We start from the raw sequence: 57,671 nt of genomic DNA, 5'->3' as shown, positions 1-57,671 counted from the left end.
AAGTGATTCCGCACATCACCAACGAGATCAAAGACCGCATATTCCGTTCGGGCAAAGAAACCGGAGCGGATGTGGTGATTACGGAGATCGGCGGTACCGTCGGCGACATCGAGAGCCTGCCTTTCCTCGAAGCGATCCGTCAGATCAAGAGCGATATTGGCCGTGAAAACGTCATGTATATTCACGTAACCCTGGTTCCGTTTATCAAGGCAGCAGGAGAAATGAAAACAAAGCCGACCCAGCACAGTGTAAAAGAACTGCGCAGTCTGGGGATTCAGCCGAATGTCATCGTCACGCGCACGGAGCAGCCGCTTTCCCAAGACATGAAGGATAAACTGGCACTGTTCTGTGATATCGACAAAAAAGCCGTGATTGAGTGCGTAGATGCAGAAACACTGTATGATATTCCGTTGCAGCTGCAAGAGCAGGGGCTGGATGACTACGTATGCCGCCACCTCGGCCTCACTTGCGGGGAAGCAGATATGACCGAATGGAAATCGCTGGTCAGCAAAATCAAAAACCTCGCGAAAAACACCCGCATTGCCATCGTCGGCAAATACGTGGAATTGCCGGATGCTTACCTGTCTGTGGCAGAAGCGCTGTACCACGCGGGATACGCAAATGACTCGGCGATTAAGATCAAATGGGTAAGTGCGGAAGAGGTCACTCCCGAAAACGTAGGAGAGCTGCTGGCCGATGTCGACGGCATCCTGGTACCGGGCGGTTTCGGCGACCGCGGGATCGAAGGAAAGATCACCGCTACCCGTTATGCCCGCGAAAACAAGATTCCGTTCCTGGGCATCTGCCTGGGCATGCAGATCTCTGTCATTGAATTTGCCCGTCACGTAGCAGGCATGGAGGGCGCCAACAGCTCCGAGATTAACCCGGATACGAAATACCCGGTCATCGACCTGTTGCCGGAGCAAAAAGAAGTGGAAGACAAAGGCGGCACGATGCGTCTGGGTCTCGGTCCGACGAAGGTGATCGAAGGCAGCTTGGCCGCAAAAGCGTACAACAGCACGCTGGTGTACGAGCGCCATCGCCATCGCTACGAGGTAAACAACGAATACCGCGATCAACTGGCGGAGCTGGGCATGCGCTTCTCCGGTACGACACCGGACGGCCGCCTGGTGGAAATCGTCGAAGTCGTCGATCACCCGTGGTTCCTGGCTACGCAGTTCCATCCGGAGTTCACCTCCCGTCCGAACCGGCCGCAGCCGTTGTTCCGGGACTTTGTACACGCAGCGCTGACCAACAAACGATAGAGCACGACCTGCAGCCATGCAGCCCAAATAGAAACGCACTGGCCGGAGCTTCTCCGGCCAGTGCGTTTTTTGTTTGTTCTTGCACGTTTTTATCCTGCCTGGAAAAGGGGGGCGATCCACGCTGCCCAGTGAGCCGCCGGGACGAGCAGGAGCTGCGCCAGCAGGGTTCCGAAGAAGCGGGAAATCATCAGGCCGATGTAGATGTCGCGCACCTGTCCCATTTCACTTTGGCCGTTCATGGCCCTGTCCGTAAGCAGGCCCACTTGCGGATCGATGAAAATGGTCAGAATGATCGTTGCGATCCCGTTGATCATCCCGGAAGCCGACATCACGGTGGCTTTGAACTCCGGCACCAAGAGTGAGGCGAACTGCGTAGCCAGCACGCCGATGGTATAGATGCCGGTGACGATACAGTTCAGCAGCAGGAGCCGGTAGGGAATGCCTTTGATCCGAAAGCGGGCCAGGCTGGGCAGCCGCGGCAAGCGGATATGATGCTTGACCTGGCGGATGCGATGGATGGAGACGGTCGTCCGGAGCAGCTGCGGGAGGGAGCCCGTGATCTCCAGGTGAGCGATCAGCCGTTTGGACAGCTGGACGAGTGTGGGAAACAGCAGGATGGCGGCGAGGGTGCCCAGCGATGCGGCACCGATAATCAGGTGCAGGGCAGGGAGCACCTCCGTATTTTTAGCCGAGGCATGGTCGATCAGCGCTCCGGTAAAAGGAGCTTGAATCATATTGGAAGTCCGCGAGACGAGGACGATCACGCCAGTCAGGGAAAGGGCCACAGCCAGTCTCCCGGTCTGCACGCCGGCGTAGCGGAGGGCGTAGGAGAGCGTCTCAGCCGTGTGGATCACGATGGTAAACAAACAGATCATCCAGAGCGTATTCATGATGAGCAAGTCTCCTCACACAAAGGCATAATTGAGGTCTATTATACGCGAATGCCGCCGAGCAGGAAAATTTCGATAATAAGAAGCAGGATTTTCCTGAAATTAGGCGAATCTCTAAGGTTAGTAAATGTGACGGTTGTAAAAAATCAGGGGGACTGAATAAGTATGCAGGATAAACGAGATAAAAAAGTGTTGGTTGTCGATGATCAGTACGGCATTCGCATCCTGCTGTACGAGGTGCTGGGCAAAGAAGGCTATAAGACTTTCCAAGCCGCAAACGGCAAGATGGCCTTAGAGATCGTCGAAAAAGAATCGCCCGACCTGGTGATTCTCGATATGAAAATTCCTGGCATGGATGGCATCGAAATCCTCAAGCATATTAAAAAGATCAATCAGGAGATTAAAGTGATCATGATGACGGCCTACGGGGAACTGGACATGATTAAAGAAGCGACACAGCTTGGAGCGTTGACCCACTTCACCAAGCCGTTCGATATCGATGAGCTGCGCCTGGCGGTCCACAAGCAATTGGCCTGCTGAGTTTTCCATCTGGATATTTGTCCTGAGACAAGCGCACCTGTTAACAAGCAGAGGTCTGTGGTATAATAAGCCACGTTACAGAGTCTGCTAAGGAGGATTTTCATATGCCACTTGTACCGATGACAGCTTTTACTGAAGATGTCAAAAAGCATAAATATGCAGTGGGACAGTTTAACCTCAACAACCTGGAGTTTACCCAAGCGATTACGGAAGCCGCGATGGAAGAGAAATCCCCGGTGATTTTTGGCGTGTCTGAAGGCGCCCTCAAATACATGGGGCTGGATTATACGGTCGCGATCGCCAAAGTCGCTGCTGAGCGCTCCGGTGTTCCTGTTGCGCTGCATCTGGATCACGGGAGCAACTTTGATATCGTCATGAAATGTATCCGTGCCGGCTTTTCTTCCGTGATGTTCGACGGATCTCACCATTCGTTCGAGGACAACATCCGCCTGACGAAACAGGTAGTGGAAGCTGCTCATGCAGTAGGCGTATCCGTCGAGGGCGAGCTGGGTACAATTGGCGGAGTAGAGGATGATTTGTCCGTAGACGAAGAAGACGCTACTCTTGCAAATCCGGACGAGGCGATTCGCTTCTGGGAAGAGACCAAGGTAGACTATGTAGCGATCGCTGTCGGTACTGCACACGGCATGTACAAAGGCGAGCCGAAAATTCGCTTTGACATCATCGAAAAAGTAGCCAGCAACATCGGCGCACCGATCGTACTGCACGGCGGTTCCGGCGTTCCTGATGAGGCCATTGTCAAATCGATTTCTCTCGGAGTAGGAAAAATCAACGTCAATACAGAAAGCCAAGTCGCATGCACGGAAACGGTTCGCAAGGTCCTGGCAGCGAAGCCAAACGAGATTGACCCGCGCAAATATCTCGGCCCGGCTCGCGATGCCATCAAGGAAGTTGTCAGAGGCAAAATGCGCCTGTTCGGCAGCAGCAATCGTGCGTAACCAAGGAGGTCCAACATGCGGTTTTTGATTGATACAGCAAACGTCGAGGAGATTCGCGAGATCCACGAGTGGGGCGTCGTCGCCGGCGTTACGACCAACCCGTCTCTGGTAGCCAAAGAAGGCCGCGACTTCATCGAAACCCTAAAGGAAATCATCGACATCGTCGATGGTCCGATCAGTGCCGAAGTGATCAGTACCGAAGCAAAGGGCATGATCGAAGAAGGAGAAAAGCTGGCGTCTCTGTCCAAAAATATCGTCATCAAGGTTCCGATGACGGCAGAGGGCCTCAAAGCCGTCAAGTATTTTGCGAAGCGAAAAATCCGCACCAACGTGACGCTTGTCTTTTCCGCCAATCAGGCACTGCTGGCTGCGCGCGCAGGAGCGACGTATGTGTCTCCGTTCCTGGGACGTCTGGATGACATCGGCCATGACGGCATGCAGTTGATCGAAGATATTTCGGAAATTTTCTCCGTACACGGGATCGAGACGGAAATTATCGCCGCCTCGGTTCGTCACCCTGTTCACGTGACGGAAGCAGCCCGTCGCGGCGCACATTTCTCGACGATTCCCTACAAAGTCTTTAAACAAATCATCGCTCACCCGCTTACAGACAGCGGGCTGGAGAAATTTTTGGCCGACTGGGCCAGCATGCAAAAGTAAGAAATTTCTAATGAATAGAGAGCACCTTTTCCGTTGGGGAAGGTGCTCATTTCCCGATTAAGCCTGAGGGGAGCAAAACATGGAAAAGCTGATCATCAACGGGGGAACCCCGCTTCAAGGCTCAGTGACCATCAGCGGGGCCAAAAACAGTGCTGTCGCCCTGATTCCTGCTGCGCTTCTGGCAGACGGGCCGGTTGTGATTGAGAATTTACCGCATATTCAGGATGTGGAGATCTATCACGAGCTTCTCCGGGAAATGGGAGCCGACGTATTGTTTGAGGAAGATTGGATGGAAGTGGACGGCCGTCCGATGAAACCGATGCTGATGCCCAATGGACGCGTCAAAAAATTGCGTGCTTCTTATTACCTGTGGGGAGCGCTGCTGGCCAGGTTCGGCGAGGCGCGCGTAGGACTTCCGGGCGGCTGCGATCTGGGGCCGCGGCCGGTTGATCTCCATATCAAGGGATTTGAGGCATTGGGCGCGGAGGTCACCAATAAAAATGGGGTAATGACGATTCGCGCCAAAGAAGGCCGGCTGAAGGGCGCGCGGATATACCTCGACCTGGTCAGTGTGGGAGCGACCATCAATATTATGCTGGCCGCCGCCAAGGCGGAAGGGCTGACCATTATTGAAAATGCCGCACGGGAGCCGGAGATCGTCGATGTCGCCACCCTGCTCAACAATATGGGCGCCAATATCAAAGGGGCAGGCACAGACATCATCCGGATCCAGGGGGTAGAGAGGCTGCACGGGTGCCGCCACACGATCATCCCGGACCGCATCGAGGCGGGTACCTATATGATCGCTGCGGCAGCGACCAGAGGCAGCGTCACAGTCGAGAATGTCATCCCCAAGCATCTGGAGTCCGTCACGGCCAAGCTGAGAGAAATTGGCGTAGACGTCAAAGTCATGGACGATGCGATTCAGGTAAACGGCAGGGATGAGTACCGGGCCATCGATGTTAAAACCAGTCCGTATCCCGGTTTTCCGACGGATCTCCAACAGCCGATTACGACGCTGCTTACGCTTGCGACCGGATCCAGCATCGTGACAGATAATATTTACAGTGCCCGTTTTCGCCATGTTGACGAGTTGCGGCGCATGGGGGCCAACCTCAAGATCGAAGGGCGCTCGGCCGTGATCGAAGGAGGCAACCGCCTGAACGGAGCCAAGGTCGTCGCTTCGGATCTGCGTGCGGGGGCTGCGCTGGTCATCGCTGGTCTGGCTACGCAAGGAACGACAGAGCTGGAGGGCTTGGAGCATATCGATCGCGGGTACGAAAATTTGGTCAACAAGCTGCTCAGCCTGGGAGCAAACGTGCAGCGGGTTGGCCGGGAGCAGAAGGAACGTCAACAGCAGTAGCTCATGACCAGGAAAGGAGTCTTCAAAGAATGGAACGAAGCTTAACGCTTGAACTGGTACGTGTTACGGAGGCGGCAGCTCTCGCCTCAGCGCGTTGGATGGGTCTCGGCAAAAAGGACGAGGCCGATGACGCGGCTACGACAGCCATGCGCAAAGAGTTTGAAAATGTGCCCATGGACGGTACCGTTGTGATCGGGGAGGGCGAAATGGACGAGGCCCCGATGCTTTTTATCGGAGAAAAGCTGGGCCAGGGTGTCGCGCCGGCAGTCGACGTTGCGGTGGACCCGTTGGAGGGCACCAATATTGTCGCCAAGGGAACATGGGGAGCGATCTCGGTCATCGCTGTCGCCGACCGGGGCAATCTGTTGCATGCGCCTGACATGTACATGGAGAAAATTGCTGTCGGTCCAAAGGCCGTCGGCAAAATCGACATCAACGCCCCGATCCGGGACAATTTGAAGGCAGTCGCCCAGGCCCAAGGAAAAGATATCAGCGATTTGGTAGCCATCGTGCTGGACCGCGACCGTCACCAGAAAATCATTCACGAAATCCGCGAGGCAGGCGCACGCATTCGCCTGATTTCCGACGGGGACGTGGCAGCGGCGATCAATACCGCTTTTGAGGATACAGGCGTCGATATTCTCTTCGGCTCCGGCGGAGCTCCGGAGGGCGTCCTCGCGGCTGTCGCGCTCAAGTGCATGGGCGGAGAGATTCAGGGCAAGCTGATGCCGCAGAGTGAAGAAGAGGTAGAACGCTGCAAACGCATGGGGTTGGTAGATCCCTATCAAGTATTGTATATGGATGATCTCGTAAAAGGGGACGATGCTATTTTCGCCGCCACAGGTGTGACGGACGGTGAATTGCTGCAAGGGGTTCGGTTCCGCGGTACTCGTGCGACGACGCATTCGGTCGTGATGCGTGCGAAGACAGGAACCATCCGCTTTATCGAAGGAACCCATCGCTTGGAGCGCAAACCGCGCTTGGTATTGTAAGGCGGCATTTGGACGAAAATAGATGAACAGAATACAAAGAGTGGTGTAATCATGTTACTTTCAGAACTGGAAGAAAAAAAGCTGACCGACCTGTACAAGCTGGCCAAGGAATATCAGATTCCGTATTACTCCCAGCTGAAGAAAAAAGAGTTGATCTTTGCGATTCTGCGGGCCAGAGCAGAGAGGGACGGTCTGATGTTTATGGAAGGAGTGCTGGAAATTCTCCCGGAGGGGTACGGCTTCCTGCGTCCGATCAACTATCTCCCCAGCTCGGAGGATATCTACATCTCCCAGTCGCAGATTCGCCGATTTGACTTGCGGATGGGAGACTTGGTATCTGGCAAGGTGAGACCGCCCAAGGAAAATGAGCGTTACTTTGGACTGCTGCAGGTAGAGGCTGTGAACGGGGAAGACCCCGAATCGGCAGCCGAACGGCTTCATTTCCCCGCCTTGACACCGTTATACCCTCAAAACAAACTCGTCCTGGAAACGACACCAGAGCGAGTTTCCGCACGCCTGATGGACCTGATTGCCCCTGTTGGTCTCGGCCAGCGCGGATTGATCGTAGCGCCGCCCAAGGCCGGAAAAACGATACTGCTCAAGGAAATTGCCAACAGCATTACGGCCAATCGACCGGATATTCACTTATTTGTTCTCTTGATTGATGAACGGCCGGAAGAAGTAACGGATATGCAGCGCTCCGTACAAGGGGAGGTCATCGCCTCCACCTTTGACGAGGTTCCGGAAAATCATATCAAGGTAGCCGAGCTGGTGCTGGAAAGAGCGAAACGGCTGGTTGAGCACAAAAAAGACGTCGTGATCCTGCTGGATTCGATTACGCGTCTCGCACGTGCGTACAATCTGGTGATCCCGCCGAGCGGACGGACACTTTCCGGAGGGATTGACCCGGCAGCGTTTCACAGACCCAAACGGTTCTTCGGGTCCGCACGCAACATCGAGGAAGGCGGCAGCCTGACGATTTTGGCGACCACACTGGTAGAGACGGGCTCTCGTATGGACGATGTCATTTACGAGGAGTTTAAAGGCACGGGCAACATGGAATTGCATCTGGACCGCAAGCTGTCCGAGCGCCGCATCTTTCCGGCGATCGATATTCGCCGTTCGGGTACGAGACGCGAGGAGCTGCTGCTTTCCAAAGAAGAGTTGGATAAGCTGTGGGCGATTCGCAAAAGTATGAATGAGAGCGCGGAGTTCGTCGAGTCCTTCCTGAAAAAGCTGGCGGACACGAAGACCAATGAAGAATTCTTGCAAAGCATCGATACAAGCAAGCAAACACGCGGGAAACAAAGCGGTGTGACGGCGGGGTCTTAGACTCGCCGTCATTTTTTTTGCGGTGGGCGAATATCGTATAAAAGATGGGATTGTGCAGATAAGGAAGGAATCTGCTGGAAATAACCTGTGGAGGAGGAATGTCCGTGGATTACGAGCAGATGCCGGCGGGGTGGGGAAGCCGCGAGGAAGTGAAGCAGGCAGTCGTCGAGCAGGTACTGTTTGAAGCCTTTAACCCTTTTTCCTCCCTGAACAAACCAACGGCGAGGGCGAAGGGCGAGGTGCTGACCTACACCGTGAAACAGGGCGATACGTTGTCTGAGATCGCGAGTCGCTACGGACTGTCGCTCAAGCAGCTGGTGGAGCTGAACAAGATGGTCAATCCCCATCTCTTGGGAATCGGCATGAAGCTGGTCTTGAATTCCGATGAGGTGACGCATACGGTGAGGCGCGGCGAGAATATGGACTACATCGCCAAACGATACAACGTAAGCAAAGAAATGATCCTGGAGAAAAATCCGTTGCTGCGGTTGATGTCGGACAACCTTTACATAGGGCAATCGATTCAGATCCCCGTCGCCGATACAGGAACGCTGACAGCCAAGGAATGGTCCCAAAAGCGGAATGTGGTGACTGCCGCCAGCCGCAAAGCCAATCGTTCCCGGATGATGGAATGGCCGGTCAAAGACGCGACCGTCACGAGTGGATTCGGTACGAGATGGGGGCGCATGCACAAAGGGCTGGACATGTGGAAGGAGAGCGAAGGGCAGACGCCCATCTACGCCGCCAAGGAAGGCGTGGTCGTCGAGGCGGGAGGAAATCGCGGCGGCTACGGCTATATCGTGATTCTCGATCACGGGGACGGATTGCAGACCTATTACGCCCATATGCGCAAAATCATCGTCTCGCCCGGCCAGCAGGTGGAGCAGGGGGAGATGCTCGGCTATATGGGACGGACCGGGGATTCCACGGGCTACCATCTCCATTTTGAAGTGCGAGAGGATAACGTCCCGATGAATCCACTCCGGTATTTGAGCAGGTAACGGTTCTCATTTTACATTGTCTGATCGTTGCGTTACAATGGGCTGAGCGAAAAAAGCGAGGCGATTGAACCATGCAATTGGTATACGCAGACGAGAAAGGCAATGTATTCGATCACCCCGAACTTTTGGCGGTGGCTCGAAATGGCGATATATTGACAGAGATTTTGGATGAGGAATTGATTCCGCTGCCGGAAGGGGCGACACTCGTCAGCCTGCCGGATACAGTTCCCATCGGAATGGACCCGGATACGGGCGAGATGGTGAAGCTGGATGGGTATACGGCAGTGGGGGCATTGATTCCTCAAGGCTTTACTCGATTGCTGCTGCCCGGTTACGTGAAGACGGATAAAACGAGCAAGTTCCCGTTGTTTGGCTATACGGCTGTGGTATGGAAAGATGAGCGTTTCTGGGTGGCAGGCCGTAAAAGTGACGATCCTCATCAGTGGAACCCGCTCAACTTCCCTATGGACGAGCTGCGCCAGCGGGTAGAGAAGACGCTGGAGCTGTTCCCGAACAACCGGATCTTGCAGCATCTCTCCCACTGTGCGCTGGAATACGAGTGCCTGACGGCTTCCAATAACTTTTTCCATCGCTGGGAAGGAAGTCTTCCCGTCTCATACACCTGCAATGCAGGCTGCTACGGCTGCATCTCCGAACAGCCGGAAGACAGCGGCTTTCCGTCACCGCAGACGCGGATGAATTTCAAACCGACAGAGGACGAGCTGGTCGAGGTGATGCTGCACCATTTGCAGACGCCCGAGAGCATTATCAGCTTCGGCCAGGGGTGCGAAGGAGAGCCGTCCACGATGGCGGGGATTATCGTGCCGGCTATGCGCCGCGTGCGAGAGCAGACGGATATGGGCTACATCAACATCAATACCAACGCCGGACTGACCGATCACATCAAGGGGATCGTCGATGCCGGATTGGATTTGATGCGGGTAAGTACCATCAGTGCGATCGATGAGCACTACAACGCCTACTACCGGCCACGAGGCTACACGCTGGAAAACGTCGCCCGCTCGGCGGAATACGCCGCTTCCAAAGGCGTCTACACGTCGATCAATTACCTCTGCTTCCCGGGCGTTTTCGACCGTGAAGAGGAGATGGAAGCGATGATTGCGTTTATCCGTCGGACAGGCATCAAGCTGATTCAGCTGCGCAACCTGAATATCGACCCGGAGAGCTATTTGGCAATGATTCCTCCTGCAAAAGGGGAGATCTTCGGGATGAAACAGGCGATCGAAATCTACCAGCAGGAGCTGCCGGACGTGGTGATCGGCTCCTTTACCCACGTGCCGCCAAAAGAGCTGCGCCGCCGGAAGAACCAGGCACAGCCTTGATTTGACAGTTGCATTTCGGATACGGCCGTGCTACTATTTTCTATGTGTATTTTCTATATAACTCTGTTTCGGCAAACGATTCAGGGCGGAAAAGAGGTGTACTGAGATGAAACAAGGCATTCATCCGAACTACAATGTAGTAAAAGTTACATGTGCATGCGGTAACGAATTCGAATCCGGTTCTGTGAAGCAAGCGTTGAAAGTGGAGATCTGCTCCAACTGCCACCCATTCTTCACAGGCAAACAAAAATTCGTTGATGCTGGCGGCCGTGTGGACCGTTTCAAACGCAAATACAATCTTTCTTAATCGGAGATTGGAGCGACCAGGTAGAGCGATCTGCCTGGTTTTGTTTTATCCTTTCAGAAAGATTGCAGAAGCCAACGCCAACGATGGCTTTCGCTATTGAACTTGGCGCCAAGCCAAGTTTTTCTGCTTATGGAATAGATGCGAGATATGAAGAGGCGCAGGAAGGTAAAAAAACCTTCCCGAGTGGAAGGATGTCCTCATACAATAGATACAGAAGCCGTGGAAAGGGCCGGCGTTTGCCGTGCGTTGCCAACGCGGCAATTTAGCATCGCTCAAGGAAGAGTAGAGGGAGACAGAAAACGTGGCGCAACTATATTTCCGTTATGGAGCAATGAACGCCTCCAAATCGATTCAGCTGCTGACGGTAGCCCATAATTACGAGCAGTCCGGCAAAAAAGTCATGGTCTTTGCCCCTGCCATCGACGATCGGTTTGGAGTGGGTAAGGTGGCTTCTCGCGTAGGGATCAGCCGTGAAGCGGTACCGATCGCAGAGCAGTCGGATCTGTACGAGGCAGTGGCGGCGGAGGCCTCTCTCCCCCACTGTGTGCTGGTGGATGAAGGACAATTTCTCAGCCCGCAGCACGTTCAGCAGCTCGTCCGCGTCGTTGACGAACTGGATATCCCGGTCATCGTCTACGGGCTGTTGAAGAATTTTAAAAACGAGCTGTTTGTCGGCAGTGCCCACCTGCTGTGCGAAGCGGACAAGATCGAGGAAATCAAAACGGTCTGCGTCTATTGCAACAAAAAGGCCACACACATTCTGAAATACAAAAACGGCAAGCCCGTCTACACCGGAGAGACCATCGAAATCGGCGGAAACGAGACATACAGCAGTGTATGCCGCCGTCACTATTACCATCCGCCCGCGGAGTAAAATTCTCATTTCCCTGAAAAACGCCGCCCCTGATGCCAGTGCATGGAGAGTCGCGCCGATGCGCACACTATGGCAAAACAGGAGGTGGCTTTTTTCATGCAACTCCCGCCTAATGGAAAGAGAGCAGCGGCCGCAGCAGGAGCGGTTGTATTGCTGCTGGCGATGGCGACTGGCTGCGGCCGTACGATGCCCCAGGAAAGCAGCTACGGCGCGAAGAGCTACGATCCGCAGCAGCACGCGACGATCAAGAGCGACCGCAGTGGAGATATTATCGATAGAGGGGCTCCCCCGATTGAGGATCGCGACAAGCTGATGGGCCGCAATCAAAATCCCAATCTGATCATCGGTCATCCCGAGGTCAGCAACTATCAGGTGGATATGGACAACATGGAGATGATGGCCCGTTCTGTGCAGGGGGTAGAGAATGCGAGGATTACCCTGAGCGGGGGCAATGCCTACGTGACCCTGGACCTGATTCCGAATGTGACGGCCAATGAAGCCCGGAACATTGAACAGCAAGTCATCGCCGCCCTGCGGCAAAAGGTGCCTCGCTACGATTTCCACGTCACTTCCAATGACGGGTACCATCGATAATCTCTCTGACGGCTCGGCTTTTCCCGGGCCGTTTTTGCGTGGCTGGAAAAGCCCGGCAGACGCGGGATTTCTTTGACTTTTTCAGGGTTTCCCCCTATAATTATTCTGTTGCTTTTTGTCTGTTTGACAACATATGTGCCCCTGTCTGATCAGCGGCAGGAGACTTCCATGATAGTTTTTTACAGATATTACTAGGGATTAATTTATTGTAATGGGGTGAATGACTGTGTTCGAACGCTTATCTGCTGTTGAAGAGCGTTATGAAGAAGTAACCAATCTACTATGCGACCCCGATGTCATCAGTGACACCAAGCGGCTGCGGGAGTTGTCCAAAGAGCAATCCTCCCTGGAAGAGACGGTCGCCGTTTATCGTGAATATAAATCGGTAGTGGCTCAGTACGAGGACGCGAAGGCGATGCAGGAGGAAAAGCTGGACGATGAAATGCGCGAAATGGTCAAGATGGAGATCGCCGACCTGTCCAAGCGCAAGGAACAGCTGGAAAATCGACTGAAAATCCTGCTCCTGCCCAAAGATCCCAATGACGAGAAAAACGTCATTATGGAAATTCGCGGAGCTGCCGGCGGGGATGAAGCTGCGCTGTTTGCATCGGATCTGTTCCGCATGTATACGCGCTATGCGGAACGGCATGGTTTTAAGGTAGAAGTGCTGGAAGCACATGCGACCGACATCGGCGGCTACAAGGAAATTATCTTTTCCGTCAGCGGCCGCGGCGCTTACAGCAAGCTGAAATACGAGAGCGGCGCCCACCGCGTGCAACGGATTCCGGCTACCGAATCCGGCGGGCGCATCCATACCTCCACTTCGACTGTACTGGTTCTGCCCGAGGCGGAGGATGTGGAAGTGGAAATCAATGAAAAAGACATTCGCATCGATACATTCTGTTCCAGCGGTGCGGGCGGACAGAGCGTGAATACGACCAAATCCGCCGTGCGGGTAACCCATATTCCGACGGGGATCGTCGTCTCCTGTCAGGATGAAAAATCGCAGCACTCCAACAAGGATAAAGCGCTGCGCGTACTGCGTGCCCGCCTGCTCGACTATCACATGCAACAGCAGATGGCCGAACAGGACGCGACGCGGAAGAGCCTCGTGGGTACTGGTGACCGGAGCGAGCGGATTCGCACCTATAATTTCCCGCAAAGCCGTGTGACCGATCACCGCATTGGCCTCACGCTGCATCGTCTGGAGTCGATCCTGGAAGGCGAAATCGACGAAGTGATCGAAAATCTGATGATGCATGAACAGACGGAGCTGCTAAACAGCCATGCGCACACAGCCTGATTGGTCCGATGTCGTGACGATACGGGAAGCCCTTTTGCGGGCTTCTTCCTTTTTGCGGGAGTGTGGAGCGGCAGACCCGGCTTTTGAGGCGGAGCTGATGCTGCGGCACTGCCTGGGATGGGACCGGACGAAGCTGCTCATCTCCATGAGCGAGACGATCCCGGCCGATGTGCGGGACGAGCTGGCGGAGCTGTGCGAGAGGCGCAGGGGGAGAGAACCCCTCCAGTATATGTTTGGAACGCAAGAGTTTTATGGCCGCCCCTTTCACGTGCGCCCCGGCGTGCTGATCCCGCGACCGGAGACGGAGATTCTCGTCGAGCAGGTGCTGATTCGGGCAGACGAGCTATGGCCGAGCGACGCGTCCCTGCAGGTGGCGGACATCGGCACGGGCAGCGGAGCGATCTGCATCACGCTTGCCTGCGAAAGGCCGCATTGGCAAATCAGCACCGTAGATCTGTCCCCCGATGCGACGGTGATTGCCCGAGAGAATGCAGAAAGGCTGAAGGCCGAGGTCCGTTTTTTGCAAGGCGATCTGGTGCAGCCTCTGCTGGATCGGGGAGAGAAGCTGGATATTCTCGTATCCAACCCTCCCTACATCCCCAGCCGGGATGTGGATGAGCTGGATGACGAGGTAAAGGCATACGAGCCCCGACTGGCTCTGGACGGCGGCGCGGACGGTCTGGATTGCTATCGCCGCCTCTGCCAGGCTTTGCCGCAGCTGTTGAAGGAGACGGCGCTGGTCGCCTTTGAGGTGGGGATCTATCAGGCCAAAGATGTCGCCGGGCTGCTGATGGCCAGCGGCGTCATCGACCGGACGGAAATCGTGCCGGATTTGGCCGGGATTGAGCGGGTCGTGATTGGCATCAAAAAAAGGTGATGATAGGCTTAATGGTTTCAAGGCAGCTCATTGGGGGCTGCTTTTTTTCTTTGATGCTGGGCTGTGGTGAGAAGATGCATGTTTCCCTGCTTCTTCTCCACCAAGGCCACTCACCTGGAATTTTGAAAACCACAGGTATATTCCGAATCTTCTCCGTCCATACTGATTTCTAAAGAGAGAGACTAGAAAACGAGAACGGCGATATCAGTTATGAGAGGGAGAAGGGTATCTATGAAACGATTCTTGTTGGTTGCGTTTAGCATGGCGACGTTGATGATGAGCTGGGAGGGACAGCTTACCTCGGCCAATGTGCTCGATAACGGGCCGATCCCTCAAGAATCCATTCGACTGCGTATTATCGCGAACAGCGATCGGGTGCAGGATCAATGGCTGAAGCGGGAAGTCCGCGATGCCATCGTCGATCAGATAAATGTGTGGGTAAAAGATATCGAATCCTATGAAGAAGCCAAAACGGTCGTGGCAGCGAAATTGCCGGAACTCCAGACGCTTGTGGACAACACGATCCGCGAGCGCGGCTTTTCCTATCAGGCTGAAGTGGATTTGGGCCGTGTGCCCTTTCCGACTAAGCTGTACGGTTCCTATGTGTACCCGGCTGGTGAATACGAGGCACTGCGTGTCCGGATCGGCGAGGCACAGGGACAAAACTGGTGGTGTGTGCTGTTTCCGCCGCTCTGTTTTATCGACATGTCCAACGGCGATGCCGTCGCCTCTGCTCAAGAAAAGCGCAGAGACGCGGGACCGGCTCGAAGTGAGCAAACGGTTTTTGCCGAGGATGCCGAGTATGCTGTGGACACCGAGAATGGTGACGATGCCGAGGATGCTAAAAATGATACAGACGTATCCGTGCACCGGCCTGCTTGGGATGAGCGTGCCGCCTACCAGGAGTGGCGTCTGTCCCGCTTGGACAGGAGTTGGAGCCGCGTGAGTGAACAGCAAGACGGCCATTCTGCCGGAGTGGAGACTGCGACGTCTACAACCGATGCCGTTGCCGTTACGGATGTGGATACAGCTCCGGAGCAGCCCCAAGTAGAGGTCCGTTTTTACCTCTGGGAGAAGCTCGCCGCCCTCTTTTAAAGATGCCCCCTCTCTAGCCTGTTCCTTTGGAACGGGCTTTTTTTACTGTAGCTTCCAGAGCTTCTTCCTGATACAGCAAGAATAACCAACCGCTAAATTGCGGTCCCCTTGAATCGACCTCGATAGAGGTTTTCTTACGGGGGGTGGGACAAGCGCCACGAGGCTTCGCCTGCGAGACAGAATGCAAAGTTATTCACAAGTTACCCACAGGCTGTTGAAAACTTTTCCCCGCGACACTATACTAAAGGCACAAAATGTTGCAAGATGCGCAGTAGAAAGGAATTTTGCAGATGGATTGGGAATGGGATACGAAGGAATGGATTGTGGATAAAAATGTGGAAAATCTGCAAAGCTGTACACAGATTGTGGATGCCGCCCGTTTTTTGCGTGACGGGGAAACGGTTGCCTTTCCCACGGAAACGGTCTACGGACTGGGCGCCAATGCATTGTCTGACGAGGCTGTGGGAAAAATATTCATTGCAAAAGGAAGGCCGAGTGATAATCCTCTTATTGTCCACATCGCGGAAAAAGAACAGTTGCGTGAGATCGTCGCCTCCCTGCCGGAAAAGGCAACCCCGTTGATAGAGGCCTTTTGGCCGGGACCGCTGACGCTCATTCTGCCCAAAACAGACAAGGTGGCATCGCTGGTTACGGCAGGCTTGGATACGGTCGGGGTGCGAATGCCGGATCACCCGATCGCACTGGCCCTGATCAAACAGGCGGGGGTGCCCGTGGCGGCCCCTAGTGCCAACCGTTCGGGCAGGCCGAGCCCGACTACGGCCCAGCACGTCCTGACCGATCTGTCCGGCAGGATCGCCGGTGTGATTGACGGCGGCGCTACCGGTGTCGGAGTGGAATCGACCGTGTTGGATGTGACCGTGGATCCTCCCTTGATTTGCAGGCCGGGCGGAATCACCCGGGAGCAGTTGGAAGCGGTGGTCGGAGAAGTGCGGCTGGACCCGGCTTTTCTGGTTGACGCTGCGGAAACGCCCCGCTCTCCTGGCATGAAGTACGCCCACTATGCGCCCGAAGGTGAAATGTGGCTGATCCAGGGGGAGGACTCCCAGGTGAAAGAACAGATGCGGATCATGCTCGCGGAAGCCAAGCGGCAAGGCCGCAAGACCGGCGTGATCGCTACCGAGGAATCGCTTTCCTACTGGGAGCGGCAGCCCGAGGCTGATGTCGTGTTGTCGGTCGGTTCGGGAGCGGAGCTCGGCCAGGTGGCCCAGCAATTGTACGGCGTCCTGCGCCAATTTGATGAAGACCATGTGCAATTTATCGTCGGCCCTACGTTTCCGCGCAGCGGGATTGGCATGGCCGTGATGAACCGCCTGGAAAAAGCGTCGGGCGGCCGAATTTTGTCTGTGTAGCATGTCTAATCGCCCTCTTGTCCGCATAAATGTGAAGACAGGAGGGGAGCGACGTGGACCTTGCCTTATTTCACTGGGGCCAATTTTTGACCCTGCTGATCATCGCTTTTGCACTTAGCATGGATGCCTTCTCTCTCGGAGTAGGGGTGGGAATGGTCGGCATCCGATTGAGGGAAATCGTAAAGGTGAGTGTGACCATCGGTCTGTTCCATATCGCGATGCCCTTGCTGGGAATCGCTGTCGGGGGTTACTTGTCCGACATGATAGGAGATATCGCCGTCTTTGTTGGCGGAACGGTGTTGATGGGAATTGGCATACATATGATCTGGAACGGGTTTGCCGGTGATGATGACAAAAGCGTGCTGCAGACAAAAGGCTTTGGCCTCTTGTTGTTTGCGTTCAGCGTCAGTCTGGACGCATTGACCGTCGGCTTCTCTTTTGGCCTGATGGAAATCAACCGCTATTTGGCCGTCTCCCTGTTTGGCCTCATCGGCGGCGTCATGTCCTATGTGGGCCTCATGATCGGCCGCAGCATGGGAGGATGGCTGGGGGATTACAGCGAAGTATTAGGTGGATTGATACTGCTTTGCTTTGGATTGAAATTTATCCTTTGAATGATGGAAGCCGCTGGTGAAAGAAGGATACCGAGCGGCTGCATCTTCAGGAGGGGGATCAGGAATGCGGATTTTATTTGTTTGCACGGGAAATACCTGCCGCAGTCCCATGGCGGAAGCGCTGCTGCGGGAGCGGATCCAGGCAGCGGGAAACGGCTGGGAGGTGCGGTCGGCCGGAGTGGCCGCCTATGAAGGACAGCCGGCGTCCAGTCAAGCCGTTCAGGTGATGGCGGAGTACGGCATCACGCATCAGCATCAGGCTTCGCGAGTAAACAGCGATCTGGTGGAGTGGGCGGACGTCATTCTGACGATGACGGGCAGTCACAAATCGCTGCTCAACAGTTATTTCCCCGAGGCGCAGTCTAAGGTATTTACGCTGATGGAGTTCGCCGGAGTAGAAGGACTGGGAGACATCGCCGATCCGTTTGGCGGCTCTGTGGATGACTATCGGCGCTGCGCTCAGGAGCTGGACGGACTGTTGGACAGGCTGTGGAATCGGCTGTCCGCCGGCGAATAAGGGCGGGTGACGAACAATACCGCTTTTAGTAGTGAAAATGTTCACTTTTTACGGCAGGGTTTCTAGGGTATAATGAGAACAGAATATGCACAAGCGAGGGATAACGATGAAAGTGGCCATTGGTTCAGACCACGGCGGGTACAAATTGAAAGAGGAAATCAAAGGGCTGCTCGCCAGCATGAATGTGGAAGTTGTCGATGTGGGATGCACCTGCGAAGACTCCGTGGACTATCCGGACTACGCGCAACCCGTCGCAGAAATGGTGGCCGCAGGCGAGTGCGACCGGGGGATTTTGGTGTGCGGAACGGGCATCGGCATGTCCATTGCAGCCAATAAAATCCCGGGTATCCGCTGTGCGCTGGTCCATGATACCTTCTCCGCAAGGGCTACCCGCGAGCACAATAATTCCAATGTGCTGGCCATGGGTGAGCGCGTCATCGGGCCTGGTCTGGCACTGGACATCGTGAAGATTTGGCTGGAGACGGAATACCAGGGCGGCCGTCATGAACGCCGTCTGGAAAAAATCGCCGGGATCGAAACAAAACATGCGGGAGTGAAGTAAGGTGGACCTGCTTCTGATCGAACAGCAAGCCAGAGAGGTCGTGACCGAGGTGGCGGCGATGGCTCAGCTTCGGCCAGGCCAATTGCTCGTCATCGGTTGCAGCACCAGTGAGGTAGCGGGGAAGCATATCGGCAAAGCGGGCAGCCGGGAAGTGGCGGAAGCGCTGTTCCGCGGGATCTCTTCCGCAGCCGAGCAGCAGGGTTTCTCGCTGGCTTTCCAATGTTGCGAACATTTAAACAGAGCGCTCGTGGTCGAGAGACAGACGATGGAGCGCGGGGGACTGGAGGAAGTGTCGGTGGTGCCGGTGCCCAGCGCCGGCGGGTCGATGGCAGCCTGTGCTTTTGAGAAGATGGCTGATCCGGTCGTGGTGGAACACATCCAGGCTCATGCGGGAATTGACATCGGGGACACCTTGATCGGGATGCATCTGAAGCATGTTGCCGTTCCTCTGCGGCCTACCCGCCGCATGATTGGGGAAGCCCATGTCACGGCGGCCCGCACCCGTCCCAAGCTGATTGGCGGCTCCCGTGCCGTGTATGAGCGGACGTTGCCCAATCAGAGCTGTACATGAGTCGTTTGTCAGGCAAGGCAGTTCAGGCGGTTCCCCCTGCGGGGACTCCTTTTTACCAATCATAGAAAAGATTCAGGAGGAGAAAAACCATGCTAGAGTTTTTGCGCAAACAGGATTCTCAAGTAGCAGAAGCAATCGAATTGGAATTGGGCAGACAGCGTGACAAAATCGAACTGATCGCATCGGAGAACTTCGTCAGCCGTGCCGTCATGGAAGCGATGGGAACGGTACTGACCAACAAGTATGCCGAAGGATACCCGGGCCGCCGCTACTACGGCGGTTGTGAATATGTCGATATCGTAGAAAACATCGCGCGCGACCGCATCAAGGAGCTGTTCGGAGCCGAGCACGCAAACGTGCAGCCGCATTCCGGGGCCCAAGCGAACATGGCGGTATACTTCACCATTCTGCAACCGGGCGATACGGTGCTGGGAATGAATCTGTCCCACGGCGGTCACTTGACTCACGGCAGCCCGGTCAACTTCTCCGGGACGCTTTACAACTTTGTGGAGTACGGCGTGGACGAGCAGTCCCACCGCATTAACTACGAAGACGTGCGCGCCAAGGCTTTGGAGCACAAGCCCAAGCTGATCGTGGCAGGAGCCAGCGCCTATCCGCGCACGATCGATTTTGCGAAGTTCCGTGAAATCGCGGACGAAGTGGGTGCCTACTTCATGGTGGATATGGCTCATATCGCCGGACTGGTGGCAGCCGGACTGCATCCGAATCCGGTGCCGTATGCGCACTTCGTTACCTCTACCACCCACAAGACGTTGCGCGGTCCTCGCGGCGGTCTGATATTGTGCAAAGAAGAGTTCGCCAAAGCGATCGACAAGTCTGTATTCCCTGGCGTACAGGGCGGCCCGCTGATGCACGTAATCGCGGCGAAAGCGGTAGCCTTCGGCGAGGCGCTGGAGCCTTCGTTCAAGCAATACGCCCAGCAAATCATTGACAATGCCCGCGCATTTGCAGAAGCGCTGCAAGCGGAAGGTCTCACGCTCGTGTCCGGCGGAACGGACAACCACCTGGTTCTGCTGGATGTGCGCAACCTGGGCTTGACCGGAAAAGTGGCCGAGCACCTGCTGGACGAAGTAAATATCACGACCAACAAAAACACCATTCCGTACGATCCGGAAAGCCCGTTTGTCACTAGCGGCGTGCGCATGGGAACCCCGGCGGTGACCAGCCGCGGCTTTGACGGGGAAGCGATGAAGGAAGTAGCGGCGATTATCGCGCTCACCCTGAAAAATCCGGAAGATGCTGCGAAGCACGAGGAGGCACGCAAGCGTGTCGCCGCTCTGTGTGCGCGCTTCCCGATGTATGAAGGATTGACGGTGTAACGATTTGTCTTGGGATTATATTTGCATGCAGACCTCATGATTAATGTGAGGTCTGCATTTTTTTTTGAGAGCCTATCGATCTGACTTGCAAAGTTCTTTTGCTCGGAATGTAGCTGTGGTGAGAAGAAGCATGTTTCCCTGCTTAGCTCCGGGCTCCGCCCCCTGGGGAGCGTGTACTGTCCGCTCCGGGGAGCTTCGCGGGGGAGACGCAAAAGCAGCACCGCTCCGAGGTCATCCCAGGGTTGCGCTCCTGTATCCCGCGAATCTCCCTCCGCTGAGCGAGGGCTCCACAGTCGCACCGCAGGGAAACATGCTTCTTCCCGAACAGTAATTTTTCAACCATTTGCGGGCAAAAGCTAGGATGATAGGTAAAAGAAAGATGAATCATGATGTCATCCATTTTAAGACGGTAACAATGGGCTCAGCTGTATCTCGGATGACGGCTAGAAAAACTGATGCTTCATTAGCTAAGACCAATCTTTTCATTCATTGCAGAAGCCCGAAGAAGCAGTATGTTCGCAGAAGAATCATGTTTCCCTGCGGGCGACTGTGGAGCCCTCGCTCAGCGGAGTGGCGTTTGGCGGGAAACAGGGGCGCAACTCTGATTCACTTCGGAGCGACACGACTTTTGCGCACCCACGCCAAACGCTGCGGAGCGGACAGTCAATCATCCATGGGGGCGGAGCCCGGAGCCAAGCAGGGAAACATGATTCTTCTCACCAGGGCTGCGTAACACGGAAAATTCCTCCGCGAAACAGCAAAAAAGAATGAAGATTGCACAAATTGACGTTGGCCTGCTCCTCCGCTATTATGAGAAGGATGTATTGACAAGTGGAAACGGAGGAACGGACATGAGCCGCGTTAACGTGTTAGATCATCCGCTGATTCAGCATAAGGTAACATTCATCCGCGACAAAAACACGGGAACCAAAGAATTCCGTGAGCTGGTGGACGAAGTAGCCACGCTGATGGCTTACGAAATCACCCGCGACATGCCTCTGGAGGAGACGACTATTGAAACACCGGTAGCTACCTGTACGTCACGTGTCATTGCCGGTAAAAAAGTAGGGTTAATTCCGATTCTTCGCGCAGGACTCGGTATGGTGGACGGCATTTTGCAGCTCATTCCTGCAGCCAAGGTCGGTCACGTGGGCCTGTACCGCGATCCGGAGACACTCCAGCCTGTGGAGTACTACGTAAAGCTGCCGAGTGATATCGCCGAGCGGGAATTGATCGTGATCGACCCGATGCTGGCCACCGGAGGATCGGCTGCTGCTGCGATTACCGCTTTGAAAAACCGGGGCGCCAAAAGCATGAAGCTGATGTGCCTGATCGCCGCGCCGGAAGGCATCAAGCTGGTGCAGGAAGAGCATCCTGACGTCGATATCTACGTAGCCGCGATTGACGAGTACCTGAACGATCACGGCTATATCGTGCCGGGCTTGGGCGACGCCGGCGACCGACTGTTTGGAACAAAGTAGGAGAGGGATCCGATGAAGAAGCTAAAAGTGATGACCGTCTTCGGGACGCGTCCGGAAGCGATCAAGATGGCGCCGCTTGTCCATGAGTTGAACAAGCACCCCGAGCACATCGAACCGATTGTATGCGTCACGGCGCAGCACCGTCAAATGCTGGATCAGGTTCTCGACATCTTTGGAATTCAGCCGGATATTGACCTGAATATTATGAAGGACCGCCAAACCCTGGTGCAAATCACGACCCGGGCACTGGAGCAGCTCGACCAGGTGATGAAAGAAACAAAGCCGGATATGGTGCTGGTGCACGGAGACACGACGACGACTTTTGTCGCCAGTCTGGCCGCCTTTTACAACCAGGTGGCGATCGGTCACGTCGAAGCCGGTCTTCGCACGTGGGACAAGTATTCGCCCTTCCCGGAGGAGATGAACCGCCAGTTGACCGGAGTGATGGCCGATCTGCACTTCTCTCCGACAGAGGGGTCCGCGACCAATCTGCGGCTGGAAAACAAGGCAGAGAACGCGATCTACATCACGGGCAATACCGCGATTGATGCATTGAAAACCACGGTTCGCGACGACTACCGTCACCCGGTGCTCGACCTCGTGCAGGGGAAAAAGATGGTGCTGATGACGGCACATCGCCGGGAAAACCTGGGCGAACCGATGCGCCGTATTTTCCGTGCCGTCAGACGGCTGGTCGATGAGCATCCGGAGATTGCGGTCGTTTATCCGGTTCACCTGAATCCTGCGGTACAGGAGGTCGCACAGGAAGTTCTCGGCGGCCATGACCGCATTCATTTGATCGAACCGCTGGACGTGCTTGATTTCCACAATATGGCCCGGCGCGCGTATCTGATCCTGACCGATTCCGGCGGTGTTCAGGAAGAGGCGCCATCACTGGGCGTACCGGTATTGGTGCTGCGAGACACGACCGAGCGTCCGGAGGGAATCGCAGCGGGCACGCTGAAGCTGGCTGGCACGGAGGAAGACCAGGTCTATCAGATGGCCAACCACTTGCTGAAAGATTCGCAAGCATACAATGAAATGGCCCAGGCTGCCAATCCGTATGGAGATGGAGAGGCCTCCCGCCGCATTGTAGAGGCGATTCTCTATCATTTTGGTAGAAGACCTGAACGGCCGGACAGATTTCGTCCCGGGATATAGGGATAAAAGAACTTCGTGAACGGCAAAAGAGGCGCATAAGATGGCGCCTCTTGTTTGATTTTAATACATCTCCGGTATTTATTCAGATGTGAAGTAGGCAGAGCACCCATTGCCACCCAGCTTTGATCTATTCAGTAAGTAATCTCCTATTCATAAATTTTAATTGATATAGCAGTCGCGTTCTCGTCATTCGTTTTTGTAATGATCAAGAGATATGCTTGCCCATCTTTTTCCACATGCAGAACCTTGGGAGAATCGACCGTACGAACTGTCCACCCATCTTTCACCAGATATGATGTGTATTTCTCCCATACAACATCGTATTGTTCTTTGATCGTAAGAGAAAATTTATCTTCCGGACTTCTCATTTCCGCTTTTTGTGGAACAGGAAAGTTATCGACTCGAATGAACTCTAACGTCTCGGCTTTTTGTTGAGAGCAAGCAGACAGCAGTAAAGTAGGGATTATACAGCATAAAGTAAGAATTTCTCTTGATTTACGGCTCGAAATAATTGGCATTATCCATCTCCCATCCATAGACCGTGTAACCGGCATCGAACCACCTCGATAAAGGGGAGTCTTTCTTATCATCGGTGTGTTGAGTAACCAAAGGTCTTCCTGCCGAAGTATGTGCTGTTACAATGGCGGTATGGTCAATATGTCCATCTCCACTAAAATCAGCATTTACAGCATCTCCGACAGCTAAATCAGTATCTTTTGGCGCAAGATCAGCACGATACCTCCAGTGTCTGTAAAAATTATGTGCGCCTCCCCAAGAATGTGTCGGGCGGTAGTCGTCATAGAACCAGTTGTAATCACCAGACCAATTTCTCCACGTTACCATTCCACCCGCATATAAGGCTTGAGAAACAAAGTTGGTACAGTCATTCCATCTGTCCCAGCAATCCGGATCGTATATGTCGCAACCATTGTAACGAGCATAATAATCATAATCAGGATTGCGGGAGTTATACCATTTGTATGCATAATCTTTTGCCTTTGTTCTACTGTATGGATACGTTGAAAGAGTTGTTACCTCTTCACTTTCATGGTTAATAATATCGCTTTCATTATATTCTGTCGAATTGTTTTCGAGAGGCATTAAGCTATAAAGATCGATTGCTTCCTCATGTGATAAGGTTTCCCCAGATTCAATCGCGCTCTTATACTTTTTAATTTTCTCATTTTGACTAAAGTTCTCATATAAGTCCATGAATTTGATAAACTCGATTACCTTTTTCATTTGCACATCCGAAAAGGTATCAAACTTTGTTGCCATGCGTTTAACATAAGTCTGAAAACCTAAATCATCAAGATCAATTTTTACCTTGAGGTCATTTTCTTTGGCATAGTCGGCTAAGAGATAGATAGCTTCTTTATACTTTTGTTCTCCTCTCTTTTTGTTGTCTTCCTTTGAACCGTCTAGTTGTTTTAAAAAACGGATATCTGTTGAAGTAATATTAATTCCGCCTGTCATTCCGTCCGTCGTTTTATTTTTCTTACGCTGCTCTTCAATGTAATTATTCACCGTTTTCTGTTTACCATTCGTGATGTCCTTTGTGAAGCTTGGATTTTCCCCTGTACCTACAGCTATCATTGTCTGAGGGACTATGAGGGTAAAAGCAAGCGCGGTTGCCAAAAGAACTTGTACTTTGGATACCTTGAACTTCACGCCAAACACACTCTCCTTAAATTGGTAAATTTGTAGATATTTCCAATTTTACGCATTATTAAACTGAAAAGCAAGTCTTTTTTTCTTTTTTTGTAAATTGACTATTGGTTCACTTTTCCATCTGGAAATGTGCCAAATCAATGCAACAAAAGGCGGCGTCAAGCGTCTTACTATTGATTAAGTCGCCAGCAAGAAAAAACAGAGAGTGGGAATGGGAGAGGAGTTATCAACATGAGAGCGCGGAAGATGGTATCGCTGCTCACGGCTGCTGCGGTAGCCTGGGGAGCTTTTATTCCGTTTGCCCCTCTGTCGGTCAATGTGGCACAGGCGCGGGCGGAAACGAGTGCACTGCAGCTGATGTGGCAGACACCCATTGGGGAAGGCACCACCTTACATAAATATACAAAGTCATTTGCAGATCAACAAATTACCGTCATGGTCACCAAAATCGATCTGAATAATCCCTACGTGGAGGTCAAGCCGATCTACGGTACGAAAGGGAAGCTGACAGATCGCCAAACCATTACCCAGATGGCCCGGGAAAGCGGGGCAGTAGCCGCGATTAATGCGGACTTCTTCAATATGACCAAACGGGGAGCTCCTTTTGGGATCGTAATGAAGGACAAGGAACTGATCTCCTCGATGGGGCTCATCTCTTATTGGTACAGCCTGGGCATTACGAGCGACAAGACGGCTTTGATTGACAAGTTCGGCTTCACGGGAAAAGTAACGGCCCCCACCGGTCAATCCTTTCCGCTTCAGGGCGTCAACAAGGAAGAGTACAACCCCAGTGAAGGACGAAAAAGCCACCTGAATCAGCTGAACATGTACACGCCGTCATTCGGGCAGACCAGTCTGGGGACCATTCCCGGCTACAAGGATGTCGTGGAGGTTCTATTCGTTGACAATGTCGCCAAAGAAGTGCGGATCAATCAGCCGGGCTTCTACATCCCCTACAATGGCTATGTGCTGTGGGGGCATGGCACGGCTGCAGCCTTCTTGAAACAAAACTTTCCAGTCGGATCTACGGCCACCGTCGAATATCAGACGACTCCGAACAATCAGGAATGGGCGCATGCCGTCGGCGGCAACGTGCTGTTGGTGGATCAGGGCAGGCCGCTGACGTCGTTCCAGGCCGACAAATCCATCACGTCCCTCAATGCCCGCACAGCCGTCGGGATTACCCAGGACGGGAAAACCTTGTTCATGGCCGTCGTAGACGGAACCAAAGGAGTGTATTTGGACGAGCTGGCGAAAATCATGGCAGAGCTGGGCTCCTACAGGGCCGTCAACTTTGACGGCGGGGGCTCTACGACCATGTCTGTTCGGATGCTCGGCGAGACACAGGCTCACCTCGCCATGCAGCCCAAGGGTGGCGCCGAGCGGAGAGTGCCGACCGGGCTGGCTGTCTTCAATACGGCTCCTCCGGGAGAGTTGGCCGGAATGGTGCTGCACGGGCCGACGGAATTGCTGATCGGGCAGACCGCCGAATTCACACCGAAAGCCTATGACAATCACTACCAGCCCTACGCGCTTGACCCTTATGCCGTCTCATGGGAGGTAAACCGCCCCGATGCTGGCTCCTTTACGGGCAACCGGCTGACGCCACTCAAGTCGGGTCAGCTGTCCTTTACAGCCAGGGCAGGCAGCGTAGCGCAGCAAAAAGAGGTGCACGTCATCTCCGGCAGCGAAGTGCAGCAGATCATCGTTTCGCCCAATCCGATCCATCTCGCGCCGGGACAAGTGCTGCCTCTCGATGTCAAAATTAAGACAACAAAGGGACAAGTCATACAAGCGACGCCGATGAGCGTGCAAACCAGTGTAAATGCGAATGTGGCAACGGTAAATGACCAGCTGCAGATCGTCGCCGGGGAAGAGACTGGCAGCGGCAGCCTGACCGTTGTGTACGACGGGGTCGCGACCAGTGTGCCGTTTGTCGTCGGTCAGCTGGAGCAGCCGTGGATTACCTTTGACAATCAGGTGGGCATGCACCATGCCGCGATTCCGGAATCGCTCAATGCGAGCGGATCGTTTACGGCCGTTGCAGACCCGGTGTTCCGCACCAGCAAATCCGCCAAACTGGTCTACAACTTCTCGGGTGCGCCACAAGGCCAATTGCGCATTGCGTATGGCCGCATCAGCTCTCAGCCGCAGCAAATCCCGGGCAAGCCGATTGGACTGGGACTTTGGGTAAACGGGGACAACAGCAAGCATTGGCTGCGCGCGGAGGTACTCGATGCGAACGGCAAACCGGTCTACGTCGATCTGGCCAAAGAAATCGACTGGACGGGGTGGAAGCAGGTAAAAGGATACTTCCCGGCAAACGTCGCCTATCCGCTGCAGTTGCGAAGCATTTACGTGGTAGACCGCATCGAAGACGGTCACCAGCAAGACAAGGGAACGCTGCATTTTGACGAAATCTCGCTCATCCTGCCAGCCTCTGCGGGAACGGCCCCCAAAGGAGCCGACGTCGCTGCGGAAATACCGGGCACTCTGTCGCTGGGAGCGGAGCTGGATCTCCACTACTCGCTGGAGAGAGCAGCGTCATTCCTGGATACTGCTTCGATCAAGGTGAATTCGATTGTACCGCAGCCGCTTCCGGGCTACGTCCCGGCCGACTATTCCTTTACGATCAAACCGCTGACGTATAAGGAAGGGCAGGAGGATCAGATCTCCACTTCGCCGATGAAGCTCACGCTGGTGCCCAAAAAGTGGATTGCCGGCAAGGGAGTAGGACTCCTCTACGTGAACGAGGTTCATCACACATTTGATCAGCTGGTCGGCACGATGAACGCAGAGGGGCAGTGGGTCTATGAGGTCAATGACTATGGCACCTACATTCCGTACTACCTGAATGGAGCCGGTGGCGGTGCAGCCTTTACGGATATCGTCAATCATCCGGCGAAAAAGGAAATTGCGTACATGGCTGAAAAAGGCTACGTCAAAGGGATGACAGAGACGACGTTTGGTCCCGAGATCCCGCTTACACGTGCGCAATACGTTACATTGCTGGCGCGAACCTTCAACTGGGAGCTGCCTTCCGCCCCCAAACTGAAATTTAAGGATAAAATTCCGGATTACGCGCAGGGAGCTGTTCAGGTAGCCATTTCCAAAGGATTGGTCAAAGGCTATCCGGACAATACCTTCCGCCCTGACCAACCGGTGACAAGAGCGGAAGCAGCCGTCATTTTGGATCGCGTGATGAACAAAAAAGCCGCGACGAGCAAAACGCTCTCGGACAAAAAGACGTGGCCGACCTGGGCTGCCCCGTCGATTGCCAACGTGGTGGGCTTGGGTCTGATGGATCCTGTCGGCGGAAAATTTGACCCGAACAAGCCGACGACCCGCGCGGTCAGTGTGGTCGCTCTGTACCGGATCGTCAATAAATGATCAAGACAGTCGTGATAAACAGGAGACCGGCTATCTTCCCTTACGGGGAGGTAGCCGGTTTTTTTGGATTTTACTTGTGTAAAAAGTCCCTATAGCTATGGCGGGAGGGGTTGGAAATAATATCCTGAGGCTCCTAGTGCTTTTCATACTTTGGCAGGATGCACCTCTATTATCCAAATACTATCATTTGCTGGGCAAGATGGAGGATCCCGTCTCGTATCGAAAGGCCAGGTACGGAGATGAGCGCCGGGGCATGTACCGGGATGAGCAGGGGATCTTGCGGGAACCAGACGGTGCGATTGCCTGGGGGTTCATTGGACAGTATCGGGAGAAAAATCCGGCTCTCTATGAGGAGTTCATCTACCCCACATACGAGCATGGCGAGCGCGTCGAATATTGGGGCGGAAAAGTGGCAGCATGGGCAGACGAAAACCGCATGGATATTGAGGATGCGGCAAAGGTGATTGCGTTTGTCCCGGAAGAACTGCGGAAAGAAACAATGGAGAATGCTTATTTCCATGTTGCTGTGAAAGCGGCGCAAGACGGAGGAGATTTGCCTGATATGGGGGCTGTATTTCCTCTGGCAGTGGCGGGCTCAATCAAACATACGGGCAAGGCGCCGGGGAAGGTTAAGCAAACGTCTGAGCCAAATGGAAGTAAGAGCGGTTTGGTACAAGGGGCTGAGGGGACGTCAAAAAATCAATTAAAATTCGTTACTGAGGTAGGTGTGGAAAGTGCAAGAAAACTGGGAACGCTGGGAACCAGTATTTGGTTTGTCATCAAAGTACTATGTAGAGTCATTATCAGATAGTATCGAGGGCTTTAGAATTTTGTTGTCTGACGCAAATGACGAAAAAAAGAAGGTTGAAGTGATATTTGAAGACTCCGTGCATGCTTATAGGAGTACAGATGAAAGTTTTAGACAAAGTGCAATAAATATGATTGATGAACTATATGGAACCGAGTTTTACGCAGAATGGACCTTTTTTAAGGTTACTAATTCTAAATATATTCAATGGTTATCAGAACAATCATATGGAATTACAGAATCAGAATCGCTTATACACTTCTCCATTTTGGCAGGCGACTCAATTGTAGATGTTATCGCTGCATACGAACCAAAAATAAAAAAAATTTAGACAGGCTGAGTTTACATCGTGACATCAACTTACAATACAGCCAAACCAAACACAAGACAACTTGATAAACAACAGGTCCATTTTGGGTCAGATCCCACCATAATGGACCTGTTTTTTTTGCGATCTCCGATTTCCCCGTCAATCACCAAAGCCCCTCCGCACCTCAAAAACAGCCAAAAAAAGACCCAACCGAATCACTAAACCCTATTTGTTAGTCAGCGTTGTAAAAAATTCACAAATGATCAGATGGAAAAGCAAAATTGGCTACCACCACTTCCAACTACGACGACGAACTGGCAACCAAAACAAGCAGTACCTTTGGCATCCATTTACACAAATAAAGGACCACATAGCGGATGATCCGCTCATCATCGCCCGCGGGATGGGATTAAGCCGATGCCGTCTGCTCACGGCCGTGATCGGCAAGTACGAACGGAAATAAGCTGCGGACAATGGAGTGCCGGCGACCTATGATTACGTCTATTTGTCGGTGTGAGCAAGCAGGCAGGAATATTCCCTCCTGAAATGGAATGGTATGTTGGTGGAAAGTCTATCATCAGAGAGTCAAGGAGTGAATCATGTCATGAGTCAAAGGGAAATCGTGATTGCTAGCGCAGTTCGCACGGCCATCGGGAGTTTTCAAGGTACGCTGGCAACTGTAAGCGCTACCCAATTGGGAGCGATTGTGCTCGAAGCGGCTCTGGAACGCGCCGGAGTAGCCAAAGAGGCCGTAGATGAAGTGATTATGGGGAACGTTCTGCAGGCGGGCCACGGCCAGAATCCGGCCCGCCAGGCAGCGATCAAGGCGGGTCTGCCGCAAGAGGTTCCTGCGATGACGATCAACAAGGTGTGCGGCTCCGGTCTCAAAGCGGTCCATCTGGCGGTACAGTCCATTCTCTCCGGGGATGCCGAGGTCGTACTCGCAGGCGGCATGGAAAATATGAGCCAGGCCCCTTATCTCATGGAAGGCGCTCGCAGCGGCTATCGCATGGGCGATCAAAAAGTAGTCGACAGCATGATCCGCGACGGCCTTTGGTGCGCATTCAACGACTATCATATGGGAATCACGGCGGAAAACCTCTGCGAGCGGTATGGCCTGACGCGTGAGGAACAGGATGAGTTTGCCGCCTGGAGCCAGGAAAAGGCCCAGCGCGCCATCAGCGAAGGGCGCTTCCAGGAAGAGATCGTCCCCGTTCCGATTCCGCAGAGAAAAGGAGATCCGGTACTGTTCGCGACCGACGAATTCCCGCGTGCGGGAGTGACCGCGGAAGCGCTGGCCAAGCTCCGCCCAGCCTTTAAGAAAGACGGTACGGTCACAGCGGGCAATGCTTCCGGCATCAACGACGGGGCGGCCGCGGTTTTGGTCATGTCCGGGGAAAAAGCGCGTGAGCTGGGCGTAAAACCGCTGGCTCGCATCGTGGCCAATGCCAGTGCCGGCGTAGATCCGAGCATCATGGGAATTGGGCCGGTGCCAGCTACCCAGCGCGTTCTCGCCAAAGCGGGGCTGACTCTCGATCAAATCGACCTGATTGAAGCCAACGAGGCGTTTGCCGTCCAATCGCTGGCTGTCGGCAAAGAATTGGGCATCGACAAAGAGAAACTGAACGTCAACGGCGGGGCGATCGCACTCGGCCATCCGATCGGCGCGAGCGGGGCCAGGATCCTGGTAACGCTCGTACATGAATTAGGCAAGCGATCTGGGGCAAAATATGGATTGGCTACCCTTTGCATCGGCGGCGGCCAAGGCGTGGCGACTGTCGTAGAAAGCCTGGAAAACTAATCCGAAGAAACCGGTTTCAAAGCGCGGGGAAAACACGCGTTTTGTAAATGAAACCAACGGTTTTTCAAATGTGAACGCTTTGTGTACACAGTCGTATGCGCGTTGACAAAGGGAATAAATCTTCGTTAATATGAATGAGGGCTAACGGGCTACCAAAGCCCTCTCTTTATCTGAGAGGTGTACCTTACTTGGCGAAATTTGATAGTCCCTGGCGAGCAATTGGTTTTGCAGGCTTGGTTGGCATAGATTTTGCCATCTGCATCGTGGCAGGTGTATTGATCGGCAGATACGTGGATCGCTTGTTGTCCACAAATCCCTGGTGCATGCTGATTGGATTGCTTCTGGGTCTTGCAACGGGCGTGTACAGTGTCTATCGATTGATTCGCCCTTACCTCTAGGAGGTGGAAATGGAACCGATTGCAAACGCAGTGCGAAAAACATTTCGCTATGCTTTTTATGGTTTGGCCATCGTTCTGATCCTTCTTGCTCTACTGCCCGCGTACGCACTGTTTTGGCAAGGGATGCTGCTCGGCATCGCCGCAGGCATGGTCAATACGCTTGTCCTGTTTAACAAGGTGTGGCGCGTCGGACAGGTGACGGAAGGTGTGCGACCGAGAGGAACGGGGACGATCCAACGATTTCTCGTCGCCGGTTTGGCAGCGTACCTCACTGTTCTTTTTCCTCATCTCTTTCAATTGTCTGGAGTCCTGATTGGCTTGTTTTTGGTTCATGGACTCAGCTCTCTATTGGTATACCGCTCCTTACTATAGAAGATATGCTGGTAGACTTTTTTATGCAGTAGCCGTACATTCCGAGGGTATGTTCGAAGACAGCTATGTAGACAGTTTCGGACAACCTCGATATGCCAAAGAAAGGGGTGAAAAGATGGGGCATCATTATACCTTGCGATTTCGGTTATTCGACATGGTTTTTGACGTATCGACGATGATCATGACGGTCCTTACCGCGTTAATCGTCTTTATTTTCATGTATGCCATGACTCGCAAGCTGGAAACCGGCGTTCCCGGTAGAAAGCAAAATGCAATTGAATGGGTTTTTGACTTTGTCAAAAACGTCGGGGCAGGTTACATGGACCCGAAAAAGGTCATGATGTTAATGACGTTGGGGCTCACGCTGTTTCTCTACATTTTCTTCGGAAACCAGCTGGGTGTTATCCTCAATGTAAATACGCTGCACAAGGGCGAAGTGAGTCCAGCAGTCATGGATATGCTGGCGATTGCCAACACGCCTGAGCTCGAAGAGAAGCGCAGAGCAGTGGTCGAACATGAACTGGCCAACGAAGGAGTTCACATCGTTTGGTGGAAATCTCCGACTGCTACGCCGAGCGTCACATTTGGTCTGGCATTGGTCGTTCTGCTCTATTCTCATTATCTGGGCATTCGCAAAAGTCCGGGTGGTTGGTTTAAGCATACGTTCTTGAATCCAATCCATATTCTTGAGGAATTTGTCATTAAACCACTGACGTTGCCGTTGCGACTGTTCGGTAACCTGTTTGCAAAAGAAGTCATGATTTCCTTTTTGCTAAGCGGTGGTTTGCTCGCCGCGCTGCCATTGTTCATATGGCTGGGTTACTCCGTCTTCGTAGGTGCGATTCAGGCGTTTATTTTCTTGACGCTGTCAATGGTGTATATTTCGCAGCACGTCAATGACGAACACTAGCAATTACTTTCTTACCCTATAAAAAAACTCAGGGAGGTATTCCTAACATGGAAGGTTTAGGTCTTGCTCTTGCAATTGGTATCGTATTTGGTCTTGCAGCATTTGGTGGCGCTCTGGGCGCTAGCTTGGTAATTTCTCGCACAATCGAAGGCGTAGCTCGTCAACCAGAAGCTCGTGGTAACCTGATGGGTCTCATGTTCCTCGGTATGGGTCTCGTAGAGGCGATTCCGATTATCGCTGTAGCGGTTGGCTTCATTCTCTATGGCCGACTTGGCTAAGCGAACAGTTAAACAGTAGTTCATAGGCGGAGGCATGCCCTTCGCCTCTCTTTTGTAAAAATCTCGCGGGTACGCCCGCAGATGTTGTGTAACGTTGCAGATTCTCCTGTTGTGCAGGGAAGGAGTGAATAGAATGCTTGACTTTGGAGCTGTATCCCTGGAATGGGGCACGTTACTGTTCCAAGTGATCATTTTCATCATCCTGATCATCGCTGTAGCCAAGTACGCTACCAAGCCGATCGCGGATGTACTAGAGCGTCGCCGGCAACACGTAGAAAACGAAATCGCCTCTGCCGAGCGCAATCGCGCAGAAGCGGAAGCTCTTCTGAGTGAACAACGCCGCCTGCTGGAAGAGGCTCGCGTCGAAGCGAAAGCCGTTATCGAGCGCGCCACCAAGCAAGCTGCTACGGAGTCGGCGAAAATTGTTGCCGATGCCCAAGAGGCGACCGAGCGCATGAAAGCAGAAGCAAGCAAAGAACTGGCTCGCGAAGTGGAAAAAGCGAAAGCGGAACTGCGCGACCAAATGGCGGGCCTGTCAGTGATGCTCGCTTCCAAAATCATCGAAAAAGAGCTGGATGAAGCCACGCAAAAATCGGTGGTTGACAAATTTATGGCACAAGTGGGAGATCGCTTATGAGCGGCGCGGTAGGAAAGCGCTATGCTCGCGCTTTGTTTGAAATCGCAAGCGAGCGTGGAGTGATCGATCAGGTGGAAGCTGACCTGGGAGCCGTTGTGCAAGCGATCGAGCAAAACGCCGATCTGAGCAAAATTTTGCTTCACCCGCACATTGCAGCGGACGCAAAAACAAAGCTGGTTGATGATTTGTTCAAAAATCACATCAGCGCCGAAGTGTACAATTTTCTCGCCGTTTTGATTGAGAAAGGGCGAGAGACCGAAATCGCACTGATTCAGCAAGCATTTGTAAAACTGGCGAATGAAGCGCGCGGCATTGCCGACGCAGTGGTGACCAGCGCCCTGCCTCTTTCCGAAGAGGAACAGACGGAGCTGGCCGAGAAGTTCAGCCAGAGAATCAATAAAAAGCTGCGCCTGACGAATGTGGTAGACCCGTCCATCCTTGGCGGGATCGTCGTTCGCATCGGCGACCGCTTGTACGATGGCAGCATCAAGACAAAGCTGGAAAATTTCGCGCATCAACAATAAAAGACCGTTTAAAGCGAGAGGATTCGCTTTAAACACCCTCTATTTTTAGATCGTTGGACGAATGGGGTGAATGTTAAGTGAGTGCAATCAGACCAGAAGAGATTAGCTCCCTCATCAAAGAGCGGATCGCTAATTTTACATCTGAAATCGAAGTCGTGGACGTAGGTACGGTCATCCAGGTTGGTGACGGTATTGCACGTGTTCACGGTTTGGAAAAAGCAATGGCCGGGGAGCTCCTCGAGTTCCAAAACGGCGTAATGGGTATGGTACTCAACTTGGAAGAAGATAACGTGGGTGTCGTTATTCTTGGTCCGTTCCGTGACATTAAAGAAGGCGATACAGTAAAACGTACCGGCCGCGTTATGGAAGTGCCTGTAGGCGAAGCACTCGTAGGCCGCGTAGTTAACCCGCTCGGTCAGCCGATTGACGGCCTCGGCCCGATCAACACGACCGAATTCCGTGCAATTGAAAGCCCGGCTCCGGGTGTTATGGCTCGTAAATCCGTTCATGAGCCGCTGCAAACGGGGATCAAAGCGATCGACTCGATGATCCCGATCGGTCGCGGACAGCGCGAATTGATCATTGGTGACCGTCAAACCGGTAAAACCTCTGTGGCACTCGACACGATCATCAACCAAAAAGGCAATGGCATGATTTGTATCTACGTGGCTATCGGTCAGAAGCAATCGACCGTTGCCGGCATCGTAGAAACCCTGCGCAAGCATGGCGCTCTGGACTATACCATCATCGTTTCCGCGACGGCTTCCGATCCGGCTCCGATGCTGTACCTGGCTCCATACGCAGGTGTTACCATGGGTGAATACTTCATGTACAAAGGCGGCCACGTCCTGTGCGTATACGACGACCTGTCCAAACAGGCTGCCGCTTACCGTGAAATGTCCCTCTTGCTCCGCCGTCCTCCAGGCCGCGAAGCCTATCCGGGTGACGTTTTCTACCTGCACTCCCGTCTCCTCGAGCGTGCAGCCAAACTGTCCGATGACCTCGGCGCAGGCTCTCTGACTGCTCTGCCGTTCATCGAGACCCAAGCGGGTGACATCTCCGCTTACATTCCGACCAACGTGATCTCCATCACCGACGGTCAGATCTTCCTCGAGACCGACCTGTTCAACGCGGGTCAACGTCCGGCGGTTAACACCGGTCTGTCCGTATCCCGTGTAGGGGGTGCGGCGCAAATCAAGGCGATGAAAAAGGTAGCGGGTCCGCTCAAGCTCGAGCTGGCGCAATACCGCGAGCTGGCAGCATTTGCTCAGTTCGGTTCTGACCTGGATAAAGCGACCCAAGCGCGACTCACTCGCGGTGAGCGCTTGATGGAAATCATGAAACAAGGCCAATTCGATCCAATGCCGGTTGAGAAACAGGTAGCGGTCATCTATACCGCAACCAGAGGCTTCCTCGACGATATTCCGATCGAAGACGTGCGCCGTTTTGAAAAGGAGCTCCTGTCCTACCTGGAGTCCAACAAGCCTGAGCTGTTGGAGCATATCCGCACGACGAAAGAGCTTCCGGATGAAAAAGAATTCAACGCAGCGATCGAAGAGTTCAAAAAAGGCTTTTCGGTCACTCGCTAACCGTTAACCGATAGACAACTGATGCATGCCGGAGCAGCCTGCTTTGGCATGCATTCCCAAGGTGGTGAAAACGATTGGCTAAAGGAATACGTGAGATTCGACGCCGTATCAAGAGCGTAAAGAATACGCGCCAGATTACGAAGGCGATGAAGATGGTGGCGGCTGCAAAGCTTCGCCGCAACCAGGAGAAAGCATTGGCGGCTCGTCCGTATGCAGACAAGATCCAGGAAGTGATCGCCAGCATCGCGAGCGGCACCACTGGCTCCAAGCATCCGATGCTGCAATCCCGACCTGTGAAAAAGACAGGCTACATTGTCATCACCTCTGACCGCGGTCTTGCGGGCGGCTACAACGGAAACATGATTCGTACCGTCATTCAGACGATCAATGAGAAGCACAAGTCCAAGGATGAGTACGGCATTTTTGTACTGGGCCGAAAAGGACGCGACTTCTTTACAAAACGGAATTACCCTGTGATCGATGAGGTAACCGGACTTCCGGAGAATCCCGCTTTCTCCGATATCAAAAAGATTGCCAGCGCGGCTGTTCAACTGTTCGCGGACGAGCAGATTGACGAGCTGTATCTGTGCTACAACAAGTTCCAAAGTGCAATCTCACAAGTGCCGACCGTAAGACGTCTGCTTCCGTTGGAGGCACCTGAAAATAAGGGCGGCAACGGCGCGAATTACGAGTACGAGCCGTCTGCGGAAGAAGTCCTGGCTGATCTCCTTCCGAAGTACGCGGAAACATTGGTATACAGCGCGCTTCTCGAAGCGAAGGCTTCCGAGGAAGGCTCCCGGATGACGGCGATGGGCAACGCGACGGACAACGCGACGGACATGATCAGTCGCTACACCCTGATGTACAACCGCGCCCGTCAGGCTGCGATTACGCAAGAGATCTCGGAGATTGTCGCCGGTGCAAACGCACAGGCATAAGTGACGAGTTAACTCCAATTCAGTTTCACAGGAGGGAAGAAGTAAGATGGCGAAAGGACGCGTGGTACAGGTAATGGGCCCGGTCGTAGACATCGAGTTCGACCGCGGACATTTGCCTGCCATTTACAATGCGATCAAGATTCAACATAAAGCTCAAAGTGCCGGAGAACGTGACATTGATTTGACCGTTGAGGTTGCTACTCACCTGGGTGACAATCTGGTTCGTGCCGTTGCGATGTCCTCCACCGATGGTCTGGTGCGCGGCATGGAGTGTGTGGATACAGGTGCGCCGATCTCTGTTCCTGTCGGTGAGGTTACGCTGGGCCGCGTATTTAACGTACTCGGTGAGCCGATCGACCTGAAAGAACTGGGTCAGGTAGAGCGCCGCGACCCGATCCACCGCAAAGCTCCTGAGTTTGTCGAGCAAGCGACGGAAGTAGAAATCCTGGAAACAGGGATCAAGGTTATTGACCTTTTGGCTCCTTACATCAAGGGTGGTAAGATCGGTCTCTTCGGTGGTGCCGGTGTAGGGAAAACCGTTACGATCCAAGAGCTGATCAACAACATCGCGCAAGAGCACGGCGGTATCTCCGTATTCGCCGGCGTTGGCGAGCGCACCCGTGAAGGTAACGACTTGTACCATGAGATGAAAGACGCAGGCGTTCTGCCGAAAACCGCGATGGTGTTCGGTCAGATGAACGAACCGCCTGGTGCCCGTCTTCGCGTGGCTCTGACCGGTCTGACCATGGCGGAATACTTCCGTGATGAAGAAGGCCGCGACGTGCTTCTGTTTATCGACAACATCTTCCGCTTTACCCAAGCGGGTTCTGAAGTTTCTGCACTCCTCGGCCGTATGCCTTCCGCGGTAGGTTACCAACCGACGCTGGCAACCGAGATGGGTCAGCTGCAAGAGCGCATTACCTCTACGAAAAAAGGTTCGGTTACCTCCATCCAAGCGATTTACGTTCCGGCGGACGACTATACAGACCCGGCGCCAGCAACGACATTTGCTCACTTGGACGCAACCACGAACCTGGAGCGTTCTATCGCCGAGCTGGGGATCTTCCCTGCGGTAGACCCGCTCGCATCCACGTCCCGCGCGCTGTCTCCTGATATCGTGGGTCAAGAGCACTACGATGTAGCCCGCGGCGTTCAAAAAATCCTGCAGCGCTACAAAGAACTGCAAGACATCATCGCGATTCTGGGTATGGACGAGCTGAGCGACGAAGACAAGCAAATCGTGGCGCGCGCTCGCCGCATCCAACGTTTCTTGTCCCAATCCTTCCACGTTGCCGAGCAGTTCACCGGTAACCCAGGCCAATACGTGCCATTGAAGGACACCGTTCGCAGCTTCAAGGAAATCCTCGAAGGCAAGCACGATCATCTGCCAGAGGGTGCATTCCTCTATGCAGGTACGATCGAAGACGTGGTAGAACGTGCTAAGAACATGGCGTAACACCCTGGAAAGGGGAGACCAGTAAGTGAGTAAGATGACAGTGGAAGTCGTAACTCCTGAACGGGTTGTATTCAGCGGTGAAGCCACAATGGTCATTGCGCGTGGCGTGCAAGGCGAGCTCGGTATCATGCCGAACCACATGCCGCTGGTGACCCCGTTGAAGATCGCGCCTGTTCGAGTGAAGACAGAAGGCGACAAAGAAGTGGTGCTGGCTGTAAGCGGCGGTTTCATGGAAGTTCGTCGCGACAAGGTGACCATCTTGGCGGAGACGGCCGAAAGACCGGAGGATATCGATGTCAATCGCGCCAAGGCCGCAAGAGAGCGCGCCGAGAAGCGACTGAACGAGCGGCATCCCGATCTGGATGTGCGTCGTGCCGAATACGCATTGCAGCGTGCGCTTACGCGTATGCAAGTTTCCGGAAAGTAATATGCCAAGGCCCCCGTACGATTGCGACGGGGGCTTTTTATGTCTGCTGCTTCTTGGGCTTCTTCTTGGTGCTTTCCTTTTTTGGAAACGGGGCCAGGGTGAGAAGAAGCATGTTCCCATGCGCAGCGACTTTGCGCAGCCCATCTCAGCTTCATTGCGGCCCATGGGAAAAAGGGACGCAACGTGGGATGACCTCGGAGCGGTGCCACTTTTGCGGACCCCCATGGGCCGCAATGGAGCGGACAGTGAGTCCTCCCTGCGGGGCGGAGAACGGAGCTTAGCATGGGAACATGCTTCTTCTTCACTACAGTCGGAAACAAGCCCCCGTATTTCTGCCAAAACTAGGCGGATTCCAATTCCAGTTGGTAATCGGTCTGTCATTCGGTGTATAATAAGCGTGGTGCTCTGCCTGTTTATTTGGAGAACACAGGCGAGATGATGAGTATCCGGAATGCAAATGGCGACAGGCATAAAGGAGAGTGTAAACATATGCAGACAATTAGAGAGGTCCGGGGCAACAACGAAGACGGAGTTGTGATCCCAAGCTCCTATACAGCCAATGGGTGGTCCAACGTGCTGCCGCATGAGATGAACGTGCTGTTCCACGCATTGTGCTACGCAGTCAAGGAAGGCGAAAGCAAGGCGCAGATGAGAGAAATGTTGGACAGCTTCGCAGGGCTGAAAGGCACGTTTGCCGAACCGACCGAAGACATGTTCAAAAGCAAAGAGGATTTTGAAGGCTATGTCAATGTTTTGGAAAGACACAAGCGCGTGATTGTTCGCTCTGGTTACGAGTATCCGACATCTCGTGAAGAAGCGCTCGCTCTGTTTGAAAAATGGGGTATCTTGCTGGATCAGGGCGACGTTTGGGACATCCCGATTTATCCATTCCCTGACGCGATGGAGATGTTTGATCTGACCGACGAAGAGAAGCTGGCTTTGGCTTATGTCAAGCTGGAAGCGCTGATCCACCCGATTTTCAGCCGTCTGGTGCTCGCGCTTCATGAGCGCGACGACGAAGTGTTCCACTTGTCCAAAGCGGATTTGAAACAGATGCTGAACACCAACGACGCGATGCTGACAGAAGTGCTGATCAAGCTGACGCCGTATCTCGAAGAGCCGATCGAAAATATGCTGGAAATTCCGGACGACCAACCGATGACGTTTTCCGTGGTGTGGGAGCGTATTTACGAAGATTTTCTTGGACAACAGTACTCTTCCAACGTGCAATAAAATACAATATAGGACCAATGGAAAACTTAGGGACAAATTCTCTAAGTTTTTTCCTTTTCATGGCAACCGTGGAAGTCATTCGTTAGACACCCTGTGGGCAATTTGCTATAATAGTGGAGGTATTTTTTTCTATTGATTACAGAGCGGAGGGAACGTCATTGGGTGAAATCTATACCAACAATTATGTCATTGTGGCGATTTTCTTGTTCCTCGGTGTACTGCTGCCTGTAGCCACAGTCAGTATCATCGGTCCGTTACTGCGCCCGAAAAAGCCGACTCCGGAAAAAATGACTACCTATGAAAGCGGTAACATTCCGGTAGGGGACAGCTGGGTTCGCTTTAACGTCAAGTACTACATTTTCGCCTTGCTCTTCGTGATTTTTGATGTAGAAACCCTCTTTCTGTATCCATGGGCAGTAGCCTACAAGGAACTGGGCCTGTTCGCCCTGGTGGAAATGGTCATCTTTATTTGCTTGCTGGTGGTTGGACTGATTTACGCCTGGAGAAAGAAGGTGCTGGAATGGAACTAGATCTGTCAAGCATTGCGCCTGAATTGCAAGAAGAGTTGAATCGCAACGTCATGTTTACGACGCTGGAAACGGTAAAAGGTTGGGTTCGCAGCAATTCCCTCTGGCCGCTGACATTCGGTTTGGCCTGTTGCGCGATCGAGATGATGGGGACCGGGGGTGCCCGCTACGACTTGGACCGTTTTGGCGTCATTTTCCGTGCCTCGCCCCGCCAGTCTGACGTGATGATCGTCGCAGGTACCGTCACGAAGAAAATGGCTCCCTTGCTGCGCAGGCTGTACGACCAGATGCCCGAACCCAAATGGGTAATTGCGATGGGCTCTTGTGCGACAGCAGGAGGACCGTATGTGAAGTCCTACAGTGTGGTGAAAGGTGTCGATCAAATCGTTCCGGTGGACGTCTACATCCCGGGGTGCCCGCCTAATCCCGCCGCACTTATTTACGGAATTAACAAACTTCAGGAAAAAATTCGTTACGAAGCGAAGACCGGAAAGCGGGTGACGAATCAATGACGGACGAAAAACGCAAACCGACGCCGGAGGAAAAGGCAAAGGCAGCAGCAGAAGCCCGAGCCAAGGCCGAAGCTTTGCGGAAAGCCAAAGAACAAGAGCAGCTTGCGGCGGAAACGGCGGCTCCGGGTGAAGCGGCCCAGCAGTCCGAGTCGGGAGCAGCAGCTTCCGGTCAAGCAGCCGAGCAGGCTGCAGCACCGAGCAAGCCTGTCTCCGAGATGACGCCGGAAGAAAAGGCAGCAGCCAAAGCGGCGGCAGCGGCAGCGGCGGCGGCCAAAGCCAAGGCAGCGCGCGAAGCGGCCCAGCAGGCCGAGTCGGGAGCAGCAGCATCCGGTCAAGCTAGCGAGCAAGCAGCAGCGCCGAGCAAGCCTGTCTCCGAGATGACGCCGGAAGAAAAGGCAGCAGCCAAAGCGGCGGCAGCGGCAGCAGCGGCGGCCAAAGCTAAGGCGGCGCGCGAAGCGTCTGAAAGCGGCGGAGACACCGATGCAGAGGCCAAGGCGAAAGCAGCGGCGGCAGCGAAAGCAAAAGCGGCGGCAGCGGCAGCAGCAGCGGCCAAAGCCAAAGCGGCCCGGGAAGCAGCGGAGGGCGGCGATGCTGGAGGCGATGATGCCAAGGCAAAAGCAGCGGCAGCAGCCAAAGCCAAAGCGGCGGCGGCAGCGGCAGCGGCGGCCAAAGCAAAGGGAGCGGCAAGCGGCGGAGATGCAGAAGCTGCGCCGGAAGCGCCCAAGCCCCCATCCAAAAACCAGCCGTACCTGGATAAGTATGTGGCCCGCCTGACGGAGAAGTTCGGGGCAGATGTCGTGGAATCATCCTATATTAATGAGCTTTCCAAAGAAGTGCCGACTTTGGTGATCAAAAATGAACGCTGGCTGGAAGTGGCGGCGTTCCTGAAAGAGGACGAGGCCCTGGCTTTTGATTATCTGGCCAATCTTCATGGGGTTGACTACGAAGACCGGATGGAAGTGTACTATCATTTTTACTCCTATCCAAACAGGCAAAGCGTAGCGGTAAAAGTAAAAACGGACCGCGAACAGCCGACGGTGCCTTCCGTGATGAACATCTGGCGGGGAGCGGATTGGAACGAGCGCGAAACGTACGACCTTTTGGGCATTCATTTCCCGGGACATACCGATTTGCGTCGAATTTTGCTCCCGGATGAGTGGGTCGGGCATCCGCTGCGGAAGGACTACGTGCAGTACGACGAGGAGGTGTAACAGATGAAACAAGACATCCTGACCACAAGCACAAACATATCTTCTGAAACCGGCATCCGGACAGAGGAGATGCTCCTCAACGTGGGTCCTCAGCACCCGAGTACGCACGGAGTATTTCGTCTCGTAGTCAAAATTGATGGGGAGACCATCAAAGAAGCGATTCCGGTCATGGGTTATCTGCACAGGGGTACGGAAAAACTGGCAGAAAATCTGACATACACGCAAATTATTCCCTATACGGACCGCATGGACTACCTCGCGGCGATGACCAACAACTATGTGATCTGTCATGCAGTGGAAACGATGATGGGGCTGGAAATTCCAGAGCGGGCACAGTATCTTCGCCTGATCGCAATGGAATTGAACCGTGTAGCCAGTCACTTGGTGTGGTGGGGTACCTATTTGCTTGACCTGGGTGCCATGTCACCGTTTTTGTTTGCCTTCAGAGACCGTGAGACGATCCTCGATCTGTTTAACGAGCTTTGCGGCGCACGCATGACCTTTAACTACATGCGCGTCGGCGGCGTGAAGTGGGATGCGCCTCCAGGCTGGATTGAGAAAGTAAAAGAATTCGTGGCCTATATGAAAAAGGAACTGGGCGGTTATCATCAGCTGGTTTCGGGCAATGAGATTTTCTTGAACCGCCTGCGCGGCATCGGCAAATTCGATCAAAAGACAGCGCTGGATTATTCCCTCTCCGGCGTGATGCTTCGCTCCACCGGGATCAAATGGGATTTGCGCAAGGATGAGCCGTACTGCATATACGACCGTTTTGATTTCGACGTTCCGGTAGCGACGGAAGGAGACTGCCTGGCTCGCTATCATCTCCGTCTGGCGGAGGTCGAACAGTCGCTGCGCATTCTGGAACAGGCATTGGAGCAGTTCCCGAGCGAAGGCGAGATCATGGGCAAGGTGCCGCGCGTCATCCGTCCGCCTGCGGGCGAAGCGTATGTGCGGATCGAATCGCCACGCGGCGAGATCGGTTGTTACATCGCAAGCCAAGGAAAGGATAAGCCGTGGCGCCTGAAATTCCGCCGCCCTTCCTTTACCAACCTACAGATTCTGCCTGCGCTGCTGGATGGAGAGAACATCTCTGACATGGTGGCAATCCTGGGCAGCATCGACATCGTGCTTGGGGAGGTAGATTGTTGATGCGCGAGCTTTTGCAACAGGCACCTTCACTGGGAAATATCATGTGGTTTTTCCTCGCTGCCGTCGTGTTGCTGGCGGTTCTGCTCGGCTTCGTGACCTATGCGATTTATTTTGAGCGCAAAGTAATCGGCTGGATGCAGCTGCGGATCGGTCCCAACCGCGTCGGACCCCTGGGTCTTTTGCAGACGGTGGCTGACGTCGCCAAGCTGCTGATCAAGGAAGATACGCGCCCCAAGCATGCCGACCGGGCCCTGTACACGCTGGCGCCGATCCTGGTGTATGCGCCGGCGTTTGGCGTACTGGCCGTCCTGCCCTTTACGGATAAAATTCAGTTTGCCGATCTGGGCATCGGGATTTTGTACTACATCGCTCTCTCCGGAATCACTGTTTTGGGCGTGATTACGGCGGGGTGGGCCTCCAATAACAAGTACTCGCTGATCGGGGGACTTCGCTCCGCTGCCCAGATGATCAGTTACGAGGTGCCGCTGGTCATGTCCGTCGTCGGGGTAGTCCTGATGACAGGCAGCATGAATCTGCGGGAGATTGTCGAAGCGCAGCGGGATATGTGGAACTTTATTCCACAAATCCTCGGTCTCGGGGTATTTTTGATCGCGGCCCAGGCTGAGCTGAACCGGACACCGTTTGACCTGCCGGAAGCAGAGTCGGAGCTGGTGGGCGGTTACCACGTCGAGTATTCCGGCTTCCGCTTTGCCATGTTCATGCTGGCGGAATACGTCTATATGTTTGGGATGGGCGCACTCATCACGATCCTGTTCTTCGGAGGATGGCTGCCGCCGATACAGGCATTGGACTTCATTCCGGGGATCGTCTGGTTTGTGCTCAAGTTCTCTGTGTATATCTTTCTGCAGTTCTGGCTCCGTGCGACGATGCCGCGTCCACGCGCCGACCAGTTGATGTCGTTTTCCTGGAAAGTGCTGTTGCCATTAGCGCTCCTGAACATCCTGGTCACTGCCGTGGTGATCTCCTACCAAAGCGGCATGTTCTCCTAAGACGACGAGGTAGACTGAATCTTTTCCAAAGGGGTGACACACATGCTAGGACTGGCCAAAGGCCTTGGGTATACGTTTAAGAAACTGACCGAGAAAAAAGTTACGCATTTTTACCCGGACGTGCCTTTTCCCATGCCGCCCCGTTTTCGCGGCATTCAACACTTCTCGCCGGAAAAATGCATTGTATGCAACCAGTGCGCGCGGGTATGTCCGACCGAATGCATCCAATTGACGGGCAAGCCCCATCCGGACCCGGAGAAAAAAGGGAAAATTATCGATACCTACGATATCAACTTCGAAATCTGCATTCTCTGCGACTTGTGCACAGAGGTATGTCCGACCGAAGCGATCGTGATGACCAATAACTTCGAGCTGGCGACGTACAGTCGGGATGAGCTGTACAAGAACCTCAAATGGCTCGATGACAACAACACCAATGTCAGGGAGGAGAACTAGTGATGAATGGCGAGTTTCTTGCGTTTTTTATCCTCTCCCTCCTGACGATTGGCGGAGCGGTCTTCATGATCAGCTTCACCCGTGTCGTGCATATGGTGATTTCGCTTGGCATCACGTTTATCAGCATCGCCGGCCTGTTCGTTTTGCTCGGGGCGGAATTCGTCGGAGTAGCGCAAATCCTGGTCTACTCCGGAGCGATCTCCATTCTGATGCTGTTTGGGATCATGCTGACCAAGCACGACGCATCTGATGAGGGTTCCACTCACAAATGGAAAAACGCGTTTGCGCTGATTTTTGTCGCAGTTCTGTTTGGACTGATGTTTTGGGGAATTCAGCGCACAGTCTGGCCGCAGCCAGCGGAAACGGCTGTCACTGAGGTGAGCAACGTCAAGCAGATCGGGGTAGACGTGTTCAAGATCTACGTCATTCCGTTTGAGCTGATCTCTGTTCTGCTCCTGGTTGCTCTCGTAGGCGCGATCATCATGGCGAAAAAGGAGGAGGACAGCGAATGAGCGTGAGCATTACCTCCTATTTACTAGTGGCCTTGATCCTTTTTTGTGTAGGCATGTACGGCGCACTGACCAAGAGAAATGCAGTCGTCGTCTTGATTTCGATCGAATTGATGCTGAATGCGGTGAATATCAACCTGGTGGCATTCGCCAAATACGGGCTGTATCCGTCGATTACCGGACATATCTTCAGTCTGTTCACGATGACGGTGGCAGCCGCCGAGGTAGCGGTCGGTCTGGCGATTCTGATTGCCTTGTACCGCAACAAGGAAACAGTCAACGTCGATGAGATGGATTCGATGAAACGCTAGGACAGGGATTCGAAAAGGAGGACAAAAATGGATACCTTTATGCAATACGCTTGGTTGATTCCTCTGTTTCCGCTCTTTGCTTTCATCGTGATCGTCTCGTTTGGCCGTCAGTTGAAAGAAGGAGCAGCCGCTGTCGGAATACTGTTGACTGCCGTTTCATTCTTATTGGCAGTCGTGACGTTCTGGCAAAGGTTTCAAGAGGGAGCCATTGACTACAACTATTCGCTGGATTGGCTAAAGGTTGGAGATATTGTCATCACCATGGGCTTTGAGGTGAACCAGCTGAACGCGATGATGCTGGTAATCGTGACCTTGGTCAGCCTGCTGGTGCAGATCTACTCCAAAGGCTATATGAAGGGCGACGAGCGGTTTCCGGTTTTTTATCAGTATCTGGCCCTTTTTACGTTTTCCATGCTGGGCCTGGTGATCGCTCCCAACCTGCTGCAGGTTTACATTTTCTGGGAGTTGGTCGGGGTTTGCTCGTTTTTGCTCGTCGGTTATTACTATTTCAAGCCGGAAGCGAAAGCGGCGGCGAAAAAAGCATTCATTGTTACGCGCATCGGAGACTTGGGTCTTTTTATCGGAATCTGCCTGTTGTTCTGGTGGACGGGCAGCTTTGAGTATACGCAAATCTTTGACAGTGTCGCGCTCGGCAAGCTGGAGCCGTGGATGATCACACTGGCGGCGATCCTGATCTTCGTCGGTGCCGTGGGGAAATCGGGTCAATTCCCGCTTCATACCTGGCTTCCGGACGCCATGGAAGGTCCGACGCCGGTGTCCGCCCTGATTCACGCGGCGACGATGGTCGCGGCCGGGGTGTATCTCGTGGCAGCGACATTCCCGCTGTTTATCGCTTCCGAGACAGCATTGAACGTCGTAGCGTATGTCGGCGGATTCACCGCGATCTTCGCGGCTTCGATCGGTCTGACACAGCGCGATATCAAGCGCGTTCTCGCTTACTCGACGGTCAGCCAGCTCGGCTTTATGATGCTGGCGCTGGGGGTAGCCGGTGCTGCCGGTTACGTAGCGGGCACCTTCCACTTGATGACGCATGCCTTCTTCAAAGCGCTGCTCTTCCTGGGCGCAGGAAGCGTGATTCATGCTGTACATACCCAGAATGTTTTTGAAATGGGTGGATTGTGGAAAAAGATGCCGATTACCGCGCTGACGTTCCTGATCGGGTGTCTGGCGATCGCAGGGATCTTCCCGTTTGCCGGCTTCTGGTCCAAAGAAGCGATTCTCGGCGCAGTCTACGAAGCACATCGCTTTGACCTGCTGCTGATCGCCATGCTGGCAGCGTTCTTTACCGCGTTTTACATGTTCCGTCTCTTCTTCCTGACGTTCGCCGGAGAAGCGCGGGGCAAGCACGATGCGCATGAATCGCCAGGCGTTATGACCGGGCCGCTATTGGTCCTCGCTTTGCTGGCGATCGTGTCCGGCTTTATGCACACGCCGTTTGCTCCTGTGCTGGGAGACTGGCTGATGAGCGGAGAAGTGGGCGCGGCGATTGAGAATGTATACGGGATGGGCGAAGGGCATGCGGCCGCTTGGTTGCAGATCGTCGCTCTGGCTGTATCCATCCTGGGTATTTTCCTGGCCTGGCTGATGTACGGCAAGCGGTCGATTCCTTCCGATGCGATTCCGGAAGCGATGCCGTGGCTGTACCAGCTTTCCTACCGCAAGTATTTTGTAGATGAGCTGTATCAGGGAGTCATTGTCCGTCCGTTGGGATGGCTCGGACAGTTGCTCAATCTGTTTGACAAGTATGTAGTAGACGGATTGGTGGCCTTGGTGGCGAAAATCACCCAAGGGATCGGTTCATTGCATGGCCGGGCACAAAACGGGCAGGTGCAATCGTACGGAGCCATGGTGCTGTTTGGCCTGGTGCTGTTGATTGTCGCCATCACATTGACGGCGCAGGGAGGTGGAGTCCTTGGCATTGGCCAATAGTATCTTGCTTACACTCATTGTCTTTTCACCGCTTTTGGCCATCCTGGTTCTGGCGTTTATTCCCCGGTACAAGGGAGGCGTGATCAAGCAGGTCGGTGTCTGGGGAACGCTCCTGCCGCTCGTTTTGTCCCTCTTGCTGTTCGGATCGTTTAACTACGAGCAGTCGGGTATGCAATTCATCGAGACGGCGAAATGGATCTCGATCCCGATCGGCACCTTGCAGTCCGGCGGCGTCTTTTCCTTTGATCTGGCCTATGAGCTGGGCGTGGACGGAATCTCCATGCCGCTGATGGTTCTGACGGCCATCATCGCGACATTGGCAGCCGTGGCGTCGTGGAATCAGAAGAAACGGCTGAAAGAGTATTTTATCCTGTTTCATCTGCTCTTGATCGGCATGTTCGGTGTATTCGCTTCGCAGAATCTGTTCCTGTTCTTTATCTTCTTCGAACTGACGCTGATTCCGACCTATTTCCTGATCGGGATCTGGGGCTACGGGGAGAGGGAGAAGGCGGCCAATAAATTCCTGTTGTACAACGGAATCGGCTCCGGTGTCATGCTGATCGCCTTTATCGTCCTGTTCATGTACCTGAACACGATGAATATGGGGGACATCAGTTCCTTGCTCGCATCGGGCACCCATCCGGCGGCCATGGCGATGACGCCTGCATTCCGGTTTGGACTGTTCCTGGCGATCTTCATCGCCTTTGCGGTAAAACTGCCGGTCTTCCCGTTCCATACCTGGATGCTGAAGGTTCACGTGCAGGCGCCGCCGGCGATTGTCATGATCCACTCCGGAATTTTGCTCAAAATGGGGGCCTACGGTCTTTTGCGCATGGGCATCGGGTTTTTCCCGGAACAAGCCTATCAGTTTGCGACCTGGATGGCTGTCCTCGGGTTGATTAACATTTTGTACGGAGCGGTACTGGCTTTTGTCCAAAAAGACCTGAAGATGGTCATGGCTTACTCCAGTATCAGCCACATGGGCATCGTTCTGCTCGGATTTGCGGCGATGAACACGATCGGTTTCCAGGGCGCGATGTTCCAGGTCGTCTCCCACGGATTCATTTCGGCGCTGCTGTTCTTCCTCATCGGAATGATCTGGGAGCGAACCCAGACCTCGATGATCGACGAGATGGGCGGACTCGCCAAAGTGATGCCGTTCGCCAGCGGGATCATGCTGGCTGGCGCGATGGCATCGCTCGGCTTGCCGGGGATGTCCGGGTTTATCAGTGAATTCTTCGCTTTCCTCGGCTTGTTTGGAAAAATGCCGATTCTCGCGGCGGTCGGTACGCTCGGTATCGTGCTGACAGCGGCCTACCTCTTGCGGGCCATCTTGAAAACGACATTCGGTCCGACACCTGACCGTTTTACGGGTATGGCAGACGCACAACCGATGGAAGTGATTCCACTGGTGGTGCTGCTCGGCTTCATTATCCTGATCGGCGTGTATCCGGCCGTGCTCGCGAATCCGCTGCAGCAGACTTTGAAAACAATCGTCCCCATCGTTACGGGAATAGGAGGGTAATCCATGGACGTAAAAGATATCTTCTCGTATAACTGGATGTACCTTCTGCCCGAATTTATCATTCTGGGATTCGCGACCGGCTTGTCTTTGCTTGATTTGTTTGCCGGGAAGCGTTTGGGCAGATCAGTCATTGGATGGCTGAGCCTGGCGGGGGTATTGCTGGCGTCGGTATTCGTCTTTGTCAACATCGGCAGTATGAGCGAACCGTATGCCTATATGGCGGATACGATCCGCATCGATGATTACGGCAATGCCTTTAAGCTGATCTTCCTCGGGGGAGTCGCTTTTACCATCCTGCTCTCCATGTCTTATCTGAAGCATGGCGAGGTCAAGCATGGCGGCGAGTATTACTATCTGCTGCTGACGGGCCTTTTGGGCGCGATGGTCATGGCGTCCTCGGCTGACCTGATCACGATGTTCGTCGGGCTGGAGCTCTTGTCTCTCTCCTCCTACGTCTTGGTCGGTCTGCGCAAGAAGTCTTTGCAATCCAATGAATCGTCTTTTAAATACGTCGTATCCGGTGCGATTTCCACAGCCGTCACCCTCTTCGGGATGTCTTACGTGTACGGCCTGACGGGCACGACCAATATCTATCAAATCGCGGAACGGCTGGCGGACGCGGCGATGTCCGGCTATGATTTCATTATTTACGCAGCATTTGCCTTTTTGGTGGCGGGGCTGGCGTTCAAGATCTCGGCAGCACCCAATCACATGTGGGCACCAGATGTCTACCAAGGGGCAGCGACTCCGGTCACGGCATTCCTGGCGGTCGTTTCCAAAGCGGCAGGCTTTGCCCTGGTTTTCCGTTTGCTGCTCATCTGCTACTTCGGCGTTCAGACGGATACCCGTTTCTTCTTTGAACAGGGAGCGCTGATCCTGGCTGTGGTGGCGGGAGCCTCGATGATCATCGGGAATACCATGGCCCTGCGCCAGACCAATGTCAAACGGCTGATGGCCTTCTCCGGAGTGGCACAGGCCGGCTATCTGCTGGTGCCGTTCGCACCGCCGACCCTGCTGTTCTTCGGAGAAGTCACCTTCTTCCTGTTTGCTTACCTGCTCGCTAGCTTTGGGGTCTTTGCCGTCATTATGATCGTGGCGCGGGATCAGCAGACCCATGATCTGAAGGGCTTCGCCGGACTGTATCATCGCGCGCCGCTGCTCGCGGTCTCGATGAGCATCTTCCTGCTGTCGCTCGCCGGGATACCGGTGACCGCCGGATTCTTCGGGAAGTTCTACATCTTCATGGGCGCGATTGCCCAGGGCAGCTACTGGCTGGCGGCCATCATGATCGCGACCAGCATCGTGTCGTACTACTACTACTTCGGCTTTATCCGGCAGATGTACATGCGTCCGGGAACGACGGAGGCAGCCTTGTCCGTACCGAAAGGGATTGGAGTCATGGTCGTGCTTCTGGCACTGGCGACCGTCGTGTTTGGGGCATTCCCGGGCTTGGTGACCGAGTACGTGCACAACTACCTGGATCCATCGTTTAACTTCGGCGACATGCTGCCACCGAACTTTCAATGAAATATAGGCAAAGATCAGGTACAATGAAGGGGACGGCTTTCGGGCCGGCCTCTTTTCTTTTTTCAGATACAAGCCAGAATGGTCGGAGATAGACTCATTTCTCAAGGGGCCGTAGTGAGAAGAAGCATGTTTCCCCGCTGTGCTCCGGGCTCCGCCCTCAAGGGAGCGCAGACAGTCCGCTCCGGAGCCATCCGCGGGGGTGCGCAAAAGCAGTATCGCTACGAAGTGATTTCAGAGGTTGCGCCCCTTTTTCCCGCGTACGTCTCCTCCGCTGGGCAGGGCTCCACAGTCGCGCCGCAGGGAAACATGCTTCTTCCCGGTACGGCAGAGCCAGTATCATGTTTTTTTAAAAAAAGTAAAACAATCCCAAGAATCATCCGTTAAGTATGATAGAGGAGTGAAACAAACGTGTCCCAAGCGGTATACGGCCTAGTCAACATTATCATCACCGTCATTCTGATCGGAATCAGCTGGTGGGCTTTGCAAGCGCTGCGATTCGATCTCTTTTTGAGCAAGCCAAACGGAGCGAGAGCCAAGCTGCTGCAAATCATCCTGTCCATTCTGCTCGGTTATCAAATGGCCAGCTTCTTATTCGACTACCTCGGCTGGTCCATGATTTTCGGACAGATGTTTTCCTGATCGCAGTTTCATCCAAATCCGCTGGTATATCCCTCCAATTTTACGTGCAAACTGAGAAGTACAGAGAGGCATGGAAAAGGGAGAAGGATAAACATGGGGAAACGGACAGGATGGTTGATTCTGTTGGTCATGGCAGCACTGGCTGCAGCGTGGTGGATGCCGGCGGAAGCGCAGCGCGGACAGCAGGAGCGGAGTGCAGCAGCGCGGTTGTTCGAAGTGATCGAAGGCTCCGGGGCCGAGGGAGTAAGTGTGGAAGTGCGCACCCGTATCTCGCTTGGGACGTTGGCTGATCCGGCTGAGGTGCAAGCGTTGGGCATAAGCTGGGCAGAGCGTTTGCAATTGCCGCAGGGCCAGGCTCAGTGGGACCCATCTCCCCAGCTGGTATCGTATGAGGTGCAGTCCTATGGACAGGGGGCAGCCCTCCATTTTCAGATGACAGGTGTTCCGCATCAAGAGGGGATCGACACATATCTAGTACTGTCCATAAAAGGGAATCGTGATTCTCTACCATATGTTGATTCCATTCAGAAGTACCATGAAAAAGTGCTGAGGGAAGCGGGTTTGGTTCCGCAATTTAGCACTTGTATTCGCGGAATGTACAATGGTAAACTGAGTGTTGATCAACAGGAGGGTAGAATTTTGTCGATATTTAGAGCCCTCCAAGCAAAAGAGTTGGAGCGTTTGGAGGACGAGACGGTCGTCAGCATCTCCGGGTACACCCCCGAGTGGAAACCGTTTCTGCTCTTAGATGGACAAGCCAAGATGAATCTGCAAATCGCGACTCACCGGGATAGTGAAGCCGGTACTTGGATTACAGCAGGCACACCAATTATTACAGCGGAATATTAGCACGCGGAGGGGTACACATTGGATAAAATTATTGTCCGCGGCGGTAAGGCATTGGCAGGGAATGTAAAAGTCTCCGGCGCCAAAAATGCCGTACTCCCTATTATTGCAGCATCGATCCTGGCGGAAGAAGGAACCAACGTCATTCATGACGTTCCTGCTCTTGAGGATGTCAGGATTATCTGCGACCTTTTGAAATCACTGGGGATCACCCTTACATACGATAATGAAGTGTTGACCATCCAGGCCGCTAGCCTGACGAGTGTAGAAGCCTCCTATGAACTGGTGCGCAAGATGCGCGCTTCCTTTTTGGTCATGGGACCGCTTCTGGCTCGCGAAGGCAGGGCGCGTGTAGCTTTGCCGGGCGGCTGCGCCATCGGGACTCGTCCGATTGATCAGCATCTCAAAGGCTTTGAAGCGATGGGGGCCGAAATCAAAATCGGACAGGGATTTATCGAAGCGAGCGTAGAAGGACGTTTGCAAGGGGCAAAAATCTACCTGGATATCGCCAGCGTGGGGGCCACTGAAAATATCATGATGGCTGCGGCGCTCGCCGAAGGGACGACCGTCATCGAAAATGCGGCGGAAGAACCGGAAATTGTGGATTTGGCCAACTTCCTCAACGGCATGGGCGCCAAGATCCGAGGCGCGGGCACGGGCTCCATCCGCATCGAAGGCGTGGAGAAGCTGAGAGGCTGCACGCACTGCGTCATTCCTGACCGGATCGAAGCCGGAACCTTTATGGTAGCGGCGGCGATTACCGGCGGCGATGTTTTCATCGAAAACGCCATCTGCGATCACTTGAAGTCGGTGACGGCCAAGCTGAGAGAGATGGGCGTCGAGGTGGACGAGCAGGAAAACGGCATCCGCGTCAGAAGAAAAGGAACGCTTCGTGCCGTCGACGTAAAAACACTGCCGTACCCTGGTTTTCCGACAGACATGCAGTCGCAAATGATGGCGCTGCTCTTGGCATCGGAAGGGACCAGCATCGTCACCGAGACTGTTTTTGAAAACCGTTTTATGCATGTAGAAGAATTTTGCCGCATGAATGCCAATATCAAGATCGAGGGACGCAGCGCCATCGTCGAAGGCGGCGCCAAGCTGACCGGCTGCAAGGTAGCGGCTACGGACCTGCGGGCGGGGGCTGCGCTTGTCCTGGCGGGACTCGTGGCGGAAGGCGTGACAGAAGTAGGCAGCCTCCACCACATCGACAGAGGCTACGTCCGTTTTACGGAAAAGCTCCGCGGTCTAGGTGCCCAGATCGAGCGAGTATCCGCTGCAGCGCAGGCAGAGGCGGAGGCCGGTGCCGAAGAAGCGAAGCAAGCCGAACCGCTCAAGGTGCAGTTTTCCCCCAATTTTGCCTGATCCGAAAGCGGACACCCATAACCGCACACGATCGTATGCGAGAAAAAGACTTCCTCTTGGCAGGAAGTCTTTTTTTGTTTGCCTTTTTGTCCGCAAACACCCCCAACTCTTCCATCTCTCTTATTCTCTCGTTCTACCTCCGGCTGCCTGTACATAGACTGAAAATGTCCAGCACAAGAGGGGAGGAACTGTAGCATGAAACGTTACCTGGTGATGTGGTTCGTCGGATTGCCGATACTGCTCGTAATGCTGCCTGCCGCGCTGGTCTATCTGTTCTCGCCATCGTCCGGAAGCGGCGGCCTTCCGCAGCAGACAGCGGCACCGGTGAGTGGGCCTGTCCATCAATCATCGGTAGAGGTAAAAGTGTATCGCCAAGAGAAAAAGACAGTGGAGACCCTGCCGTTGGAAGCGTACATCGAGGGAGTCGTGGCTGCCGAGATGCCTGCCGAGTTCGAGATGGAGGCGCTAAAGGCACAGGCGATGGCCGCGCGCACCTACATCATCCGGCGGCTCAAAAGCCAGCAGTTTGACGATGTTCCCGGCGGGGCGCAGGTCACCGATACGGTCAAGCACCAGGCATTCGTCGATGAAGAGCAGCGCCGGGAGAATTGGAAAGAACAATTCACCTGGAAAAACAACCGGATCCGCCAAGCCGTGCTGGCGACAGCGGGTGTCGTCCTGACCTACGACGGCCAACCCATCGACGCCACCTTCTTTTCTACCAGCAATGGCTTTACCGAAAATGCCAGCGAGTACTTTGAATCGCCCGTGCCATACCTGAAAAGCGTAGCCAGCCCCTGGGACATCCAATCGCCCCGCTATGAAAATACCGTCAAGATTAGTCTTGCCGAGTTGGAGAAGCGCCTGGGCGTGAAGCTGGCGAATACGGCATCCACGTCGGGCAACTGGTATCAGATCCTGGAGAGAACGACAGGCAATCGCGTGGGCAAGGTAAGCATCGGGGGAAAAGAGTTTAGCGGCCGGGAGTTCCGGGAGAAGCTGGGGCTGCACTCCTCCGCCTTTACGATGGAGCTGCGCGGCAGTGACGTGTACATCACGACCAAGGGCTACGGCCACGGTGTCGGGATGAGCCAATGGGGGGCAAACGGAATGGCCAAGACAGGAAAGACCGCGGAGCAGATCGTCAAATACTTCTACCAGGGCGTCCATCTGGAGAATTTCGATCCCATCCTGAAGGAGCAAACCGCCTCGGCGGGCAAACTGTCTGCAAATTTTTAAGTTTCCCCTCTCTCTCAGGTTTATTCGTCCAAAAACTGGCGATACTGAGGGATGAGGTGATGAATAAAATGGAAGATCAAAAAAATCAAAATCAACCGATTCCGTTTAAAAAGGCAAGTTCCTGGAAGAGTGTACTGGGCAAAAAATGGGCGTTTCCGGCGATCTACATCGGCACCGCAGCAATCATTCTCGCTTTTGTGATGTGGTATCAGAGCGGTGGAACAGACACCGTTCCCGGACAAGACGGAGCTGCGGGCGGCGTAGCCATCACGACACCGCAGGAGGGAAGTGCTGATCCGGCGTCCGAAGCGGGAGAAAATGGCGCGGTCCCGGTAGCGGGCAGCGTCCAGCCGCTCGCCTGGCCGGTCGGCAAAGGCGTGCAGTACGAAAAGGTCATGAACTTCTTCGACGATCAAGCGTCCAAGGAAGAACAGCAAAAAGCGCTCGTCAAGTACGAGGATACCTTCATGCCGCACACTGGTATCGACCTGAAGGCGACCGACGGCAAGAGCTTTGATGTCACGGCCGCTCTCCCGGGGAAAGTAACCAAAGTGGAGAACGATCCGCTCGTCGGTCAAACAGTAGAGATCGAGCATGCGGACAAGATGGTCACCGTCTACCAAAGCCTGGAGAAGGTAACCGTCAAGCCGGGCGATGAAGTCACCCAAGGCCAGGTGCTGGGCAGCGCGGGGCGCAACGTGTATGAAAAAGACGCAGGCATTCACCTTCACTTCGAAGTGCGGGTAGATGGCGTCCCCGTCGATCCGGATCAATACCTGCTTCAATCCGAGATGCAGGATCAATAATCCGGGAAAGAAAGCCAACCGATTCTTCAGGAACGAAAATTTGAGCCGAAAACCTGTAGGGACTACTCTCTACAGGTCTTTTTTTTGCATGCGGGCGTCCATGTGTACATGCTGCCCAAAAAAGATGTGGTCGTGCTGGCTTGTCAGGCTTGGAAACGTAGAATATGTGTCCGCACCTACCCATATATTGTAACAGACAATGTTGAAACAGGGAGGCGAGTAGCGTGCACGATTACATCAAGGAGCGAACCATAAAAATCGGCCGGTATATTGTAGAAACGCGGAATACGGTTCGCATGATCGCCAAAGAATTTGGTGTTTCCAAAAGCACGGTACACAAGGATCTGACAGAACGGCTGCCTGAGATAAATCCGGAGTTGGCGAACCAGGTGAAGGAGATCTTGGAGTATCACAAGGCGATCCGGCATCTGCGGGGCGGGGAGGCAACCAAGATCAAGTACAAGAGAAGGAGCAAGAAAGCACGGGTAGAACAGGAGGAGAGCGTGTAAAAAAATCTCAATCTACAAACAAATATTTCCTAAGTCCATAAGAATTTCCTTGTCCTCTCACGTCGAACAGCCTATGATAAGGGGTAGATATGTAACTGGTACAGGGAGGACCTTTTCATGTTTGGCAAAGATATCGGAATCGACCTAGGTACGGCGAACGTCCTGATTTATATCAAAGGCAAGGGCGTTGTATTGGATGAACCTTCTGTTGTGGCAATCGACAACCATACGAAAAAAGTACTGGCTGTAGGGAACGAGGCTCACCGAATGGTGGGACGGACGCCGGGGAATATCGTGGCGATTCGACCTTTGCGAGACGGGGTCATTGCTGATTTTGACATTACAGAGGCCATGCTGAAACATTTCCTGGCCAAAATTAGCGGGCGAAACATGTTTGCGCGCCCACGCATCCTGATTTGCTGCCCGACGAACATCACGTCGGTGGAACAAAAGGCGATTCGCGAAGCAGCTGAGCGCAGCGGCGGCGCACGTGAGGTCTTTATCGAAGAAGAGCCAAAGGTAGCGGCAGTAGGAGCCGGCATGGAAATTTTCCAGCCTTCCGGCAACATGGTCGTGGATATCGGTGGCGGCACGACGGATGTAGCGGTCTTATCCATGGGTGATATCGTCACGTCTTCCTCTATAAAGGTAGCGGGCGACAAATTTGACATGGCTATCATGAGATACATAAAAAACAAATACAAATTGCTGATCGGGGAACGTACGTCTGAAGATATCAAGGTACAAATCGGTACGGTTTCCGGCGGACGCCAGGACGAAATGGACATTCGCGGCAGGGATATGGTAAGCGGTTTGCCACAGACCATTACCATTCGATCCTACGAAGTCCAGGAAGCCCTGGCTGAGTCGGTTGGTGCCATCGTACAAGCATCCAAAGCTGTTTTAGAACGAACACCTCCGGAGCTTTCTGCCGATATTATTGATAAGGGAGTTTTCCTTACCGGAGGAGGCGCGCTTCTGCACGGCTTCGACCAGCTGCTCGCGGACGAATTGAAGGTGCCGGTGCTGGTGGCCGAAGACCCGATGATGTGCGTAGCCAAAGGAACCGGCATGATGCTGGATTATCTGGACAAAGTGCCAACGTATCGGAAGAAGAAGTTTTTCGGGAGGTAATGCCGCGTGATCAGAGGCTTATACACGGCCACATCAGGTATGTTGTCCCTGCAAAGAAGGCAGGATTCGCTGGCGAATAACCTGGCGAACATCAATACGCCAGGCTACAAGCAAGACGTGGGCGTCATGCGTGCTTTTCCTGAGCAGCTGCTGGCGCGCATCCGCGATCAGGAAGGACCGGATATTCAGGGGCTGCCGCAAATGGGTGGACAAGCTGCCCTGATCGGCCGCCTGCACACGGGTGTATACATGTCGGAGGCACTTCCTGTATTTCGCCAGGGAGATATTGCCGAGACGCGCGATCCTTTCGATGTCGCGCTGATGGACAATATCCAGCCGGATGAGGAAGGCAATGAGCGGCGCCTGTTTTTCAGCGTGGCGAGATTGGAAGACCCGGCTGCAGGCCCGGCCGAGCCGGAGCAGCTCCGCTATACGCGCAACGGCAACTGGAGCGTCAATGCGGACGGCTATTTGGTGACGGCGGACGGCTACTATGTATTGAATGACGAGAATCAGGCGATCCGCGTCAACGATCCGGACGGCATCGAGGCGAGCGCGGGCCACACCCTGGAAATCAGCCAGGACGGCGCTCTTTTCTACCGGAATGAAGACGGAGAGCGGGTGCCGTTTGGGGAGCAGAGCCTAGGGATCAGGGTGGTGACCAGTCCTCAGCAGCTGGTGAGAGAAGGG

Annotated in this window: 60 protein-coding genes (2 of these 60 cut by a window edge); 57 read left to right on the top strand and 3 right to left on the bottom strand. The window is 53.9% G+C overall.

Annotated features, from left to right (window positions below; all coding sequences use genetic code 11):
• Positions 1–1,265: the 3' portion of a CTP synthase gene (locus JD108_RS20880; protein WP_198827834.1), read on the top strand. It extends 337 nt beyond the left edge of the window; 1,265 of the gene's 1,602 nt are visible here — the last part of the coding sequence; its start codon lies beyond the left edge, outside the window; its stop codon occupies positions 1,263–1,265.
• Between the two features lie 89 nt (positions 1,266–1,354).
• Here the strand turns inward: JD108_RS20880 and JD108_RS20875 are convergent, their stop codons facing one another.
• Positions 1,355–2,155 (bottom strand): lipid II flippase Amj family protein, encoded by an 801-nt coding sequence (locus tag JD108_RS20875; protein ID WP_198827833.1) that lies wholly within the window; start codon positions 2,153–2,155, stop codon positions 1,355–1,357.
• Between the two features lie 165 nt (positions 2,156–2,320).
• Between JD108_RS20875 and JD108_RS20870 the strand changes: the two genes are divergently transcribed.
• The 22 genes from JD108_RS20870 (at position 2,321) to wecB (ending at position 23,011) form a co-directional block, all read left to right on the top strand.
• Positions 2,321–2,695: a response regulator gene (locus tag JD108_RS20870; protein ID WP_198827832.1), complete on the top strand. Its 375-nt coding sequence runs from the start codon at positions 2,321–2,323 to the stop codon at positions 2,693–2,695.
• Between the two features lie 104 nt (positions 2,696–2,799).
• The gene (fba, locus tag JD108_RS20865) at positions 2,800–3,654 is read left to right on the top strand and encodes a class II fructose-1,6-bisphosphate aldolase (RefSeq protein WP_198827831.1); all 855 of its coding nucleotides are present in this window, start codon (positions 2,800–2,802) and stop codon (positions 3,652–3,654) included.
• A 15-nt stretch (positions 3,655–3,669) separates the two neighbouring features.
• Positions 3,670–4,314 (top strand): fructose-6-phosphate aldolase, encoded by a 645-nt coding sequence (gene fsa, locus JD108_RS20860; protein ID WP_198827830.1) that lies wholly within the window; start codon positions 3,670–3,672, stop codon positions 4,312–4,314.
• Between the two features lie 79 nt (positions 4,315–4,393).
• The gene (locus JD108_RS20855) at positions 4,394–5,677 is read left to right on the top strand and encodes a UDP-N-acetylglucosamine 1-carboxyvinyltransferase (protein ID WP_198827829.1); all 1,284 of its coding nucleotides are present in this window, start codon (positions 4,394–4,396) and stop codon (positions 5,675–5,677) included.
• Positions 5,678–5,706: 29 nt separating this feature from the next.
• Positions 5,707–6,669, top strand: coding sequence for a class II fructose-bisphosphatase (gene glpX / locus JD108_RS20850; RefSeq protein ID WP_198827828.1), 963 nt, complete (start codon positions 5,707–5,709; stop codon positions 6,667–6,669).
• Positions 6,670–6,720: 51 nt separating this feature from the next.
• Positions 6,721–8,001 carry a transcription termination factor Rho gene (gene rho / locus JD108_RS20845; RefSeq protein WP_198827827.1) on the top strand — a complete coding sequence of 427 codons (1,281 nt, stop codon included), beginning with the start codon at positions 6,721–6,723 and terminating at the stop codon, positions 7,999–8,001.
• Between the two features lie 104 nt (positions 8,002–8,105).
• Complete coding sequence (locus tag JD108_RS20840; protein WP_198827826.1) at positions 8,106–9,002, top strand: M23 family metallopeptidase; 897 nt, start codon at positions 8,106–8,108, stop codon at positions 9,000–9,002.
• A gap of 71 nt (positions 9,003–9,073) precedes the next feature.
• Positions 9,074–10,345, top strand: a complete 1,272-nt coding sequence (locus JD108_RS20835) for a radical SAM family protein (protein ID WP_198827825.1) — start codon at positions 9,074–9,076, stop codon at positions 10,343–10,345.
• A gap of 106 nt (positions 10,346–10,451) precedes the next feature.
• Entirely contained in the window at positions 10,452–10,652 is a 201-nt protein-coding gene (gene rpmE, locus JD108_RS20830) for a 50S ribosomal protein L31 (RefSeq protein ID WP_198827824.1), read from the top strand.
• A gap of 301 nt (positions 10,653–10,953) precedes the next feature.
• Positions 10,954–11,526, top strand: a complete 573-nt coding sequence (locus tag JD108_RS20825) for a thymidine kinase (RefSeq protein ID WP_198827823.1) — start codon at positions 10,954–10,956, stop codon at positions 11,524–11,526.
• 96 nt (positions 11,527–11,622) lie between these two features.
• The gene (locus JD108_RS20820; RefSeq protein ID WP_198827822.1) at positions 11,623–12,120 is read left to right on the top strand and encodes a sporulation protein; all 498 of its coding nucleotides are present in this window, start codon (positions 11,623–11,625) and stop codon (positions 12,118–12,120) included.
• 226 nt (positions 12,121–12,346) lie between these two features.
• Positions 12,347–13,423, top strand: a complete 1,077-nt coding sequence (gene prfA / locus JD108_RS20815) for a peptide chain release factor 1 (protein WP_198827821.1) — start codon at positions 12,347–12,349, stop codon at positions 13,421–13,423.
• Positions 13,407–14,300 carry a peptide chain release factor N(5)-glutamine methyltransferase gene (gene prmC, locus JD108_RS20810; RefSeq protein ID WP_198827820.1) on the top strand — a complete coding sequence of 298 codons (894 nt, stop codon included), beginning with the start codon at positions 13,407–13,409 and terminating at the stop codon, positions 14,298–14,300. Before prfA ends, prmC begins: the two co-directional genes overlap by 17 nt.
• 231 nt (positions 14,301–14,531) lie before the next feature.
• On the top strand, positions 14,532–15,395 hold the full coding sequence (spoIIR, locus tag JD108_RS20805) for a stage II sporulation protein R (protein ID WP_198827819.1): 864 nt from the start codon (positions 14,532–14,534) through the stop codon (positions 15,393–15,395).
• 290 nt (positions 15,396–15,685) lie between these two features.
• Positions 15,686–16,765, top strand: a complete 1,080-nt coding sequence (locus tag JD108_RS20800; RefSeq protein WP_198827818.1) for an L-threonylcarbamoyladenylate synthase — start codon at positions 15,686–15,688, stop codon at positions 16,763–16,765.
• A gap of 53 nt (positions 16,766–16,818) precedes the next feature.
• Positions 16,819–17,379, top strand: coding sequence for a manganese efflux pump MntP (locus tag JD108_RS20795; protein WP_198827817.1), 561 nt, complete (start codon positions 16,819–16,821; stop codon positions 17,377–17,379).
• A 64-nt stretch (positions 17,380–17,443) separates the two neighbouring features.
• Positions 17,444–17,896 carry a low molecular weight protein arginine phosphatase gene (locus JD108_RS20790; RefSeq protein WP_198827816.1) on the top strand — a complete coding sequence of 151 codons (453 nt, stop codon included), beginning with the start codon at positions 17,444–17,446 and terminating at the stop codon, positions 17,894–17,896.
• 106 nt (positions 17,897–18,002) lie between these two features.
• A complete protein-coding gene (gene rpiB / locus JD108_RS20785; protein ID WP_198827815.1) occupies positions 18,003–18,458 on the top strand; it encodes a ribose 5-phosphate isomerase B in 456 nt (151 codons plus the stop codon).
• Between the two features lies 1 nt (position 18,459).
• Complete coding sequence (locus JD108_RS20780) at positions 18,460–19,029, top strand: TIGR01440 family protein (protein WP_198827814.1); 570 nt, start codon at positions 18,460–18,462, stop codon at positions 19,027–19,029.
• Between the two features lie 89 nt (positions 19,030–19,118).
• Positions 19,119–20,369: a serine hydroxymethyltransferase gene (locus JD108_RS20775; RefSeq protein ID WP_198827813.1), complete on the top strand. Its 1,251-nt coding sequence runs from the start codon at positions 19,119–19,121 to the stop codon at positions 20,367–20,369.
• A gap of 851 nt (positions 20,370–21,220) precedes the next feature.
• Positions 21,221–21,850, top strand: coding sequence for a uracil phosphoribosyltransferase (gene upp / locus JD108_RS20770; RefSeq protein WP_198827812.1), 630 nt, complete (start codon positions 21,221–21,223; stop codon positions 21,848–21,850).
• 12 nt (positions 21,851–21,862) lie between these two features.
• Positions 21,863–23,011, top strand: coding sequence for a non-hydrolyzing UDP-N-acetylglucosamine 2-epimerase (gene wecB, locus JD108_RS20765; protein WP_198827811.1), 1,149 nt, complete (start codon positions 21,863–21,865; stop codon positions 23,009–23,011).
• A gap of 146 nt (positions 23,012–23,157) precedes the next feature.
• On the opposite strand, the gene JD108_RS20760 is transcribed toward wecB, so the two are convergent.
• Both JD108_RS20760 and JD108_RS20755 read right to left on the bottom strand, forming a co-directional pair.
• Positions 23,158–23,529: a hypothetical protein gene (locus JD108_RS20760; RefSeq protein ID WP_198827810.1), complete on the bottom strand. Its 372-nt coding sequence runs from the start codon at positions 23,527–23,529 to the stop codon at positions 23,158–23,160.
• Positions 23,507–24,682: an amidase domain-containing protein gene (locus tag JD108_RS20755; protein WP_198827809.1), complete on the bottom strand. Its 1,176-nt coding sequence runs from the start codon at positions 24,680–24,682 to the stop codon at positions 23,507–23,509. Before JD108_RS20755 ends, JD108_RS20760 begins: the two co-directional genes overlap by 23 nt.
• 231 nt (positions 24,683–24,913) lie before the next feature.
• Here JD108_RS20755 and JD108_RS20750 point away from each other — a divergent pair, with 231 nt between their 5' ends.
• The 34 genes from JD108_RS20750 to JD108_RS20585 all read left to right on the top strand — a co-directional run.
• The gene (locus JD108_RS20750) at positions 24,914–28,072 is read left to right on the top strand and encodes a phosphodiester glycosidase family protein (protein ID WP_198827808.1); all 3,159 of its coding nucleotides are present in this window, start codon (positions 24,914–24,916) and stop codon (positions 28,070–28,072) included.
• A 253-nt stretch (positions 28,073–28,325) separates the two neighbouring features.
• On the top strand, positions 28,326–28,883 hold the full coding sequence (locus JD108_RS20745) for a hypothetical protein (RefSeq protein WP_198827807.1): 558 nt from the start codon (positions 28,326–28,328) through the stop codon (positions 28,881–28,883).
• A complete protein-coding gene (locus tag JD108_RS20740) occupies positions 28,807–29,211 on the top strand; it encodes a hypothetical protein (protein ID WP_198827806.1) in 405 nt (134 codons plus the stop codon). The genes JD108_RS20745 and JD108_RS20740 overlap by 77 nt, the downstream gene beginning before the upstream one ends.
• Before the next feature lie 583 nt (positions 29,212–29,794).
• Positions 29,795–30,991 carry an acetyl-CoA C-acetyltransferase gene (locus JD108_RS20735; protein ID WP_198827805.1) on the top strand — a complete coding sequence of 399 codons (1,197 nt, stop codon included), beginning with the start codon at positions 29,795–29,797 and terminating at the stop codon, positions 30,989–30,991.
• A gap of 188 nt (positions 30,992–31,179) precedes the next feature.
• Complete coding sequence (locus JD108_RS20730; RefSeq protein ID WP_228728234.1) at positions 31,180–31,389, top strand: AtpZ/AtpI family protein; 210 nt, start codon at positions 31,180–31,182, stop codon at positions 31,387–31,389.
• A gap of 9 nt (positions 31,390–31,398) precedes the next feature.
• Entirely contained in the window at positions 31,399–31,761 is a 363-nt protein-coding gene (locus JD108_RS20725; protein WP_198827803.1) for a hypothetical protein, read from the top strand.
• A 115-nt stretch (positions 31,762–31,876) separates the two neighbouring features.
• Positions 31,877–32,671, top strand: coding sequence for a F0F1 ATP synthase subunit A (gene atpB / locus JD108_RS20720; protein WP_198827802.1), 795 nt, complete (start codon positions 31,877–31,879; stop codon positions 32,669–32,671).
• A 47-nt stretch (positions 32,672–32,718) separates the two neighbouring features.
• Positions 32,719–32,949, top strand: a complete 231-nt coding sequence (gene atpE / locus JD108_RS20715) for a F0F1 ATP synthase subunit C (RefSeq protein WP_198827801.1) — start codon at positions 32,719–32,721, stop codon at positions 32,947–32,949.
• A 133-nt stretch (positions 32,950–33,082) separates the two neighbouring features.
• Positions 33,083–33,586, top strand: a complete 504-nt coding sequence (atpF, locus tag JD108_RS20710) for a F0F1 ATP synthase subunit B (protein ID WP_198827800.1) — start codon at positions 33,083–33,085, stop codon at positions 33,584–33,586.
• Complete coding sequence (locus JD108_RS20705; RefSeq protein WP_198827799.1) at positions 33,583–34,110, top strand: F0F1 ATP synthase subunit delta; 528 nt, start codon at positions 33,583–33,585, stop codon at positions 34,108–34,110. The genes atpF and JD108_RS20705 overlap by 4 nt, the downstream gene beginning before the upstream one ends.
• A gap of 77 nt (positions 34,111–34,187) precedes the next feature.
• Positions 34,188–35,699, top strand: a complete 1,512-nt coding sequence (atpA, locus tag JD108_RS20700; protein ID WP_198827798.1) for a F0F1 ATP synthase subunit alpha — start codon at positions 34,188–34,190, stop codon at positions 35,697–35,699.
• A 74-nt stretch (positions 35,700–35,773) separates the two neighbouring features.
• Positions 35,774–36,637, top strand: a complete 864-nt coding sequence (atpG, locus tag JD108_RS20695) for an ATP synthase F1 subunit gamma (protein ID WP_198827797.1) — start codon at positions 35,774–35,776, stop codon at positions 36,635–36,637.
• A 46-nt stretch (positions 36,638–36,683) separates the two neighbouring features.
• Complete coding sequence (gene atpD / locus JD108_RS20690) at positions 36,684–38,093, top strand: F0F1 ATP synthase subunit beta (protein WP_198827796.1); 1,410 nt, start codon at positions 36,684–36,686, stop codon at positions 38,091–38,093.
• A gap of 25 nt (positions 38,094–38,118) precedes the next feature.
• Entirely contained in the window at positions 38,119–38,520 is a 402-nt protein-coding gene (locus tag JD108_RS20685; protein ID WP_198827795.1) for a F0F1 ATP synthase subunit epsilon, read from the top strand.
• A 489-nt stretch (positions 38,521–39,009) separates the two neighbouring features.
• Positions 39,010–39,753, top strand: coding sequence for a DUF6042 family protein (locus JD108_RS20680; protein WP_198827794.1), 744 nt, complete (start codon positions 39,010–39,012; stop codon positions 39,751–39,753).
• Positions 39,754–39,911: 158 nt separating this feature from the next.
• Entirely contained in the window at positions 39,912–40,283 is a 372-nt protein-coding gene (locus JD108_RS20675) for an NADH-quinone oxidoreductase subunit A (protein WP_198827793.1), read from the top strand.
• On the top strand, positions 40,274–40,792 hold the full coding sequence (locus JD108_RS20670; RefSeq protein WP_198827792.1) for a NuoB/complex I 20 kDa subunit family protein: 519 nt from the start codon (positions 40,274–40,276) through the stop codon (positions 40,790–40,792). The genes JD108_RS20675 and JD108_RS20670 overlap by 10 nt, the downstream gene beginning before the upstream one ends.
• Positions 40,789–42,003: an NADH-quinone oxidoreductase subunit C gene (locus JD108_RS20665; protein WP_198827791.1), complete on the top strand. Its 1,215-nt coding sequence runs from the start codon at positions 40,789–40,791 to the stop codon at positions 42,001–42,003. Before JD108_RS20670 ends, JD108_RS20665 begins: the two co-directional genes overlap by 4 nt.
• 3 nt (positions 42,004–42,006) lie before the next feature.
• A complete protein-coding gene (locus JD108_RS20660) occupies positions 42,007–43,155 on the top strand; it encodes an NADH-quinone oxidoreductase subunit D (RefSeq protein ID WP_198827790.1) in 1,149 nt (382 codons plus the stop codon).
• Positions 43,152–44,165: an NADH-quinone oxidoreductase subunit NuoH gene (gene nuoH, locus JD108_RS20655; protein ID WP_198827789.1), complete on the top strand. Its 1,014-nt coding sequence runs from the start codon at positions 43,152–43,154 to the stop codon at positions 44,163–44,165. The genes JD108_RS20660 and nuoH overlap by 4 nt, the downstream gene beginning before the upstream one ends.
• A gap of 42 nt (positions 44,166–44,207) precedes the next feature.
• Positions 44,208–44,621: an NADH-quinone oxidoreductase subunit NuoI gene (gene nuoI, locus JD108_RS20650; protein WP_198827788.1), complete on the top strand. Its 414-nt coding sequence runs from the start codon at positions 44,208–44,210 to the stop codon at positions 44,619–44,621.
• A gap of 2 nt (positions 44,622–44,623) precedes the next feature.
• Positions 44,624–45,133: an NADH-quinone oxidoreductase subunit J gene (locus JD108_RS20645; RefSeq protein ID WP_198827787.1), complete on the top strand. Its 510-nt coding sequence runs from the start codon at positions 44,624–44,626 to the stop codon at positions 45,131–45,133.
• Positions 45,130–45,441: an NADH-quinone oxidoreductase subunit NuoK gene (gene nuoK, locus JD108_RS20640; protein ID WP_198827786.1), complete on the top strand. Its 312-nt coding sequence runs from the start codon at positions 45,130–45,132 to the stop codon at positions 45,439–45,441. Before JD108_RS20645 ends, nuoK begins: the two co-directional genes overlap by 4 nt.
• Positions 45,442–45,468: 27 nt before the next feature.
• A complete protein-coding gene (nuoL, locus tag JD108_RS20635; protein WP_198827785.1) occupies positions 45,469–47,391 on the top strand; it encodes an NADH-quinone oxidoreductase subunit L in 1,923 nt (640 codons plus the stop codon).
• Complete coding sequence (locus JD108_RS20630) at positions 47,381–48,916, top strand: complex I subunit 4 family protein (RefSeq protein ID WP_198830208.1); 1,536 nt, start codon at positions 47,381–47,383, stop codon at positions 48,914–48,916. Before nuoL ends, JD108_RS20630 begins: the two co-directional genes overlap by 11 nt.
• 3 nt (positions 48,917–48,919) lie before the next feature.
• Positions 48,920–50,443 (top strand): NADH-quinone oxidoreductase subunit NuoN, encoded by a 1,524-nt coding sequence (gene nuoN / locus JD108_RS20625; protein ID WP_198827784.1) that lies wholly within the window; start codon positions 48,920–48,922, stop codon positions 50,441–50,443.
• A gap of 408 nt (positions 50,444–50,851) precedes the next feature.
• Entirely contained in the window at positions 50,852–51,082 is a 231-nt protein-coding gene (locus tag JD108_RS20620) for a DUF1146 family protein (protein ID WP_198827783.1), read from the top strand.
• Between the two features lie 93 nt (positions 51,083–51,175).
• On the top strand, positions 51,176–51,931 hold the full coding sequence (locus JD108_RS20615; RefSeq protein WP_198827782.1) for a YwmB family TATA-box binding protein: 756 nt from the start codon (positions 51,176–51,178) through the stop codon (positions 51,929–51,931).
• An 18-nt stretch (positions 51,932–51,949) separates the two neighbouring features.
• Positions 51,950–53,293: a UDP-N-acetylglucosamine 1-carboxyvinyltransferase gene (murA, locus tag JD108_RS20610; RefSeq protein ID WP_198827781.1), complete on the top strand. Its 1,344-nt coding sequence runs from the start codon at positions 51,950–51,952 to the stop codon at positions 53,291–53,293.
• Positions 53,294–53,488: 195 nt separating this feature from the next.
• Entirely contained in the window at positions 53,489–54,532 is a 1,044-nt protein-coding gene (spoIID, locus tag JD108_RS20605) for a stage II sporulation protein D (protein WP_198827780.1), read from the top strand.
• A 68-nt stretch (positions 54,533–54,600) separates the two neighbouring features.
• Entirely contained in the window at positions 54,601–55,338 is a 738-nt protein-coding gene (locus JD108_RS20600) for a M23 family metallopeptidase (RefSeq protein ID WP_198827779.1), read from the top strand.
• 224 nt (positions 55,339–55,562) lie between these two features.
• Positions 55,563–55,847: a sporulation transcriptional regulator SpoIIID gene (gene spoIIID / locus JD108_RS20595; protein ID WP_198827778.1), complete on the top strand. Its 285-nt coding sequence runs from the start codon at positions 55,563–55,565 to the stop codon at positions 55,845–55,847.
• A 117-nt stretch (positions 55,848–55,964) separates the two neighbouring features.
• Positions 55,965–56,981: a rod shape-determining protein gene (gene mreB / locus JD108_RS20590; protein ID WP_198827777.1), complete on the top strand. Its 1,017-nt coding sequence runs from the start codon at positions 55,965–55,967 to the stop codon at positions 56,979–56,981.
• Between the two features lie 6 nt (positions 56,982–56,987).
• A protein-coding gene (locus tag JD108_RS20585; RefSeq protein WP_198827776.1) for a flagellar hook-basal body protein crosses the window boundary here: on the top strand, positions 56,988–57,671 show its 5' portion. It continues 240 nt past the right edge of the window; the window shows 684 of its 924 coding nt (coding positions 1–684); the start codon lies at positions 56,988–56,990; the stop codon falls past the right edge of the window.

This window comes from Brevibacillus composti, assembly GCF_016406105.1.
GTDB classification, from domain to species: Bacteria; Bacillota; Bacilli; order Brevibacillales; family Brevibacillaceae; genus Brevibacillus; species Brevibacillus composti.
The sequence above is the reverse complement of the archived record's forward strand: the minus strand, read 5'-3'. Positions and strand labels throughout refer to the sequence as shown.

What these genes read in the sequence shown, in the direction of transcription:
- JD108_RS20875 (WP_198827833.1), bottom strand. Translation starts at nt 2,155, where the DNA reads ATGAATACGCTCTGGATGATCTGTTTGTTTACCATCGTGATCCACACG.
- JD108_RS20870 (WP_198827832.1), top strand. Translation starts at nt 2,321, where the DNA reads ATGCAGGATAAACGAGATAAAAAAGTGTTGGTTGTCGATGATCAGTAC.
- fba (WP_198827831.1), top strand. Translation starts at nt 2,800, where the DNA reads ATGCCACTTGTACCGATGACAGCTTTTACTGAAGATGTCAAAAAGCAT.
- fsa (WP_198827830.1), top strand. Translation starts at nt 3,670, where the DNA reads ATGCGGTTTTTGATTGATACAGCAAACGTCGAGGAGATTCGCGAGATC.
- JD108_RS20855 (WP_198827829.1), top strand. Translation starts at nt 4,394, where the DNA reads ATGGAAAAGCTGATCATCAACGGGGGAACCCCGCTTCAAGGCTCAGTG.
- glpX (WP_198827828.1), top strand. Translation starts at nt 5,707, where the DNA reads ATGGAACGAAGCTTAACGCTTGAACTGGTACGTGTTACGGAGGCGGCA.
- rho (WP_198827827.1), top strand. Translation starts at nt 6,721, where the DNA reads ATGTTACTTTCAGAACTGGAAGAAAAAAAGCTGACCGACCTGTACAAG.
- JD108_RS20835 (WP_198827825.1), top strand. Translation starts at nt 9,074, where the DNA reads ATGCAATTGGTATACGCAGACGAGAAAGGCAATGTATTCGATCACCCC.
- rpmE (WP_198827824.1), top strand. Translation starts at nt 10,452, where the DNA reads ATGAAACAAGGCATTCATCCGAACTACAATGTAGTAAAAGTTACATGT.
- JD108_RS20820 (WP_198827822.1), top strand. Translation starts at nt 11,623, where the DNA reads ATGCAACTCCCGCCTAATGGAAAGAGAGCAGCGGCCGCAGCAGGAGCG.
- prmC (WP_198827820.1), top strand. Translation starts at nt 13,407, where the DNA reads ATGCGCACACAGCCTGATTGGTCCGATGTCGTGACGATACGGGAAGCC.
- spoIIR (WP_198827819.1), top strand. Translation starts at nt 14,532, where the DNA reads ATGAAACGATTCTTGTTGGTTGCGTTTAGCATGGCGACGTTGATGATG.
- JD108_RS20800 (WP_198827818.1), top strand. Translation starts at nt 15,686, where the DNA reads ATGGATTGGGAATGGGATACGAAGGAATGGATTGTGGATAAAAATGTG.
- JD108_RS20790 (WP_198827816.1), top strand. Translation starts at nt 17,444, where the DNA reads ATGCGGATTTTATTTGTTTGCACGGGAAATACCTGCCGCAGTCCCATG.
- rpiB (WP_198827815.1), top strand. Translation starts at nt 18,003, where the DNA reads ATGAAAGTGGCCATTGGTTCAGACCACGGCGGGTACAAATTGAAAGAG.
- JD108_RS20775 (WP_198827813.1), top strand. Translation starts at nt 19,119, where the DNA reads ATGCTAGAGTTTTTGCGCAAACAGGATTCTCAAGTAGCAGAAGCAATC.
- upp (WP_198827812.1), top strand. Translation starts at nt 21,221, where the DNA reads ATGAGCCGCGTTAACGTGTTAGATCATCCGCTGATTCAGCATAAGGTA.
- wecB (WP_198827811.1), top strand. Translation starts at nt 21,863, where the DNA reads ATGAAGAAGCTAAAAGTGATGACCGTCTTCGGGACGCGTCCGGAAGCG.
- JD108_RS20760 (WP_198827810.1), bottom strand. Translation starts at nt 23,529, where the DNA reads ATGCCAATTATTTCGAGCCGTAAATCAAGAGAAATTCTTACTTTATGC.
- JD108_RS20750 (WP_198827808.1), top strand. Translation starts at nt 24,914, where the DNA reads ATGAGAGCGCGGAAGATGGTATCGCTGCTCACGGCTGCTGCGGTAGCC.
- JD108_RS20745 (WP_198827807.1), top strand. Translation starts at nt 28,326, where the DNA reads ATGTACCGGGATGAGCAGGGGATCTTGCGGGAACCAGACGGTGCGATT.
- JD108_RS20735 (WP_198827805.1), top strand. Translation starts at nt 29,795, where the DNA reads ATGAGTCAAAGGGAAATCGTGATTGCTAGCGCAGTTCGCACGGCCATC.
- JD108_RS20725 (WP_198827803.1), top strand. Translation starts at nt 31,399, where the DNA reads ATGGAACCGATTGCAAACGCAGTGCGAAAAACATTTCGCTATGCTTTT.
- atpB (WP_198827802.1), top strand. Translation starts at nt 31,877, where the DNA reads ATGGGGCATCATTATACCTTGCGATTTCGGTTATTCGACATGGTTTTT.
- atpE (WP_198827801.1), top strand. Translation starts at nt 32,719, where the DNA reads ATGGAAGGTTTAGGTCTTGCTCTTGCAATTGGTATCGTATTTGGTCTT.
- atpF (WP_198827800.1), top strand. Translation starts at nt 33,083, where the DNA reads ATGCTTGACTTTGGAGCTGTATCCCTGGAATGGGGCACGTTACTGTTC.
- JD108_RS20705 (WP_198827799.1), top strand. Translation starts at nt 33,583, where the DNA reads ATGAGCGGCGCGGTAGGAAAGCGCTATGCTCGCGCTTTGTTTGAAATC.
- atpD (WP_198827796.1), top strand. Translation starts at nt 36,684, where the DNA reads ATGGCGAAAGGACGCGTGGTACAGGTAATGGGCCCGGTCGTAGACATC.
- JD108_RS20680 (WP_198827794.1), top strand. Translation starts at nt 39,010, where the DNA reads ATGCAGACAATTAGAGAGGTCCGGGGCAACAACGAAGACGGAGTTGTG.
- JD108_RS20670 (WP_198827792.1), top strand. Translation starts at nt 40,274, where the DNA reads ATGGAACTAGATCTGTCAAGCATTGCGCCTGAATTGCAAGAAGAGTTG.
- JD108_RS20665 (WP_198827791.1), top strand. Translation starts at nt 40,789, where the DNA reads ATGACGGACGAAAAACGCAAACCGACGCCGGAGGAAAAGGCAAAGGCA.
- JD108_RS20660 (WP_198827790.1), top strand. Translation starts at nt 42,007, where the DNA reads ATGAAACAAGACATCCTGACCACAAGCACAAACATATCTTCTGAAACC.
- nuoI (WP_198827788.1), top strand. Translation starts at nt 44,208, where the DNA reads ATGCTAGGACTGGCCAAAGGCCTTGGGTATACGTTTAAGAAACTGACC.
- JD108_RS20645 (WP_198827787.1), top strand. Translation starts at nt 44,624, where the DNA reads ATGAATGGCGAGTTTCTTGCGTTTTTTATCCTCTCCCTCCTGACGATT.
- nuoK (WP_198827786.1), top strand. Translation starts at nt 45,130, where the DNA reads ATGAGCGTGAGCATTACCTCCTATTTACTAGTGGCCTTGATCCTTTTT.
- nuoL (WP_198827785.1), top strand. Translation starts at nt 45,469, where the DNA reads ATGGATACCTTTATGCAATACGCTTGGTTGATTCCTCTGTTTCCGCTC.
- nuoN (WP_198827784.1), top strand. Translation starts at nt 48,920, where the DNA reads ATGGACGTAAAAGATATCTTCTCGTATAACTGGATGTACCTTCTGCCC.
- JD108_RS20615 (WP_198827782.1), top strand. Translation starts at nt 51,176, where the DNA reads ATGGGGAAACGGACAGGATGGTTGATTCTGTTGGTCATGGCAGCACTG.
- spoIID (WP_198827780.1), top strand. Translation starts at nt 53,489, where the DNA reads ATGAAACGTTACCTGGTGATGTGGTTCGTCGGATTGCCGATACTGCTC.
- JD108_RS20600 (WP_198827779.1), top strand. Translation starts at nt 54,601, where the DNA reads ATGGAAGATCAAAAAAATCAAAATCAACCGATTCCGTTTAAAAAGGCA.
- mreB (WP_198827777.1), top strand. Translation starts at nt 55,965, where the DNA reads ATGTTTGGCAAAGATATCGGAATCGACCTAGGTACGGCGAACGTCCTG.